Raw genomic sequence first — 57,671 nt, forward strand, 5'->3', positions numbered from 1 at the left:
GCGACCACCGGCATCATCTACGCCTCCAGCGAACTTACCAAGCAGCTCGTAGGTTCGTTCATCCGTGATGCCGACGGCAATGTCACGGTCAAGTCCATCAATGTCGTCCTCGACGAAACCAACGTCCTGTTCGACTTGAGCGGTGGCCGCGGCGGTCTTCTCGACGCCAACGCACTCAACGGTTTCCGCGCCATCAAGTACGACGACGGCACGACGAACCAGAAGGAATACTTCGGCAAGATCAACACGTCGGCGTATTATGCGACCAACTCCGTCTGGAAGGACATCGGCGGCGGCGTGTTCATGCGCGGCGACACCAATGGCGTCTACTCTTCGGGCTCCAACGGCACCTACATGATCAAGGTTGGCGGCGCTTACATCGACGCAATCTACACGACCAAGGGCTATGACTTCTCGGCCGGCGCGACTGCGACGGGCGGCATCAAGTACTCTTCGGACATCTCGGTCTCCGACCTCGACATCACCAGGCTCGAAGACTATCGCGACTCCAGCGGTGTCAGCTACCTCGGCCTCGGCACCAGGGCCAGCGATGAAGATATCATGGCGGCATTGACCTCGTTCGTCGACGGTCAGCTGGAAGCGATGAACAGCGGGGCGGCCAAGCTCGGCGCCGTTGCGAAGCGGCTCGAGATGCAGTCCGACTTCGTCTCCAAGCTCACCGACTCGATCGACAAGGGTGTCGGCCGACTGGTGGATGCGGACATGAACGAAGAGTCGACCAGGCTCAAGGCACTGCAGACCCAGCAGCAGCTGGCGATCCAGTCGCTCTCGATTGCCAACTCCGACTCGCAGAACATCCTGTCGCTCTTCCGTTAACAAGACGCGCCATTCCGCACAAAGAAGCCGCGCCCTTTTGGGGCGCGGCTTTTTTTATGTCCCGGTAGTTTTTGTTAACTTTCCTAAATTCCATTTAACCTTTGTTAACCATTTCCACCTTAACTGAGCTCATCGAAACGATGGGTTAACCAAGACGAAGAAAAGGTTAACAGGCATCAGGCCAAGCCAACGTTCACCGGTGTAATCCCGGAAATGTCCCTTCCATCTAGCCAATCAAGGGGCAAACCAACATGACCAGCATTCTTACCAATATCGCAGCTATGGCTGCTCTCCAGACTCTGCGTAACATCGACAGCCAGATGCAGACCACCCAGGACCGGGTTTCCTCCGGCCTGCGCGTCGGCACCGCTTCCGACAACGCCGCCTACTGGTCGATCGCGACCACCATGCGTTCCGACAACGGCGCTCTCTCGGCGGTTCAGGACGCTCTCGGCCTCGGCGCCGCCAAGGTTGATACCGCCTATTCCGCAATGGAAAGCGTTGTCGACGTCGTAAAGGAAATCAAGAACAAGCTCGTTACCGCCTCGGAAGCCGGCGTCGACAAGGCGAAGATCCAGGCAGAAATCTCGCAGCTGCAGGATCAGTTGAAGAGCATCACGTCTTCTGCTTCGTTCTCCGGTGAAAACTGGCTGCAGGCCGAAGTCGGCGGCGCCTCCAACCCCACCACGGGCGTGATCTACGCGGCCAGCCCGGTCGTCAAGCAGGTTGTAAGCTCCTTCATCCGTGATCCCGATGGCAACGTTGCCGTCAAATCGGTGGATGTCATTCTGAACGAAACGAACGTCCTGTTCGACTTGAGCGGCGGTCACGGCGGTCTGCTCGACGGCAATTCCTACAATGGCTTCCGGGCGATCAACTATGATGATGGCACGACAAACCACAAGGATTACTTCGGCAAGATCAACACTGCCGCGTTCTATGCTACGGACGCGCTCTGGAAGGATGTCGGCGGCGGCGTCTACATGAAGGGCGACACCAACGGCATCTATACGTCCGGCACCGGCGGCACCTATCTCATCAAGGTCGGCGGCGCCTACATCGACGCCGTTTACACCACCAAGGGATACGACTTCTCGGCCGGTGCAACGGCAACGGCCGGCATCAAGTACGCCGCCAACATCTCCATCTCCGAACTGGACATCACCAAGCTCGATGACTATCGCAATTCGAACGGTGTCAGCTATCTCGGGATGGGGACCAAGGCCAACGACGCCGATCTCATGGCCGCCCTCAACTCGTTCGTCGATGGTCAGCTCGAAAAGCTCATCAGCGCGACGGCAAAACTCGGGTCGATCAACAAGCGCATCGACATGCAGGAAGCTTTCGTCTCCAAGCTGACCGACTCCATCGACAGCGGCATCGGCCGACTGGTGGATGCCGACATGAGCGAAGAGTCGACCAGGCTCAAGGCCCTGCAGACCCAGCAGCAACTCGCGATCCAGTCGCTCTCGATCGCCAATACCAGTTCCGAGAATATTCTGTCGCTCTTCCGTCAGTAAGCGGCGCTCTAGGCTAGGAGCGGTTTCGTCCTGCTCTGCTGGCGTGATAGCAAATATTCCGGAAAGAAGACCGCGTCTCGAAAGAGGCGCGGTTTTTCGCGTTTGGCGCGTGGCTTGCGCGAAACCTGCACGGTTGTCGGATAGGCCGTTAAGACTTCATTAACTTCTTGCCAATCCTCAGCCGGGTTTGATAACTGTCGATTTAACGATTTGTTAAGAACGACAGACCGCCCGCATCTGTGATGCTGAGTGGCGGTACGCATGATGCCTCTCGTCGTTTCCGGTGAAGTACTCCGGATTTCCAGACCATTTGACCGAGGCACGGCCGATGACCAGCATCCTGACCAATCCCGCCGCTATGGCTGCCCTGCAGACGTTGCGCTCGATCGACCGCAACATGGAAATCACTCAGGCGCGGGTTTCCTCGGGCATGCGGGTTCAGACGGCCGCGGACAATGCAGCCTACTGGTCGATCGCAACCACGATGCGCTCCGACAATCATGCGCTCTCGACCATCCAGGACGCGCTTGGCCTCGGCGCCGCCAAGGTGGACACCGCCTACACGGCGATGGAAAGTGCGATCGACACTGTCGTCGAAATCAAATCCAAGATCGTTGCGGCTTACGGCGTCGGCTCCAATCGCGGCAAGATTCAGGAAGAAATCGCCCAGCTCCAGGAACAGCTGAAGAGCATCTCGGACTCGGCGACCTTCTCCGGCGAGAACTGGCTTCAGGACTATATCAGCGACGGCGGTACCAACGCTCAGGAAAAGCCGGTCGTCAAACAGGTGGTTGCGTCGTTCACCCGCACGGCCTCCGGCGAGGTCGCGGTCAAGACCGTCGACTATACGCTTGATTCCAAGACTGTCCTTTTCGACCTCAACGGCGGCAATCTCGGCATCTTGGACTCGTCCGTGAAGTTCGTTGCCGAGAGCGAAGTCGCCGTGGACATGACAACTTCCAACGGCACGATGGGTTCAACGAACGCGTCCTACGCGGTTTCGGTTCTCGCCGAAAGCCAATTGATGGCGCTGGGACCGGATACGAATACAGCCGACACGAGCATCTACGCAGTCGGCGGCAATTTTTATCTGAAGGTCGGGGAAGGTAAGTGGGCGCAGGTGACGACGACCGATCCGGCTACGGCACCGGCGGTAACGACCCCTGCTCACGACGACGGCACGACCAAATATTATTTCGTCGTGACCGCCGCGAACAACCTGAACAATCGAAAACTTGGGATATCGGTCACCACGGTCGACATCAACAAGCTGAACGACCTCGCCTTAAAGATGAACACGATGGTCCCAGGCTCGGCGCCGAACACTGACGCGGTGCTTGATATGATGGAGCGTTTCCTCGACAAACAGCTTCTGGCGATGACGAGTGCCGCTTCGAGCCTGGGCTCGATCCAGAAGCGCATCGATCTGCAGGAAAGCTTCGTCGCCTCCCTGACTGACGTGATCGACAAGGGTGTCGGCCGACTGGTCGATGCGGACATGAACGAGGAGTCGACACGGTTGAAGGCGTTGCAGACCCAGCAGCAGCTCGGCATCCAGTCGCTCCAGATCGCCAACACCAACGCCGAAAACATCCTGCAGTTGTTCCGGCAGGGTTAAGACTGCGCGGCGCCGGTCACCCGGCCGCCGCCTGATGCTCGGTCGAACCTGTCCGCGAGGTTCGATGCAATGCGGTATCTTCATCCTCGCGCAAGTTTAACTTCCTACCGTTCCGCTAAGGTCCGGCGAAGTGTCTTGTGTCGCCGAGGACAAACGAATGGCAACCTTGTCGGGATGATACGATGATTGCAGCGGTGACGATTTGCGCTTTCGGGAGGCTCATGACGAGCCTCGAACGAAAGGCGACGGCAGGGCAGGGGGACGCTCGATGAGTGCTTCGCTCGCCCGCTACCTGAAGGATTTCAGCGAGCCGCAGGCCCCACCGTTGCCCTTGCTGGCCGATGGTTTCGGGGATGGCTTCGAAGACGATCCGGCATTTCCCACGGTCGTTGAGGAGCCTGTCGATATCGAAGCCGAACGCGCCGAGGCCTATGCGAAAGGCCATGAGGCTGCGTCCGGGGAGCTTCAACAGCGTTTTGATGAGGAGCGGCAGGCGCTTCTGACCGCGCATGCCGAAGAGATGGCGGCGCTGCGCGAAAAATATGAAACCGAGGCGGCTGCGATGATCGCGACCGGACTTCAGGGCATTGCCGGATTGACGGCCCAGGCGGTCAGCGATCAGACGGCAAGGATCCTGTCGCCTCTTCTCGACGAAGCGCTCGTCGCCAAGGCGATATCCGACATGGCGGATATCATCCGCAGCGCAATACTCGAAGGCGACGTCGGCACCTTGACCGTCCGCGGTCCGCTGCATCTGTTCGAAAAACTGAAAACTGCGCTTGGAGAGCCCACCCTACTCCTGCGCCATATCGAAGCGCCTGACCTCGATATTGCGGTCGACATCGGCGAGAGCGCCCTTGTGACCCGGATGTCCGCATGGCTGGCGAGTCTGAAGAAGGTATTGGGATGAGCGAAGGCGAAAACCATCACCACGGCAAGAACGAGGTCGTCATCGTCAAGCGACATGGCGGCGGACACGACGACGGCGCCCATGGCGGCGCCTGGAAGATCGCCTATGCCGACTTCATGACCGCGATGATGGCGTTCTTCCTCGTCATGTGGCTGGTCAACGCCGCCAACGAGGAGACGAAAGCCTCGATGGCGAGTTATTTCAACCCGATCAAGCTTTCCGACGAGACACCGGCCTCGAAGGGATTGGAAAAGCCGGTCGATGCGGCCGAGGGCCAGGAAAACGGCGAGAAGTCGAAGGTCAAAGCCGAGGGCAACGTCCAGGGCTCTGCGGCGGCGACCGGAGAGGACATGACCTCGACGTCAGGCGACGAACCGAATTATTCCGAGGCGGACTTCTTCGAAAACCCCTATTCCGTTCTTGCCGAGATCGCTCAGCAAGTGGGCCAGCAGGCAAATGTCAGCGCCAAGGGCGAGGGCGGTGCCAGCGATTCAGGCCCCGCGACCGGCGCCGACGGCGGCCAGGCCTACCGTGACCCCTTCGATCCGGACTTCTGGACCAAGCAGATGCAGATGTCGCGCGCCGAAGGGCCCGAGCAGGCTGTGAAAACCACCGCGAGTGACGATCCGCTTGCCCAGATGGGGCAGGCGCCGCAATACCAGCAGGCGCCGAAATCCACTGAAGCCAACACGCAACTGCAGCAGACCCAAATGGCTGTTGCCATTCCCATCCCGCGTCCCGACCCGACGCAGATGGATAAGCCGCAGACGGCCTCGGGCGCTCAGGCGGCGAAGCCCGCCAACCTCAACGGACAAAAGCCGGAAGACGGTGCGAAAGCGGAAGAGCAGGCCGAGCTGAAGGCCGCCGACGAATTGAAGAAGGAAATCCAGCAGCAGATTTCCGGTATCGCCGGAAAACTCGCGGAAGGTCTCGTCGTGACGCCTGCGGAAGGCGGTCTGCTGGTGTCGATCTCCGACCAGGCGGATGATCCGATGTTCAACATCGGTTCGGCCGTGCCGCGCCGCGAAATGGTGCTGGCGATGGAGAAGATCGGCCAGATCCTCAAGGATCGAAAGGGCAGCATCGTCCTGCGAGGACATACGGACGGTCGTCAGTTCAAGGGTACCGAGAACGACAACTGGCGCCTTTCCATGTCCCGTGCTCACAGCGCCTATTACATGCTGGTGCATGGCGGCCTGGCGGAAGATCGCATCAAGCAGGTTTCCGGCTTCGCCGACAGGCGCCTCCAGGTGCCGGCCGATCCGCTTGCAGCCGCAAACCGGCGTATCGAAATCCTGCTCGAGGCGGACGAGGGATAGTGATGGCTGTGGGCATAAAGTCCTTGGTTGCGGTTGGCCTCGTTTTCGGGGTCGCATTCGCGCCTGCGGCATCGGCTCAGGATCGTACGGACCTTGCGCCCTATGCGATGCTTCGGTCCCTGCAATTCGTGCAGGATTCCGTCGTGCTCGGCGATCATTCGGCCGCGGAAATGCAGCGCTTCATGCTGGGGACGATCGACCAGCGCCTGCGGACGGCGCCCCCGTCTATCTTCGAAGATCCACGCAATGTCGACGCGGCGCTGATCTACGCCATGAGCGGCGGCAATCCCGCTACGCTCGAATATCTCGCCTCGCGCGACGTCGCGGGCAATTTCGATAACCGCGTTGCCGACGGGCTGAGAAAATACCTCGGCGGCCGCGGAACGTTGATCGAAAAAAGCCTCAGCGAAATGGCCAAGGAATATCGGGACGAGAAGATCGGGCCCTACCTTTCGCTCGTCAGCGGAAACGTGATGGTCGCCAAAGATCCGAAGGGTGCCCTGGTTTTTTATGATTGGGCACGCTTGACTGCGCCCGGCACGATCATCGAGGAAGCCGCGCTGCGTCGATCGGTGGCGATCACCGTCGATGCCAATATGGTGGCGCCGGCGCTCTCCTATTCGCGGAAATACGCGCGGCGCTTCATCCATTCGCCCTACGCCAGCCAGTTCGCGGATTTCTTCGTGCAGTTGGCTGTCGGCCATTTCGGTGAGATCACGGAGGAAGATATCGACGGAGCGCTGGAATTCATGGACGCCGACCGGCGCCGTGAGATTTTCCTGCGCATCGCGCGTTCGGCTGCGATCGCCGGCAAGAACGATCTCGCGCGTCTCGCCTCCGCAAAGGCCGAAGCGCTTGCCAAAAGTCCCACGCCCGAGGCCCTCGCGAAGCTTTATGGCGGGTTTGCCAATATCCCGACGAAGGACATCGGGCAGGCCATTCAGGCGATTGCCGACGTTCCCGAGGAGACGCTGTCGCCACGCGACCGTGCTTTGCGGCAGGCCGCAAAAGTGGTGGCGGAGCAAGTCGTTAGCCGGCCTACGGTCGACAGCCTCGCACAAGATAAAGCTATCAAAGTGACCAATACAGAAGACGCGAAATCTCCAGTCGCGTTGCCCAGGAATGAGATCGCTGGGCCTGCCTCCGCCACGGAACGTCCGATGGCCGGCACCGCTGCCAAATTCGATCCGGCCTTCCAGACATTCGTCGATAGCGGTCGTTCGAAATTGAGTGCTATCGACGAAATGCTGAAGGAGGAGAACGCTTCCAAATGATTACTGACATTCTTGGTGGTGGTAAGACTGGCGCAGCCGACGCGGCTTCGTCTACGAAGCAGGGCGCTGCCGGTCGCAAAGGTGCGGACGGTTCAGCTGGCGGCTTCTCCGACGCTCTTTCCGGTTTTGACCGCGATGCGCCTTCGACCAATGCCGGCGACATGCCGGATGACGACGCCCGCGCGTCTTCCGCGGAAGAACGCATGGCTGGCGACGTCAACCAGGGCAAGCCCAAGCCGATCATCGACATCAAACCGCAATCCCTCCGCCGCCCGGTCGAGGGCGCGGACGAACCCGCCGGCGCCCTGAAGCAGGCGCCGGTGAACGAGCCCAAAGAAAAGCAGATGACCCCCGCCGAAAGGAAGCTTCGCGAAGCCCTGGAGGCCGCGAAAGCGCTCACGCGGAAGTCGGACGAGGTTCAGGGCAAGCGCGCCGCCAGATCCGAGAAGGACGCAGGGGCCGAGGCCGAGGGCGGCGAAGATCTCGACGTTTCCATGCTGGTCGCGGACGATGCCAAGATCACCGACATGCTTTCGCTTTTGACGAACGGTGAGGCGACCGGCGCTATCAATGCGATGGTCTCGAAGAATGCCTCCGGGCAGCAGAACAAGCGGGCCAAGGGTCAGGATGACGACGGGCGCGAAGTCGATGCCCTCGGTCTGAAGGATGCCAAGCACCCAGGTGCCGGTGGCGCCGAAGGGGACCCGCTTTCGACGCCGGTGGAGGCGGATCGGGGCGCTCCCGGCACGCGTGTCTTCCGTTTCAGCAATGCGCGTAACGATCAGCATGTCGATATGGCCGTCAGTGGCCGGGGCGAACGCGGCACGGCGGAATTCAGATCGCCGTCGGGCGGTGCCGCCGAAAACATCACCGTGCTCGACGCCCGCCGCTTCCTCGGGCTCGCACCGAATTCGAACGGCGCCAATCTCACGGCGATGCTGTCGGGAGATGCCGATTGGGCGGGCGCCATGAGCCCGAGTTCGGCGCTTTCCAATGCCGCGGCGCAGAGCAGCACGGGCACAGTGGTGAATACGCTGAAGCTGCAGTTGAACCCACACGATCTCGGCGCGGTGACGGCCACGCTGCGGCTTCACGGCGAAGAACTCAATGTTCATCTGACCGTCGAGACGCGAGCGGCCTATCGCCAGCTAAGCGAAGACAGCGGCGGCATTCTGGATGCGCTGCGTGCCCAGGGCTTCGCAGTCGACCAGGTGACCATCAGCATCGCGCCGACGGCGGATTCCGATGGGACCAGCAGCCAGCAGGGGCAGCCCGGCCAGGGCGGCCAGCAGGCCATGGCCGAGGGCGGGCGTCAGGGCCAGGCTGCCGGCCGCGGCCAGCAGCAGAATGGGGAGCGCCAGGCCGCAGATCAGGGAACGAGGAACGCAAATGACGCGGCATCCGACAATGTGGCTGGTACCGCTCCTGGTGGCGCTCGTCCTGGTCAGCTCTACCTCTGACGCCGACGCCGGATCGCTCTTCAGTTCCGGAGGTTGGGGAGGTCAGCAGGGCGCTGCTGCCCCCGCCACGCCTCCCAAGAGGGCTCCAGCGACACCGCGCACACCTGTCAGAGCGCCCGCCTACAGCGCGCCGAACCCCAGTGCGCCTTTGAGTTCCGGCGTCTGTGAACGGGAAATACAGGCTGCTGCGGCGAAATACGGCGTACCGGAAGGCATCCTCTATTCGGTAGGTCTCACCGAGACCGGCCGCAAGGGAAGCCTCAGTGCCTATGCCATGAATGTCGAGGGAAAGGCCTATTTCCCCCCCTCGCAGCAGGCGGCGATGACGACCTTTTACGACGCCAAACGACAGGGCAGGAAGCTCATCGATATCGGCTGCATGCAGATCAATCACCATTTCCACGGTGAAAATTTCTCTTCGCCGGAGGAGATGTTCGAGCCGAAACGCAATGTGGAATACGCCGCAAAGTTCCTCCGGAACCTGCACGACAAACACGAGACCTGGACGATGGCGGTGGCACGATACCACGCGGGACCGAACAACAATCCCGCTCAGAAGCAATATGTCTGCCGGGTGATCAGCAATCTCGTCGCCACAGGCTACGGAGAGTGGACCTCCAACGCTTCCCGGTTCTGCACCAGCTAGGCAATCTCTGGTTGAATCGCCGAAATAAAGAATCGCAAAATTGCAGTGATTTGCGTTTATGGCAAAAATGGCCATGCAAGTCTTCTTTTACGATGCGTTAATTTTTCCACCGGAAATTTGTGTTCGAATTTGGTGCACCCACTACATCTAGTGCAAATCGGGGTGCAGTTATTAATCAACTATTAATTTGTTTGGTTAACTTCACACAGCTTGTGTCGGATTCCGCCGATTCGTACCCATAGACATATTGAAACACCACAAGTGATTCGGAGGCGGACGAATGATCGTAGTGGTTGATGAGCGTGAGCTCGTGAAAGACGGTTACACATCTCTTTTTGGACGTGAAGGAATTCCTTCCCAGGGGTTCGATCCAAAAGAATTCGGCGAATGGGTGAGTACGGCGGCTGACTCGGATATTGCCGCGGTCGAAGCCTTCCTGATCGGCCAGGGCGAGCGTACGCTCGAACTGCCGCGGGCCATCCGGGACCGGTCCATGGCACCGGTGATCGCAGTCAGCGATCAGCCATCCCTGGAGGCGACCCTCGCCTTCTTCGACAGCGGCGTGGACGACGTGGTGCGCAAGCCCATCCATCCCCGCGAGATCCTGGCGCGTGCCGCTGCGATCCGTCGCCGGCTGAAGGCGATCTCGAACTTCACCGACATCGGTTCGATCCGGGTATTCTCCGACGGTCGCGACCCGGAAATCGACGGCGACGTCTTCGCGTTGCCGCGCCGCGAGCGCCGCATCCTCGAATACCTGGTCTCCAATCGCGGTCGTCGCGTTTCCAAGACCCAGATCTTCAACGCGATCTACGGCATCTTCGACGAGGAAGTCGAAGAGAACGTCGTCGAAAGCCACATCAGCAAGCTGCGCAAGAAGTTGCGCAAGAAGCTCGGCTTCGATCCGGTCGATTCCAAGCGTTTCCTTGGTTATTGCATCGACTGGAACTGATTTTTTTCAGAGGGCCTTGCCGCATATTTTCGGCGGGGAACGTAAGCAGACAGCTTCACGCAAGGCCCACCACTTACTCTCTCCATCAGACAAAACGGAGATTTCCTATGAGTATTTTCGGCACGATGAAAACGGCCGTCTCGGGCATGAACGCTCAGGCAAACCGTCTCGGCACCGTTGGCGATAACATCGCGAATTCGAGCACCGTCGGTTACAAGCGTTCTTCCACGGCGTTCTCCACGCTGGTTCTGCCCTCGACTCAAGGGTCGTATTCTTCCGGCGGTGTCGAAACCAACGTCCGCTACAGCATCGCGGAACAGGGTGGCATTCAGTACACCACGTCGTCGACGGACCTTGCCATCCAGGGCGAAGGCTTCTTCATCGTCAGCGATCCGAACGGTACTCCTTACCTGACCCGCGCCGGTGCCTTCGTGAAGGACGCGACGGGCTTCCTCAAGAACACCGCTGGTTTCAACCTGATGGGTTATCCCTACGGCACGAACCCCCCGGCTGCCGTCGTCAACGGTTTCAACGGCCTCGAGGAAATCAACATCAACGACTTCGGCATGGTGTCCTCGCCGTCGACCGCAGGCAGCTTCCCGGCCAACCTGGACAAGGGAGCGGCTATCGTTCCGCTTGCTAACCGTCCGGGTGCTAACGCGGCAACTGCTGTCATCACCAACAAGAGCTCGTTGACCGCTTACGACCACGCCGGTGCCAAGGTGCTCTATGATTTCTACTACACCAAGACGGGCGCCGGTCCCGATACCTGGGAAGTCTCGGTTTATCGCCAGGATCAATCTACCAACGGTGGTTTCCCTTATACTGCAACGGCGCCCAAGGTCCTTGTGCAGCAGACGGTGACCCTGGAATTCGACCCGAACACCAACAAGCTAAAGACGACGGCTCCGGCCTCTCCGAACTCGATCACCTTCGTCGATCCGAACGACGGCGCCACCCCTGCACAGTCGATCAAGATCGACCTCTCGGATATGACGCAGTTCGCAGCGGCCTTCACCCCTGGCAAGGGCATCATCGACGGCAACGCGCCGAGCCCGATCACCGACGTCGAAATCGGTGGCGACGGCCTGGTCACGGCGGTCTATCAGGATGGCGGTCGCCGCCCGATCTATCAGGTTGCGCTCGCAACGGTTCCAAGCATCGACAAGCTGCTTCCGCAGAACGGCAACGCCTACCTGCCGACCAACGACTCGGGCGTCGTCACCATCGGCTTCCCGCAAGCTGGCGCCTTCGGCCAGATCTACTCCGGCGCGCTTGAAAGCTCCAACGTCGATATCGCCAGCGAACTGACGGAAATGATCGAATCGCAGCGTGTCTATACCGCGAACTCGAAGGTCTTCCAGACCGGTTCCGACCTGATGGACGTCCTGATCAATCTGAAGAGATAATCGGACCGACGATCGAGAGAATAAGTCTCAAGAGGTTAGTAAAAAATGTCGCTCGCATCAGCATTGTCTACGGCACAGTCGATCTTCACCAACTCCGGCACGCAGTCGGCTGTATCGGCGAAGAACATCGCTAATGCACAGAACCCCGATTACACCCGCCGATCCGCAATGGTCGTGACCGGCGGCAACGGGGCCATTATCGGCGACATTACACGCTCCTACAGCGAGCCGCTGCTGCGCCAGACGATCGCAAGCTCGTCGATCGCCAGCGGCCAGCGGACGGTGCTGGACGGCCTGCAGGAAATCAAGAACCTGATGGGGGGGAACGACAACGAGCTCTCCCCTGCCAAACTGATTGCCGCCTTCCGCAACAATCTCGATGCTTTCGCCGGAAAGGCAAACGATACCGGCATCGGCATCGCCTTCATCTCAAGCGCCCGGGACGTTGCGGCCGGCCTGAACATCGCATCCGACAAGCTTCAGCAGATCCGCAAGGATGCGGACGATCAGATCAAGCAGAACGTCACCGATCTGAATGCGCTGCTTGCAAAGTTCGAGACTGTCAACAACCAGGTCAAGAACGCGGTCTCCAGCGGCACGGATCCGAACGACTCTCTCGATGAGCGCGACGGCCTCGTCAAGAAGATCTCCGAAATCGTCGGGGTCACGTCCTATACCCGCGGCGGCAACGACATGGTGCTCTACACCACGGACGGCACGACGCTGTTCGAGGCGGTACCGCGCAAGGTGACATTCCAGCATACCGCAGCCTTCGACGCATCGACGACCGGCAACGGCGTCTATATCGACGGCGTGGCGCTCAAGGCCGGGGATTCAGGCAACACGACCGCCAAGGGCTCGCTCCAGGCGCATATGCAGATCCGCGACAAGATCGCACCGACCTTCCAGAGCCAGCTCGACGAAATCGCCCGAGGTCTGATCACCTCGTTTGCGGAAACCGGACCGACCGGCGCACTGGTCCCGATGACCGGCCTCTTTACATACAAGGATGCCGCCGGCGTGCAGCAGACGGCCATTCCCGCCGCCGGCACGATCGTTCCGGGCCTCGCCTCCAAGATCTTCGTCAATCCGGTGGTCGTCCCTCCGGCAGGCACGCCCGACAAGGTGCGCGACGGTGGCATCAACGGCATTGCCTACGTCGTCAACACGGGCGGCAGCAGCTACGGGGACCTCCTCGACAAGTATAACCAAAACCTGACCGGCCCGATGGCTTTCGACACGGACACGGAAATCGCCGATGCGCCGGACGTCCTCTCTTTTGCCGCGGACTCCATGGGCTGGCTCGAGCAGCTTCGCAGCACGGCGACCGCCGCAGACGAGACGAAGACGGCCATGCTGTCGCGCAGCCTTGAAGCGTTTTCCAGCAACACGGGCGTCAGCCTCGACGAGGAGCTTTCCCTGCTTCTCGATATCGAGCAGTCCTACAAGGCCGGCGCCAAGCTCATGTCGACGGTCGATGATATGATGAAGGCCCTTTTGGATATTGCGAGCTGATCATGAAGACCTCTTTCATTTCCACATTGTCGATCCAGACCACGATGCGAAATTCCATCTCGAACGTTCAGCGCGAGATGGTGAAGGCGAACCAGGAGGCCGTGAGCCAGAAGCACGCCGATCTCGGCGTCACGCTCGGCGCCAATACCTCGCGCGCTATCGATCTCTCCCGCGACATCACCCGCACCGACTCGCTGCTGACCACGGCGGCGCTCGCGACTCAGCGTCTCGAAACAGCCGAACTTGCGCTCAAGAGCATGAACGAGCAGGGTTTAAAGATTCAGAGCGCGATCCTGACGCTGGGAAGCTCGGCCGACGAAACGAGCCTGGCGACGGCGCGCATGGCCATGTCCGACGCGCTGGACGCGTTCACCAACTTCGCCAACACTGCCGTTCAGGGCGAATATATCTTCTCCGGCATCAATTCCGACGTGAAGCCGCTCGATGATTATTTCGCGCCGGGATCGCCGGCCAAGGCCGCGGTCGCCGCCGAACTTACCCAATACCTGTCGGACAATGCCATTCCGAGCAAGGAGCAGATGACGCAGGCCCAGATGAACGGCTTCCTGGACAAGCTGGAAAGCAAGTTCAACGGTTCCTCTCCGCTGACGAACCCGCCGCATCCCGTGGGGGTCGTCGGCCAGGACTTCTGGAAGACCTTTTTCTCGGATGCCAGCGACGAGAACATGAAGAGCCGCATCAGCCCGACGGAAGTGGTCGAAAGCTCGACCAATGCCAACAGCCAGGGCATGCGGAACTTCGCTTTCGCATCGATCATCTCGATGGAATACCTGCAGACCGGGATGGACAAGGATGCCCGCGCAGCCGTGGCCACGCGTACCACCAGCGTCATCAACAAGGCGATGAACAGCGAGGGCAGCATCAACCAGCAGCGGACGTCGGTCGGTATCTATACCGAACGCGTCTCCAAGGCTGAGGAAAGGTTGCGGGCGCAGAAAGACATTCTGACGACCAGCCTCGGAAGCATGGAGAACGTCGATCCGGCAGAGGCGGCAACCCGTCTCAACACGATGAAGACGCTTCTCGAAACTGCATATACAGTAACGGCAAAGATACAGCAGCTGAGCCTGGCCAACTTCCTTTGATGAATAAAGGAAGGCTCGTGACGAAGGATACATGAATGTACCAATTTTCATATGCCGAGATCATGGAGGACGGCGTTGCCAACGCCAAGGATCGCGAACGGCAGGCCCTGGATCGTTCTATCGATCTTCTGATCGCGGCTCGCGACGAGAAGAACTATACGCGCACCACGGTTGAGGCTTTGTTCTACACCCGGCGTGTCTGGATCCGCTTTGTCGAGGATCTGAAGCATCCGGATAACGAATTGGCCAATGAACTTCGTGCGGATCTGATCTCGATCGCAATCTGGATACTGAAGGAATGCGAAAAGATCAGAAACCGCGAATCGACCAATTTCCAGGGCATTATCGATGTGACCACCATCATCAGGGATGGACTTAAATGAAAAGTACGCTTCGCATCTCTTTGAAATCCGGCGAGCGGATATTTATCAACGGCGCGGTTCTGCGCGTTGATCGCAAGGTCGCGCTGGAATTTCTCAATGACGTCACGTTCCTTCTGGAGAACCATGTTCTTCAGCCGGAAGATGCGACGACGCCGCTTCGGCAGCTCTACTTTATCGCCCAGATGATGCTCATCAACCCGGATGGCAAGGAACAGTCGACGACATTGTTCCGCAAGTCGGTGGCAATGCTGCTGACCTGCTTTACCGACGATGAGATGCTGGCTGAACTCAAGCGCATCGACGGCATGGTTGCATCCGGCCGGGCCTTCGACGCTCTGAAGGCAATCCGTGCGCTCTACCCCATCGAAGACCGTATCCTCAACAATAGGGAACTCGCGCCGGCAACTGTCGAGCGGATTCGCAAGGAGATCGCACCGTGGCGGTAGACTCGATCAACACCAACAACCCTTATGCACTGGGCAACGGCAAGGCAGCGTCGTCCGACGCTTCGGCCGCAGGTCTGAACTACGACAACTTCCTGCAGCTCCTCATCGCCCAGATGAAGTATCAGGATCCGACCGACCCGATGGATGCGAGCGAGCAGATTGCCCAGCTCGCCACCTTCTCGCAGGTCGAGCAGTCCGTGAAGATGAACTCAAACCTGCAGTCGCTCATCCAGGCGAACTCGTTCTCGCAGGCAGCCGATATGATCGGCAAGTACATCACCAGCGCCGACGACAAGACCACCGGTATGATCAAACAGGTGGAAATCTACTCCGACGGTCTGGTGGCGATCACCGAGAAGGGTGATAAGGTTCTCATACAGCCGGGAATCATTCTCTCGAATCAACCTCCGGCGACGACCCCTCCACCGACCACTGCCGACACCGGTGACCAAGACGACGCGGCATGACGCCGAAACATTAAAGCAGACGGAGCCGGCGCAATGAATGAAGCCGATGCCCTTGATATCATGCAGGCGGCGATCTGGACGATCCTGATCGCCTCCGGTCCCGCGGTCCTTGTGGCGATGGTCGTGGGCGTCCTGATCGCATTTCTCCAGGCTCTGACGCAGATCCAGGAGATGACGTTGACTTTCGTGCCGAAAATCGTCGCCATCATGATCACGATCGGCATTACCGCGCCGTTTATCGGCGGCCAGATCAATCTTTTTGCCAATCTGGTATTCTCGCGGGTGCAATCGGGGTTCTGACCCGGTTGTCGCCCGCCCATCCTTTTTCATCTACCCCACCTTCGCGCAAGCTTCGCCCTTTAGGCAGGACATGAACTGGTAGGAGTACTTCCTGCCGCCATCTCATGAAGAGACGGGAAAGTCATGGCGCAACCACCTTCACTATCCATTCCGAAAGTAGCCCCGAACGGTCGCGATCTCGGATTTGCGGGCGGCATCGTCGCCATCCTCTGTATCCTCTTCCTGCCGATCCCGCCGTTCCTGATCGACCTTGGCCTTGCCTTCTCGATCGCGTTCTCGGTTCTGATCCTGATGGTGGCGCTGTGGATCCAGCGGCCGCTGGACTTCTCGTCCTTCCCGACCATCCTGCTCATCGCCACCATGGTGCGATTGTCGCTCAACATCGCAACGACGCGCGTGATCCTGTCGCACGGCCACGAGGGTCATGGCGCGGCCGGTAACGTGATTCAGGGCTTCTCCGGCCTCGTCATGTCCGGCGACTTCGTGATCGGCGTGATCGTCTTCATGATCCTCGTCACGGTGAACTTCATCGTCATCACCAAGGGTGCCACCCGTATCGCGGAAGTCGGCGCCCGCTTCACCCTCGACGCCATCCCCGGCAAGCAGATGTCGATCGACGCGGACCTTTCGGCCGGCATCATCGACGAGAAGGAAGCCCAGCGACGCCGCTCCGAGCTGGAAGAGGAAAGCTCCTTCTTCGGGGCCATGGACGGTGCGTCCAAATTCGTTCGCGGCGATGCGATCGCCGGCCTCATCATCACCGCCATCAACATCTTCGGCGGCATCATCATCGGCTATTTCCGCCATGACATGCAGATCGGCGAAGCCGCCGATGTCTTCGTCAAGCTGTCGGTCGGTGACGGTATCGTCACGCAGATCCCGGCCCTCATCGTTTCGCTTGCCGCCGGTCTGCTGGTCACCCGCGGGGGTACGGCCGGCTCCACCGACAAGGCCGTCGTCGATCAGCTGAGCGGTTATCCGCGCGCCCTTTCGATGTCCGCCGGTCTGATGGCGCTTCTGGCGATCATCCCCGGACTGCCCTTCCTGCCCTTCATGGCACTCGGCGGCCTGATGGGTTTCGGCGCCTGGCTTGTTCCGCGCCGTATCGAGGCTGAGAACAAGGCTCGTCGCGAAGACGAGGAGCAGAAGGTCGTCCAGACCAAGGAGATGGAGAAGGACTCCGTCAAGTCGGTTCTCAAGACGTCCGAAATCGAGCTCGCTCTCGGCAAGCAGGTCTCCACCCGACTGCTCGGCGCCCACCAGGAACTCGCCTTCCGCGTCGGCAAGATGCGCAAGAAGTTCGCGACGCAATACGGTTTCGTGGTGCCGGAAATCAAGGTTACCGACGACATCTCGATCCAGGAAAAGTCCTACCAGATCCGGATCCACGGCACGACGATCGCGTCGAACGCCCTGCGGGTCGGCGACGTCCTCGTGGTCACCGGATCCGGCCGCAAGCCGAGCATCCCGGGCGACGAGATTCGCGAACCCGCATTCGGCATGCCGGCGGTGTCGATCCTCGAAACCTTCGCCGAAGACTTGAAGCGTGAAGGCTTCCACCCGATCGACAACGTCTCGGTCGTGCTGACCCACTTGTCGGAAGTCATCCGCAACAACCTGCCGCAGCTTCTCTCCTACAAGGATGTGAAGATCCTGATCGAGCGTCTCGATCCGGAATACAAGAAGCTCGCAGACGAGATCTGCTCGTCGCACATGTCCTATTCGGGACTGCAGGCGGTGCTGAAGCTTCTGCTTGCCGAGCGCGTTTCGATCCGCAACCTGCATCTCATCCTGGAAGCGGTGGCCGAGCTTGCGCCGCATGTGCGCAAGACGGAGCAGATCGTCGAGCACGTGCGCGTCCGCATGTCGCAGCAGCTCTGCGGCGACCTCGCCGACAACGGAGTGCTGCGCGTACTCCGTCTCGGCAACAAATGGGACATGCTGTTCCATCAGGCGCTCAAGCGCGACGGCAAGGGCGAGGTTGTGGAATTCGACATCGACCCGCGCACGCTTGAAGAGTTCAGCGAACAGGCGACGAAAGTCATCCGCGAATTCATGGATCGCGGCCTGCCCTTCGTGCTCGTCACCTCGCCGGAAACGCGTTCCTACGTCCGCATGATCATCGAGCGGCTGTTCGCGACCCTGCCGGTTCTTTCCCATGTGGAACTCGCCAAGGGCCTCGAAATCAAGATACTGGGCGCCATTTCGTGATAGACTGTCCGCAAAGGACGATTCTCGCATGATTACAGACCCGCAGGGGACCATTCTCGCACTTTTCCTTGCGTTTTGCCGCATGGGTACGTGCGTGATGGTTCTTCCGGGTCTGGGAAGCGGCCGCGTGCCGGTTCAGGTGCGGTTGTTCGTGGCGGTCGCCCTGTCCATGGCAGTGCTGCCGGTTCTTTGGGATCAGATTTATCCAAGAGCCTCCGAGCCGACAGCCACCTATCTTGGCCTCATCTTCACCGAGGCCTTGATCGGCGCGGTCTATGGATTGATAGCCCGGCTCTATACGCTTGGCATGCAATTTGCCGGCACGATCCTGACCATGTCGATCGGTTTCACGGCGCCTGGCGGCCATGACATTTTCGAAGACTCCCAGGAAAACCAGCTGACCATTCTGCTGACGCTGAGCGGCCTGCTACTCCTGTTCATGATGGATTTCCATCACATCGTGTTCCGCGCGCTGGTCGATTCCTATGCGGCGACGCCGGTGGGCGCGCTGATCGATCCGCAGAAGATACTGATCACGCTGACCGACACGCTGCGCGCGTCGACCATCATCATGTTGCGGCTGGCAAGTCCGTTCCTGATCTTCGGCCTGATGTTCAACGTGGCGATCGGTCTCATCAACAAGATGGCGCCGCAGATCCCGATCTTCTTCATCTCGACGCCCTTCCTGCTGATGGGAGGGCTTTTCCTTCTCTATCTGTCGATCGCCGCCTTTATCCGCCAGTATGCGGATGGTTTCGCGCCGATCTTCCGGTCCTTCTAGGAGATCGCAATGGCAGGTTCAGTCAAGCGGTCGGACAAGCTCAAACGCCTCGTGGCGGTCCAGCGGCATCTCGAGACGATGGCCGAGCACGAGCTCGCCGCGACGACCCGGCACCGTGCCGAAGTCAATCAGTCGATGGAAGACGTCATCGATGCGATCGGCTCGATGAACCCGGTCCACCGCCAGTTCTCTCAGCATTATTCGGAACGCTTCGGCCGCCTGACCACCAAGGAACGCCAGCTTGCCGGCGTTCAGCAGATCCAGGAAATGAAGGTGCTCAAGGAGCGGACCAAGGCCGACCGCCTGGAAGAGAACATGAAGGACGCGCGTGATCACGAAGACCGCGAAGTGGCCGACGAGGCGATCTACGAGCTCATCGATATCACGCTCGCCCTCGAGCAAGTCAAATAGACAGGCCAGCCTCCAGCAAGCTTCGACCTTCATAGTCTCGTCATTGCACTGATTGCCGGTTCGATCGAGGTCGGGCGGGATCATGTGCCATTTCAAATTGTTGCTGCGCTCTTGCACCGTTAGGGATGCGGCTCGCGGCAGTCATGAAAGGAGCTGACGTGGCGATTTCACCTCCGAGCGACTTGGTCATGGACGTCGTCCGCGCTGCGGACCCGTCTGCCGTTCAAGAAGCGCAGGCCAAGCTGAAGGCGAACAAGGCGGCCTTTGCCGCGACCAGCCTTGCCGAAGTTGGCAAGGGTTTTGGTGCAGCCATGAAATTCATCGATACGCCCGGCACGGCGGCGGGTCTCGGCAATCCGGAGGCACCGAAGAAGGTCGCCGAAATGCCGGACGAATACCGCAAGTTCGAAGCATCGGTTCTTTCGACATTCGTGAATTCCATGCTCCCGAAGGAGACCGAGGAAGTTTACGGCAAGGGCTCCGCCGGTGAATTCTGGAAGGGCATGATGGCCGAGAAGATCGCCGAGGAAATGTCGAAAAAGGGCGGTGTCGGCATCGCCGAACAGATGTATTCGCAGGCGCTCGCCCGTGCGGAGCGTCAGGCCTCGGTCAATCCGACCACCAATGAGACTGATCGCAGCCGCGCAATCAGCATGATCACCGATTTCGAGCGACAGGTGCTCGGCGTCGGAAAGAAGAGTGAGGCCTGACATGCATCAGACTGGGGCAGAGAACATGGAAGTTGTTTCGAATGATTATCGCATCAAGACCGTGCTTGGCCGGTTGGAGATGATAATCGACAACGAAAATCAGCGGATCGGCCGCGATCCGGAATTCGACCTGAAAGTGTCGAACGCGCACAAAAGCCGCTGCCTCTACGAATTGACCATGCTGTTCCGCGGCACCGATCCGAAGCAGCTTGCCACGGGCCATATCGATCAGATGCATGGTTTGAAGAGCAAGCTGGCGCTCAATGCCCGCCGGGTCGAAGCGCATCTTCACGCTGTTCGCGCCGTCGCCGATCTCTTGAAGAACGCCGCTCGCGATGCGGACGACGACGGTACCTACACCCAAGAACAGTTCACCTACGGCGAGGCCTGATGGTCAAGCTCCTTCTCACTGGTCTGTGGGTCTGCATCGTCACGCTTGGGGCGGTGTATTTCTCCGTGCAGATGTCCGCAGCACCTGCGCCGGTCGACGAAGAGGCCAGGCGGAAGGAACTTCTCGAACTGGTGCGCGGGGAATCGATCACCATTCCTATGATCGCGGACGGTGCCATCACCGGTTATTTCTTGAGCCGTGTCTCGTTCATGATGGACAAGGAAAAGATCAAGAATACCAAGCTGCCGATCACCGAACTGACGACGGACCAGCTTTTCACGCTGCTGATCGGCAATCAGATGGTCGACCTCAGCAAGCCCGGCGCCTTCAACCTCGAAAAATTTCGCACCAGCATCAAGGACAACTTCAACAAGAAGCTCGGCGAAGGACTGGTGGCGGAGGTCCTGGTCGAGCAGCTCGACTACCTCTCCAAGGAAGACATTCGCAACAACGCATCGCGCGGAAACAAGAACCCGAACCCCGGGAAGAAGATTGTCGAGGGCGTGAAGATCGAAGACCCCAAAGCTTCGCCGACGGCCGGCCACTGACGCCCCCTACGGTGTCAACACAGCGAATATAGGCCGGCCCTGGTGGTCGGCCTTTTTTGTTGCGAGAGCCTCGGAAATACGGGCATTGTTCGCATTTTACCAATCGATTTAAAGGCGATTTCAGAGCGCGCTGCTAGACCTTGGGGACGAATTGGTCTTGCCCCATGGGGAGCGCATAATGAACGCATCCGGAGACTTCCTCGCATCCGCGTCACCCCGGACCCTGTTCGGCCTGCGTGTCTGCGATCTCGGATGGAACGCAACGCTCGGCCTCGTGGAAAGCCTGATCGCGTTACGCGGCAATCGTACCACGCTCGGTTTCCTGGACGAGCGGACGGCTTTCCGTCAGATGGTCGATCCCGGCTACCGCAGTCAGTTGGGCCGCAGGGTGCTTCTGCCGGGTGGCGGCCGCGCCTTCAGCATCCTCGCCAAAGCGCGGCGTGAAAAACCGACGCCGGTGCGTTTTTCGGCCAGGATGTTCGTGCCAGCCCTGTTGAGCTTCCTGGAAAAGGGTCATCGCATCGGCATAGCCGGCGAGGACACCGCGCGGGTCGAAGCCCTCCGCGAGCATTTCGCCCGCCATGCCCCCTGGCATGACGTGGCGATTGTAACCCTCGACCAGGATATGCCGCAGCGTTTCGACCTTATCCTCGTCGATGCTGCAGGCCTTGACCAGGAGCGGCGGGTCGAACGCCGGCTCGCTTCGGTCCGCACCGGCTTGGTGGTCATGACCGGGGCAGGGTTGTCCAGCTTCATCGAAGGCAAATCGGCACCCGCGGTGCCCCAGGCGGCAGTCCCATCCCGGCAGCCGTCTTTCGCCTGACAAGTTAACCCTTTCTTTGCCATGAAATTTTAGACTGTCTTAATCAGAGGGCTGCCCGCGGGATGCCGGCGGCCTCAGATTAGCGCGGTCATCCCATGTATCAGTCGGTGAAAATCGAAGACGACCGAAACACTGACCCGGCAGCTATGCTCGCCGGCACCGGTTCCGTGTTCGCCGGACTGCGATCCGTCGCCCTCAAGGTTGGCGCCCTCACGGTGGTCGGTGCTCTTTTGCCGCTGCTTTTCGTGGAGACGGTTCCGCATCAGTTCAGCGCCGAGACCCGGCTGAAGGTCGAGGCAGCGAGCGAAGTCACAATCAACACGGCTGCCGCGACGCTGCGCTCCAGGACCAGTCTCGACAATGTCATCCGCGCCCTGAATCTCGGCCGCGACAGTGAGTTTTCGGTCGACCGCCCGAGCGTCGTCAGGATCCTGTCCGATATCGTCTCCGGCGAGGCGATGACCGTGTCCGAGGCCGAGAACCGGCTGCGCGAGCGACTTTCCCAGGCGATTGTCACGAGTTACGACCGCCGTGCCGGCCAGCTTGCGATCTCCGTCACGGCGGGAGAGCCGGAAGAGGCAGCCCGCATCGCCAACATGCTCGGCGACGCCTTTCACGATGAAATCGCCTTCTCCGGTACGAAATCTTCCGCACCGGTCGTGGAGAAGCTGCGCCAGACACTCGAACATGCCCAAGCCGCCCTTTCCGGCTTCATCGCCGAGACGGACGAGCAGAAGCTTGCCGAACTGCGCCGGACCGAGGGCGACGGACAGCAGCTCACCGCGGAAATAAACGACGCGACGGCGCAGCTTGGCGAGTTGAAGCAGAAGGCAGCGCAGGCGTCCGCCATGAAGCTCTCGGACGTGCTGAACAAGCCCCTGCCGGACAGTCTCGAATATACCGGCCTCGACTATCAGCGGCAGAGGCATGTCGAGGCAAAGCTTGCCGTCGATCAGCTTTCGAGCGATCTCGGCCCGCGTCACCCGCGGCTTGCTGCGGCTCAGGCGGCGCTGGCGGATGTGAAAGACGACATCCAGGAAGCGCTGAAACAGCTCGGGACCTCGCTTCGTCAGCAGGAGGCTGCCGCAGCCAAACATCTGGCTGAGCTGAAGGCGCGGCAGGAGAAAAAACCCGACGACAAGGAAATAGCCGATTCCGCAGCAAGGCTTGCGGCTCTCGAAGCTGCCGTGGACGAGGCACAGCGAAATTACCTCGAAGCGCTGCACGGAGCCGAGGCCAAGGCATCCACGGGCAAAGTGTCGGTCGTCGTTCCGGCCGTGGCGGCATCTGCGGCCGTCCTGGGTCCCTCATCCGCCGAGCTTTCGGGCATTGGTGCCCTGATCGGGTTCTCCCTCGGCGTCGCCCTGGCCTTTCTGACGCGCCGTGCGCCGAGGTCGGCGACCTCCGCCGACGAAATGAATCCGGCCGAGGAGCCCGCGCCGATTGTCGACCGGGACCTGCTGGCGGAGCATCTGGACGAGCAGGATTTCCTCCCTGAGGAGTATGATCCGGCTTACGATCGGTTTGCCTATGAGCCGCAGCCGTCCTGGCGCCCGCGCCATCCGGCGCCAGCCAATGACAGTCCGCTTGCCGACCACATCCGCGAAATGCTGATGGTCAATCGCCGTCCGGCCCCGGATGTAGAGCTTCCTTCCCTGGTCGCGGCCGTCATGGCGGGCCGTCTTGCCGACGGGCCGTCCTATGGTGCACCCCGTCGCCCGGCCCCGTCCCCGTCCCCGGAGGAAGTCCGAAAGGCGGAAGAACTTCGCGAGCTTCGCCGTAATATGGCGGAGTTGCGCGAACGGGTTCAGGTCTATTCCGACCGCCGGAACGCCTCCCGAGGATAAGAAGCCTGCGACATCGAATCCGCTTGCATTTGCTGTCTGCGACCAGCATAGGGCGTTGGTGGGCTAATTCAGAATATGCTCAATGTATACATTGGTGGCGGTTTCAAGCGGGAGGTGCGCATGGCTGTGGTGATCGATGGTAAAGAGGCGGCAGCATCGGTAATCACCGCGGTGACCGGGGCTTCGGCTTCGCTCGAGAGGGAAACCGGCGTGAAGCCAGGCCTTGCAGTCGTCATCGTCGGCGACGATCCGGCCAGCCACGCCTATGTCAGCTCCAAGAGCAAGATGGCCAAGCAGTGCGGTTTCAAATCGATCCAGCACAGTCTGCCCGAGGAGACCACTCAGGAAACGCTTGAGAAACTGGTTTCCGAGCTCAATGCCGATCCGTCCATCCATGGCATTCTCGTCCAGCTCCCGCTGCCGAAGCACCTGAACGCGGAGCCGGTCATCCTGTCGATCTCGCCGAACAAGGACGTCGACGGTCTGCACGTCGTCAATGCCGGCAAGATCGCTACCGGCGACCTTGAGACAGGCTTGATTTCCTGCACGCCTGCCGGGGCCATGTTGTTGGTAAACCGTATACATGGTCGCGACCTTTCGGGTCTCAACGCTGTCGTCATCGGCCGCTCCAACCTGTTCGGCAAACCGATGGGCCTGCTGCTCCTGGCCGCCAATGCGACCGTTACCATGGCGCATTCCAAGACGAAGGACCTCGGGTCCGTATGCCGCAACGCCGATATCCTGGTTGCCGCCGTCGGCCGGCCGCAGATGGTCAAGGCCGACTGGGTGAAGCCCGGGGCAACCGTCATCGATGTCGGCATCAACCGCGTCGCCGCGCCCGACAAGGGCGAGGGCAAGACCCGGCTGGTCGGTGACGTGGCCTATGCGGAAGCCGCTGAAGTTGCCGGCGCCATCACCCCGGTCCCCGGCGGTGTCGGCCCGATGACGATAGCCATGCTGATGGCCAACACCGTCATCGCCGCCTACCGCACGGCCGGCAAAACCGCACCCAGTTTCTGATCCTGCGGGGACGGATTTTTTCATTTGTTCCACGTCGGCTGCGCGGGGGTTGACTCCTCGGCGAGAGCGTTAAATCACTTCCCATGTTTTGGAACTCCCGGCAGGGTAGAAATTGCTGGGACAGTGGGAGGATATTTCAATGAAGGCATCATTTTGGATCGGTACGGCGCTGGCGACGCTTCTTGCCGGTGGCGCGGTCGCCCAGGAGCTGAAATTCGCGCCCGGCCAGGATTCGAAATTCAGCTGGAAGAGCTATGAGGATTTCAAGGCTGCCCATGCCAATCTCAAGGGACAGAGCCTGACGCTTTTCGGACCCTGGCGCGGCGAGGACGAGGTCCTCTTCAACAGCGTTCTGGCTTATTTCAATGCCGCGACGGGCATCAACGGCCGCTATTCCTCCTCGGAAAATTACGAACAGCAGATCGTCATCGACACGCAGGCCGGTTCTCCCCCGAACATCGCCATCATTCCGCAGCCCGGCCTCCTGGCCGATCTCGCAGCCAAGGGCTTCCTGACCTCGCTCGGCCAGGAGAACTCCGACTGGGTCAAGACCAACTACGGCTCGGGTGCGGACTGGATCCGTTACGGCACCTACAAGGGCAAGGACGGCAAGGAGGCCTATTTCGGGTTCCCCTTCAAGGCCGATTTCAAGTCCATGGTCTGGTATGTGCCCGAAAACTTCGAGGAAGCCGGTTACGAAGTTCCGAAGACCATGGAGGATCTGATCAAGCTCAGTGACCAGATCGTCGAAGACGGCGGTGTTCCATGGTGTATCGGTCTCGGCTCCGGCGGCGCGACGGGCTGGCCGGCGACGGACTGGGTCGAGGACATGATGCTGCGCACCCAGAAGCCGGAAATCTACGACAAGTGGGTGAGCAACGAAGTCAAGTTCAATGATCCGGCTGTTGTTGGCGCGATCGATGAATTCGGCAAGTTCGCCAAAAATCCGAAATATGTCAGCGGTGGGGTTGCGGCCGTTTCCTCCACCGACTTCCGCGACAGCCCGAAGGGCCTCTTCGGCATTCCGCCGAAATGCTACCTGCATCATCAGGCATCCTTCGTTCCGTCCTTCTTCCCGCCGGGTACGAAACTCGGCACCGATGCCGACTTCTTCTACCTGCCTACCTATGCTTCGAAGCCGGAACTCGGAACCCCGGTCCTCGGTGCCGGCACGATGTTTGCCATCACCAAGGATTCGCCCGCCGCCAAGGCCTTCATCGAATTCCTGAAGACGCCGATCGCCCACGAGGTCTGGATGGCGCAGTCGTCGTTCCTGACGCCCTTCAAGGGTGCCAATTCGAACGCCTATGCCAATGAGGTGCTCAAAAAGCAGGGGGAACTTCTGACCACCGCCACGACCTTCCGTTTCGACGCCTCCGACCAGATGCCGGGCAAGATCGGCGCCGGTGCGTTCTGGACCGGCATGGTCGACTATGTCGGCGGCAAGGATGCCAAGACCGTGGCGACCGACATCCAGAAGGCATGGGACGGTTTGAAATAAGCCTCCCCCAAGGTTCTCGAAATACGACCGCGCCGGACACCGGCGCGGTACAATAAAAAGCGACGCATAAAACGGTAAAAAGGGGAGAGCCATGATATCGCAGATCGTTTCAGCCGTCGGCGTCGTGATCGCCGGCGTTTTCGTCTGTGCTCTGTATTACTGGCTCTCCGACAAGATCCTGCAGATCATCTTTCCTGTCCCGGTGGAGAATGTCCGCGCAGCCTCCGTCAATCTCAACCGCCGCGCCATGGTGCGCCCCTGGTTGTTTCTCGGCCCGGCGCTGATCCTGCTGGTCGTCTATCTCGTCTATCCGGTCGTCGCCACCTTCATCCTTTCCTTCTACGACCGGTCGGGCGGCAATTTCGTCGGACTTGCGAACTATCGCTGGGCCATCCAGGACGCGCAGTTCCGCCAGTCCATCTTCAACAACATCCTCTGGCTCGCCGTGGTGCCGGCGGCGTGTACGTTCTTCGGCCTCGTCATCGCGGTGCTGACCGACCGCATCTGGTGGGGCAACCTCGCCAAAAGCCTGATCTTCATGCCGATGGCGATTTCCTTCGTCGGCGCTTCGGTCATCTGGAAGTTCATCTACGAATATCGCGGCGGCAGCGAAACGCAGATCGGCCTCCTCAACGCCATCGTGCAGGCGATTGGCGGCTCTCCGCAGGTGTGGATCTCGCTGCCGTTCTGGAACAACTTTTTCCTGATGGCGATCCTGATCTGGATCCAGACGGGCTTTGCCATGGTCATCCTCTCGGCCGCACTCCGCGGCATTCCCGAGGAGACGATCGAGGCGGCGGTGATCGACGGCGCCAACGGCTGGCAGATCTTTTGGAAGATCATGGTACCGCAGATCTGGGGCACGATCGCCGTCGTCTGGACGACGATCACCATTCTCGTGCTCAAGGTCTTCGATATCGTGCTGACCATGACCAACGGCCAGTGGAACACCATGGTTCTCGCAAACCTAATGTTCGACTGGATGTTCCGCGGCGGGGGAGACAGCGGACGAAGTGCGGTCATCGCGCTGGTCATCATGGCCGCCGTCACCCCGATCATGATCTGGAACATCCGCCAGGCGAACAAGGAAATGGGAGGCCATTGAGATGAGCGCAGTAGCAAGCCTCCGCCGTGTCGGCCTTCCGCGCCTTATCGTCCACGTCTCCGTCCTTGTCATCTGCATCATCTGGCTCATCCCGACGCTCGGCATCCTCGTCACCTCCTTTCGAGAAGCGGGTCAGATTACGGCCTCAGGCTGGTGGACCGCCTTTACGGGCGCCGCCGAGACGAGTGCCGCACGCCTCGGCGAGCCTTCAACCGCCAGGCAGGAAGGCGCGAACTACGTGATTTCCGGTTCGGTCTTCGAGGGAGGGAAGGGCGGCACCGTGCGCGCCTTCGGCACCCGCGTTGCCGCGCCGACGGAATTTACCGCCGGACAGGCCGCCGATATCGGCAACGGCGAGACGCTGACCGTCAACGAGGACGGCAGCTATACCTATTCCAAGAACGCGCCTTTCGAGGGCCGCGGCAAGCGCGTTTACCTGTCCGTTGCCACTCCACCGTCCTTCACCACCGAAAATTACCGCACGGTGCTGACCTCTCAAGGGATCGGCCAGTCCTTCGTCAACTCGCTGACCGTCGCGGTTCCCGCAACCATCATTCCGATCCTGATCGCCGCCTTTGCGGCCTATGCCCTGTCCTGGATGGAGTTTCCCGGGCGCGCCCTCATCATCGCCCTGGTGGTCGGGCTGATTGTCGTGCCCCTGCAGATGTCGCTCATTCCGCTTCTGAAGATGTATAACGAGATCGGCAATTTCTTCGGCGTGCCGTCTCGCAGTTATGCGGGCATCTGGCTTGCGCACTCCGCTTTCGGCATGCCGCTCGCGATCTATCTTCTGCGCAACTACATTTCCGGACTGCCGCGAGAAATCATCGAATCCGCCCGTGTCGACGGCGCCAGCGATTTCGAGATCTTCGTCAAGATCATCCTGCCGCTGTCATTCCCGGCGCTCGCATCCTTCTCGATCTTCCAGTTCCTCTGGACCTGGAACGACCTCCTCGTCGCTATGGTCTTTCTTGGAACCGGCAAGGATCAATTGGTCCTCACCGGCGCCCTGAACGCGCTTCTGGGCTCCATGGGTGGAAAGTGGGAAATCCTGACGGCTTCGGCCTTCATAACAATCGTCGTGCCGATTATCGTCTTTTTCGCTCTGCAACGGTATTTGGTTCGCGGCCTGCTCGCCGGCTCCGTCAAAGGCGGTTGACCAGGGCGGCTGATCAACATCGAACGATAACAGGATTTTGAATGAGCGTTTCAGCAGAGGCCCCCGCAGCACCGGACAAGGACTGGTGGCGTGGGGCGGTTATTTACCAGATTTACCCGCGCTCCTATCAGGACTCGAACGGCGACGGCATCGGCGATCTGAAGGGCATTACCGCCCGCCTGCCGCATGTGGCAGCGCTCGGCGCGGACGCGATCTGGATCTCCCCCTTCTTCCCGTCGCCGATGCGGGATTTCGGCTACGACGTCTCGAACTACACGGACGTCGATCCGATGTTCGGTTCTCTGTTGGATTTCGACGGTCTGATTTCCGAGGCGCACCGGCTCGGCATCAAGGTGATGATCGATCTCGTCATGTCGCACAGTTCTGACCAGCACCACTGGTTCATCGAGAGCCGGTCCAGCCGCTTCAACCCCAAGGCCGACTGGTATGTCTGGGCTGATGCGAAGCCGGACGGCACGCCGCCCAACAACTGGCTGTCCATCTTCGGCGGGTCCGCTTGGCATTGGGACCCGACCCGCATGCAATATTACATGCACAATTTCCTGACCTCGCAGCCGGACCTCAATCTGCACAATGCGGAAGTCCAGGACGCGCTGCTCGACATGACGCGCTTCTGGCTGAAGCGCGGCGTCGACGGTTTCCGCCTCGACACGATCAACTTCTATTTCCATGACAAGGAACTGCGCGACAACCCGGCGCTCGATCCCTCGCGCCGCAACGCCTCCACCGCGCCGGCGGTGAACCCCTATAACTTCCAGGAGCATCTCTACGACAAGAACCGGCCGGAGAACCTGGAATTCCTGCGGCGCTTCCGCGCCGTGCTCGACGAGTTCCCGGCGATCGCCGCCGTCGGCGAGGTCGGCGACAGCCAGCGCGGCCTGGAGATCGTCGGGGAATACACGTCCGGCAACGACAAGATGCAGATGTGCTATGCGTTCGAATTCCTGGCGCCCGATCCGCTGACGCCAGCGCGCGTGTCTGAGGTACAGAAAGCGTTCTCGGTCGCGGCACCCGATGGTTGGGCCTGCTGGGCCTTCTCGAACCATGACGTGGTCCGCCATGTCAGCCGCTGGGGCCATGACGTTCTTGACCGCGACAGTTACGCCAAGATGGCATCCGCCATCCTGATGTCCCAGCGCGGCTCGGTGTGCATCTATCAGGGCGAGGAACTCGGATTGACCGAGGCGGATATCGCCTATGCCGACCTGCAGGATCCCTACGGCATCCAGTTCTGGCCCGAATTCAAGGGCCGCGACGGTTGCCGCACCCCGATGGTCTGGGACAGCCAGGCATTGCAGGCTGGCTTCTCCACGGCGGAGAAAACCTGGCTGCCGATCCCGGTCGAACATCAGCTTCGGGCCGTCGGCGCTCAATACGGCGATCCCGCATCGGTTCTGGAACAGTACCGACGTTTCCTCGCCTTCCGCAAGCAGCACCCGGCCTTTGCCAAGGGCGACATCGAATTCCTGGCCGAGGACGGCGCCGTTCTCGGTTACAAGCGCCAATACGGCAACGAGACGTTGCTCTGCCTGTTCAACATGAGCGCGGTGGAAACGGCAACCGAACTGCCGGCCGGCGATTGGGAAGTGCTGTCCGGCCACGGCTTCGAAAGCGGGCTTGACGGCAGGCGTGTCGAACTACCGGCTTGGGGGGCGTTCTTCGCCCATCACGCGTAACGAGAACAAAGGGGAGGAAAACATGGCTGGTGTCGTTCTGAAGGATATCCGCAAGGCCTACGGCCAGGTGAAGGTGCTGCACGGCATCGACCTGGAAATCAGCCAGGGCGAGTTCGTGGTGTTTGTCGGGCCCTCCGGTTGCGGCAAGTCCACGTTGCTGCGGATGATCTCCGGCCTTGAAAGCATCACTGGGGGCGAGATGTTCATCGACGGCCAGCTCGTCAATGACGTGCCGCCGTCGCGGCGCGGCATCGCCATGGTCTTCCAGTCCTATGCTCTCTATCCGCATATGACGGTCTACGACAACATGGCCTTCGGCATGCGGATCGCCAAGGAAAGCCGTGACGAGATCGACCGCCGGGTGCGTGCGGCGGCCGATATCCTCCAGCTCGCTCCCTATCTCGACCGCCTGCCGAAGGCGCTGTCCGGCGGCCAGCGCCAGCGTGTCGCCATCGGCCGCGCCATTTGCCGCGATCCGAAGGTCTTCCTGTTCGATGAACCGCTTTCTAATCTCGACGCGGCGCTGCGCGTCGCCACCCGCATCGAGATCGCCAAGCTGAAGGATTCGATGCCCGACACGACGATGGTCTACGTGACGCACGACCAGGTGGAGGCGATGACGCTCGCCGACCGCATCGTCGTTCTTTCCGCCGGCCGGATCGAACAGGTCGGCGCCCCGCTCGAACTCTACGAGCGGCCGCAGAACCTCTTCGTCGCGCGCTTCATCGGCTCGCCGGCGATGAACATCATCCCGGCCACGGTGACGGAAACCGGCGAGACGACCACGGTTGCGCTGAAGGGCGGAAAATCGGTGCACCTGCCGGTGCCGACGGCGGCTTCCGAAAAGGGCAAGACCGCCAGTTTCGGGGTGCGGCCGGAAGATTTGTCGATCGCTTCAGGCGAGGACTACCTCTTCGAAGGCCAGATCGGGATCATAGAGGCGCTCGGCGAGGTGACGCTGCTTTATATCGAAGGCTTGGCCGATGAAGAACCGATCATCGCCAAGATACCTGGCATTTTGCAGGTGAAGAAGGGCGACACGATGCGCTTCTCGGCAGACCTCAAGAAACTGCACCTTTTCGATGCGGAAGGTAAGGCCTACCGTATCTAGGAGTAACCGCCTGTTTACTATGATTTTGCGATATGCATTTGGAGTTGTTCTGATTTGAGACTTCAAAACTCTCTGTTAAATTTCGCCGGCTAGGCTTCCTCCATAAGGCAATGGAGGGATGTCGTGAGCGCGACTCCAAGTAACAAAAATCACTTTTTGAACAAGGAAGAGTCTTTCATGTACGACCGGGAAGCCCGGTTCAAGATGGAAGACACGATGAATGCGGCGCGTATCGAATATACGGAAAATGGCGTGATGAACATGGCGCAGCGCCGCTGTGACGTCATCCGTATCTCGATGAGCGGCGCCGTCCTCGGCATCCTGACCCAGTATAATCTGCCGAAGCAGTTTTATCTCGATATTCCCGATGCGCGCATTTCCAAGGTCGGTTGCCTGCTGATGCGCACCAACGCCAACAACACAATCGAAGTGCGTTTCCTGTCACTGCTCAAGCAGAAGGAACTGGACCGCATCTTCGTATTCTCGACCCATCCGAACCATCGCGACCGGACGCTGGATATCCGCTCCTGGTAGCCTGGTTCATGACCTTAAATGGAAACGGCGGCTCCACGGCCGCCGTTCTTGTTTCTGCCGGCAATCAGCCTGTTTAAGCAAACACGCTCGCGCCCATGTCCGCGGTACCGACATGGCGGCGGAAGGGGGCGAAGAGTTCGCGGCCCATGCCGAACTCGTTGTCGGAAAGATCGACGACGACCGGTGTGCGAGCCCCGAACTCCGCGGCGTCGACCAGCACTTCCAGCGTTCCGGCGACAGCGTCGAGGCGGATCATGTCGCCGTCCTTGATCTTGGCGATCGGCCCGCCGTCGCAGGCTTCGGGGGTGATGTGGATCGCGGCCGGCACCTTGCCGGAGGCGCCCGACATGCGCCCGTCGGTGACCAAGGCCACCTTGAAGCCGCGGTCCTGGAGAACGCCGAGCGGGGGAGTGAGACGGTGCAGTTCCGGCATGCCGTTCGCCTTCGGTCCCTGGAAGCGCACGACGGCGATGAAATCCCTGTTGAGTTCGCCACGCTTGAACGCTTCCTGCAACCCATGCTGATCGTGGAAGACAATCGCCGGCGCTTCGACGATGTGGCGTTCCGGCTTGACGGCGGAAATCTTGATGACGGCCTTGCCGAGGTTGCCCTTCAGCATCTTGAGACCGCCATTCGACTGGAAAGGGGTCTCGATCGGCGCCAGGACCTTCAGATCGCCGCTCTGATCCGGGATCGCCTCGCGGGTGACCTGGCCCTTGGCGTCCAGCTTCGCCTCGACCGTATAGGCTTCCAGCCCGTGGCCGAAGACGGTGCGCACGTCGTCATGCACCATGCCGGTCTTCAGGAGCTGCTTGATCAGGAACCCCATGCCGCCGGCGGCATGGAAATGGTTCACGTCGGCAAGCCCGTTCGGATAGACGCGGGCAAGCAGCGGCACCACATCGGAGAGCTCGGAAATATCCTGCCAGGTGAGCAGGATGCCGGCAGCGCGGGCCATGGCGACGAGGTGGAGGGTGTGGTTGGTCGAGCCGCCGGTCGCATGCAGGCCGACGACGCCGTTGACGACGGAGCGTTCGTCGATCATCTCGCCGGCCGGGGTGAATTCATTGCCGAGCGCCGTGATCGCCAGCGCCCGCTTGGCGGCCTCGCGGGTCAGCGCTTCGCGCAGCGGCGTGCCCGGATTGACGAAGGAGGCGCCGGGCATGTGGAAGCCCATGATCTCCATCAGCATCTGGTTGGAATTGGCCGTGCCGTAGAAGGTGCAGGTGCCGGGGCCGTGATAGGACTTCGATTCCGCCTCGAGCAGTTCGGCGCGGCCGACCTTGCCCTCTGCATAAAGCTGGCGGATGCGCGACTTCTCGTCGTTCGGAAGCCCTGTGGTCATCGGGCCGGCAGGAATGAAGACGGAGGGGAGATGGCCAAAGCTGAGCGCCGCGATGACGAGACCCGGCACGATCTTGTCGCAGATGCCGAGGAAGACAGCCGCATCGAACATGTTGTGCGAGAGGCCGATGCCGGCCGCCATGGCGATCGCGTCGCGCGAGAACAGCGACAGTTCCATGCCCGGCTGGCCCTGGGTGACGCCGTCGCACATGGCCGGCACGCCGCCGGCGACCTGCGCGATACCGCCGGCTTCCCGCGCCGCCTCGCGGATGATCGCCGGGAAGGTCTCGTAGGGCTGGTGCGCCGAGAGCATGTCGTTATAGGCGGTGATGATGCCGAGGTTCGGGACGACGTCTCCTGCGAGCGCGTCCTTCTCGGCGGGGGAACAGACCGCAAAGCCATGGGCGAGATTGCCGCAGGAGAGCGTCGATCTGTGTGGCCCTCGTGTTGCCGCTCGTCGAACGCGGTCGAGATAGGCTTCGCGATGGGGTTTCGAGCGTTCGACGATACGGGCGGTGATTGCCTCGATGCTGGAATGAGCGGCCATGGTCTTGTCCTCTTGTGCTCAACCCCGGCTTGGGAGGGACAGGACCTTCGGGAGGGCCCTAAGCCACCGGGATTGCTCGCGTTGAAAAGTCGGCGCCTTAAGGCGCCCAGAAAATCTGCAGCGGCGAAGCGGCTCGATTGAGCACGGCTCGGATCGGCATGTCAGTTTCGTCGGAGCCGGCCTTTGCCTTTTCGAGCACGTCCTTCTTGCCCTGGCCTTCGATATGCAGCGCCAGGAAACGGGCGTCCGAAAGGCTGGCGAACGAGAAGGTCAGTCGCTCTTCGCCGGCACCTTCCGCCTGCATGGTCAGAACGCCGCGGGGGCCGGAAAGATCGAGTGCCCGGGCAAGATTATTCCCATGCGGGAAGAACGAAGCCGTATGGCCGTCGGCGCCCATGCCGAGGATCGCCACGTCGAACGGATTGCCGATGCCGGACGTCTTTTCGGTCGCGATCACGGCCGCTTCATCGATCGACGGCGCTTCGTAGTATAGAGGTATGAACTTGGCGGCAGCCGCCTTGTCTTTCAGCAGGTGCGCCGACACCAGAAGGTGGTTGGAACGCGGGCTGTCCGCCGGCACGAACCGTTCGTCGACCAGCGTCACCGTTACCTTGCTCCAGTCGATATCGCGGGTCGCCAGCGCCTCGAAGAACTTCTTCGGGGTGGAGCCGCCCGAGACCGCGATCGAGGCGGTGCCTCGCTCGCGGATAGCGGTTTCAAGGTGGGCCGCAACCTCGTCCGCCAGGCTGGCGGCGAGGGCGGTGGCATCCGCAAATTCAAGCATGTTCGCGGTCATGACCCTTAACCCTCATGCCATGTCCGGCCGTCGCGCTCGATGAGGGCGATCGCCTGGCTGGGACCCCAGGTACCGGCGGTGTAGCCCTGCACCTGCTGGCCGGCCGCTTCCCAGCCTTTCAGGATCGGGTCCACCCAGCGCCATGCGGCTTCCACTTCGTCACGGCGCATGAACAGCGTCTGGTTGGAGCGGATCGTGTCGGTAAGCAGGCGCTCGTAGGCGTCCGGATTGCGCACCGAGAAGGCTTCCGCAAAGCTCATGTCGAGCGAGACATTGCGCAGCCGCATGCCGCCCGGCCCCGGATCCTTAATCATCAGCGACTGCTTGACGCCTTCGTCCGGCTGCAGGCGGATGATCAGCTGGTTGGCCGAAATGCGGCCGGCGGCTGCGTCGAAGATATTGTGCGGGATCGGCTTGAAGGTGATGACGATCTCGGACATGCGCGCTGCAAGCCGCTTGCCGGTGCGGATGTAGAAGGGAACGCCGGCCCAGCGCCAGTTGCCGATCTCGGCCTTGATGGCGACGAAGGTCTCGGTGTTGGAAACGCCGCCTTCGAGCTCGTCGAGATAACCCTTGACCGGACCGCCCGCGGAGGCGCCGGCGCGATACTGGCCGCGCACCGTCATCTGTTCGACATTGGCCTCGGTGATCGGCTTCAGGGCGCGCAGCACCTTGAGCTTCTCGTCGCGCACCGATTCCGAATTCATGGAGGAGGGCACTTCCATGGCGACAAGGCAGAGGAGCTGCAGAATGTGGTTCTGCACCATGTCGCGGAGCGCGCCCGCCGTGTCGTAATAACCGGCGCGGCCTTCGAGACCGACGGCTTCGGCGACCGTGATCTGCACGTGGTCGATATGATCGGCGTTCCACAGCGGCTCGTAGAGCGCGTTGGCGAAACGCAGCGCCATCAGGTTCTGCACCGTCTCCTTGCCGAGATAGTGGTCGATGCGGAAGATCTGGTCTTCGTGGAAAGCCTTGCCGATCATGTCGTTGAGCTGCAGCGCCGACGCGAGGTCTCGGCCGATCGGCTTTTCGACGACGATGCGGGTCGACTTGGTGATCAGCTTGTGGTCACGGATCTTTTCGGAGATCGGGCCAAAAATGCCCGGCGCCACCGCCAGATAGAAGACGCGGATGCGCTCCTTGCCGTCGTCGAGCAGCTTCTTGAGTTCGGCCCAGCCCCCTTCGGCCTTTGCGTCGACCGAGATGTAATAGATGCGCTGGAGGAATTTCTGGACTTCCGCCTCGTCGTATTCGCCCTTCTTCAGATGCTCTTTCAGGGCATCCTGGGCGAATTTGCGGTAATCCTCATGGGAGAGCGTACTGCGCGAGGCGCCGATGATGCGGGTTGGCTCGGTGAATTGGCCCTCGATCTGCCGATGGTAGAGGGCCGGAAGGAGCTTGCGTTCCGCAAGGTCGCCGGTACCGCCGAATACGATACAATCAAAGGGTTCAACTGGGATGATCTGGCTGCTCATCGCTGTTCTTTCGTCCTGCATGGTTGGGTGCATACTTATTCTAATCGATTTAAAAACGCTAGCCTGAATTGGCTTCCGAAGTGTGGTACGGACTGCCTGTCAGAGCCTGTCGCGTAGCGCAAACCACGTGAGGGCAAGGAAAAGCAGGGGACTCCGCATGTGACGCCCGCCGGGGAAGGCAGGAATTTTGAGGGCGGCAAGGTGGTCGAGATCCGTCGCCCTGCCGCCGACCATATCAGCATAAAGTTTGCCACAATAGTTTGACAGCATCACCCCATGGCCGGAATAACCGCCGATCGACGTCACCCCCGGCATGACTTCGCGCACGAAAGGCTGGCGCGGCAGGGTGATCCCGACATTTCCGCCCCATGCATGGGTGATTTCAACGTCTTTCAGGGCCGGATAGGTGTCGACGATCTGCTTGCGGATGGCGTTGGCCGTGTCTGCCGGATTGCTTGAGGTGTAGACCTCGCGGCCGCCGAACAGCAGCCGGTTGTCGCGGCTCTTGCGGAAATAGCGCACTACGAATCGCGAATCAGCAACGGCCTCGCCACCGGGGAGAACATCGGGAAAATCGTCGAGCGGCGCTGTCGCGGCGATGAAGGAGCCGATCGGCATGATATGCGCTGATGTAACCGGTTCGAGATCGCCGATATAGGCATTGGTGGCGATCAGCACCCGGTCGGCAGTCAGCGTGCCGCTGGGCGTCCGGACCAGAATCTTGCCGCCCGGTCCGTTCCTGGTTTTTTCGATGCCCGTCGCGCGGGTCATCTCGAAAATCTGCGCACCGGCCGCCTGCGCCGCCCTGGCAAGTCCGACCAGCAGCTTCAGCGGATGGATGTGGCCTGTGCCGGTATCGCGCACCCCGCAATAATAGTCTTTCGTGCCGAGCCGCTCGGCGGTCTCTTGGCCGTCCATGAAGGAGATGTGCGGATACCCGTAGCGTTCCGCCGCGATCTCGGCGGTCGCCCGATAATCCTTCTCGTGGCCGCGTTTGTGGGAAACGTTCATCTGGCCTGGCATGTACTCCATGTCGATGCCGTGGACCTCGGCAAAGTCGAGGAGATGCCGCTTGGCGTTCTCGGCCATATCGAACAGCGCCTTGGAGCGCTCGTAGCCGATCTCCTTTTCAAGATCCTCCGGCCACCAGCGCTGCCCCGTGCCCATCTGTCCGCCATTGCGGCCGGACGCGCCGTCGCCGAACCGGCTGGCCTCGATCAGCGCAACGGAGATACCAGCCTTTGCAAGGTTGTAAGCCGCCTGCAGGCCGGTATAGCCGCCGCCGATGATCGCCACGTCGATCGATTTGGATCCGTCGAGCGCCGGATAGGTGGGCCGCTCGGTGAGAGTCGCCTGATACCAGGAAATTCCCGGCGCGATCGGGCTCTGCCATACATCCAAGGCGCAGCCCTCACACGTTCAGAAGCAGGAATTCCCGCTCCCAGGGGCTGATCACCTGCATGAAGGTCTCGAACTCCCCGCGCTTGACGCCCGCATAGAGGCCGATGAATTCCGGGCTGAAGACGCTGGCCAGCGCCGGATCGGACTCGAGCAGCGACACGGCTTCCAGCAGGCCGCGCGGCAGTTCGATCGACCCCTCGTTGGCGGTATCCTCGGTCGGCGGCCCGGGGTCGATCGCATTCATGATGCCGAGCAGGCCGCAGCCGAGCGAGGCAGCGAGCGCCAGATAGGGATTGGCGTCCGAGCTCGGCAGGCGGTTTTCGACGCGGCGGGCATTCGCATCCGAGACCGGCACGCGGAAGGCGGTGGTCCGGTTGTCGTAGCCCCAGGCATTGTTGACCGGCGCCGACATGTCGGGCGTCAGGCGGCGGTAGGAGTTCACATAGGGCGCCATCATAGCGAGCGATTTCGGCACATAGGTCTGCATGCCGCCAATGAAGTGGAAAAACTCCTTGGAAGCCGAACCGTCCGGATTCGAGAAGACGTTCTTGCCGGTCTTGATGTCGATCACCGACTGGTGGATGTGCATTGCCGAACCCGCCTGGCCCTGCATCGGCTTGGCCATGAACGTCGCGTATATGCCGTGTTTCAGGGCCGCCTCGCGAATGGTGCGCTTGAACATGAACACCTGGTCGGCGAGTTCGATCGGATCGCCATGGCGCAGGTTGATCTCGAGCTGCGCCGGACCTTCCTCATGGATCAACGTATCGATCTCGAGGCCCTGCTTTTCCGAAAAATGGTAGATGTCGTCGATCAGTTCGTCGAATTCGTTGATGCCTGCGATCGAATAACCCTGCCCGCCGAGGATGGAGCGGCCGGACCGGCCTTTCGGCGGGTGCAGCGGATAGTCCGGATCGTCGTTCTTGGCGACGAGGTAAAATTCGATCTCCGGCGCCACGACCGGCTTCCAGCCGCGTTCCTCATAGAGCTTGAGGATGTTCTTCAGCACGTTGCGCGGCGTATAGGGAACCGCCTTGCCTTCGGTATCGACGATGTCGCAGATCACCTGCGCGGTCGGATCGGTCTCCCAGGGCACCACCGCTAGGGTCGAAAGATCCGGCACCAGCTTCAGGTCGCTGTCGCGCGGTTCGTAGCGGAACGTGCCGGTCTCTTCGGGGTATTCACCGGAAATAGTGTGGCGATAAAGGGCGGACGGCAGCGCCAGCGAGGTGTTCGAGGTGAACTTCGAAGACGGCATCATCTTGCCGCGCGGCACGCCGGCGAGATCGGGCGTGATGCACTCGATGTCCTCGATCCCCCGTGCCCGAAGCCAGGCGGCGGCCTCCCGCCAGTCCGCGACGCCTCTCAGCGAAGTGAGTGTCGGCTGAGCAGTCGCGGCTTTCGCCACGGTGCCGGTTGCGAGGGCGGGAGCGGTTTTTTTGCGCGGCATGACACATCGGGGTGAGGTTGATCGAATGTTCCATCATAACCACGGATTGGCGAATGGCGAGGGGGAGACGCCATTGACTTTGAGTTGCCGATCGAAAACAGCAGATATTGGAACAAGGAGCATGCGGTGACGCGGAAATTCGATGTCGTGGTTTTGGGCGCGGGCGGCGCAGGCATGATGTGCGCCATCCGCGCGGGCGGACGCGGACGTTCGGTGCTGGTCCTCGATCACGCCAAGGCGCCGGGCGAGAAAATCCGCATTTCCGGTGGGGGGCGCTGCAATTTTACCAATATCCATGCAAGCGCAAAAAACTATCTCTCCGCCAATCCGCATTTCGCCAAGTCGGCGCTCGCCCGATACACGCCGCGCGATTTTCTGGACATGGTCGAACGCCATGGTATCGCCTGGCACGAAAAGACGCTCGGCCAGCTCTTCTGCGACGATAGCGCCAAGGACATTATCCGTATGCTGCTGTCCGAGATGAAGGCGGCGAACGTTTTGCTCGAACTGCAGAAACAGATCACGTCGATCGAAAGGACGCCCGACGGCTTCCGCGTCGGCACCTCCGACGGGCCGGTGGAGGCGGGGTCCCTGGTGGTTGCGACCGGCGGCAAATCGATCCCAAAGATGGGCGCCAGCGGTTTTGCCTACGACATCGCCAGGCAATTCGGGCTGAAGATCGTCGAGACGCGGCCGGCGCTCGTGCCGCTGACGCTCGATCCGAACCTGCTCGAAAAGCTTTCGCCGCTTTCCGGCATCGCGGTGCCGACCGAAGTCCGCCATGGCAGGACGGCTTTTCGCGAGGCGCTCCTCTTTACGCATCGGGGCTTGAGCGGCCCGTCGATCCTGCAGATCTCGTCCTACTGGCGGGAAGGCGACGACGTGACGCTGGTCATCGAGCCCGACCTCGATATCGCAGCCGTGCTGAAGACCGCCCGCAAGACGAACGGTCGCCAGGCGGCACAGACGGTGCTTGCGGAGCTGCTGCCGAAACGGCTGGCGCAGTTCTTCGTGGAGGCGCGCGGCCTGACCGCCCATCTCGCCGATCTTTCCGACAAGGCAATCGAGGGCCTGGCGGCCTCCATCCAGAACTGGGCAATCAAACCCGCCGGCTCCGAAGGTTACCGGACGGCCGAGGTAACGCTCGGCGGCGTCGATACGTCCGAGCTGGATTCGAAGACCATGCAGGCAAAGGCGGTGCCTGGTCTTTATTTCATCGGCGAGTGCGTGGATGTGACCGGCTGGCTCGGGGGCTACAATTTCCAATGGGCCTGGGCATCAGGCCATGTTTGTGGGGAAGCATTGTAGTATGGGTTGATTCAGCACTTGTTAATGTGCGCCAGCCATCCTGCCTTAATGCCAGCCAATTCCTATGGTTTAAGGCGGGCATGCGCTTCCTGCCGGTCGCGGCTGAAGCGCCAGAGCAACTTGCCTTGGAGTGCCGTTTCCATGCAGAGACCCAGCCGTGCCCGTGCAATCGCAGTCGCTAAGGTTCAGGATAACCCGAAGCTCATTCGCCTCCGTTTTCTCGCGATCGCCATCGGTGCAACGGCCGCGCTCCTCGCGCTTCCGACGCTTTTTTTCTAAGAGCTTCCGCTCTTCGATTTCGCCGCGCGCCTGAACGGCCGCGGTCTTTAGTCACGCTCGGGGAGCGTTGGCCTGTTTATTTTCGCGCATTTCCAAGCTCAGGTTTGCGTCAATTCCCGCCTCAGGGGCCTCTTTACCGACTACATTCAAATTTAGTAAATTTTCACTTCCGCCGGCGATACTAGTTCAGTTCATAGTTTTGCGGGGAAGCTGGCCTAAATGATCAAAATCCTGCCATCGTCCGTGGTATCGCGGATCGTTCTTCTTTGCCTCTTCATGATCTTCGTTGCGGTGATAGCGGTGGGTGGCCTCACCTATACCTACCTGCGCGGCGATATCATGGATACGGCGAAGGACGATGCCCGCAAGGCGATACGCACCATGAGCCTGCTTTACGATCTGGAACTGGATGGCGCCAAAACCGAGATCCGCGACGGCGCGGTCATCCGTGTCAGTCAGGCCGAGGGTGCGGTGAAAGACCATGACATGGTCGATCGCACGGCATCCGCCATCGGCGGTGTCGCGACCCTGTTCGAAAAGAAGGGCACCGACTATGTCCGGATATCGACCAATGTGAAGACCGAAAAGGGCGAGCGGGCGGTCGGCACCAAGCTTGCCGCGGAGCACCCGGCGCAGCCGTTCCTGGCGCGCGGAGAAGCTTATTTCGGGCCGGCTGTCTTGTTCGGCAAGGATTTCATGACGGGGTATTTCCCCATCACCAATGCCTCGAACGGCGTCACCGGCCTGCTTTTCATCGGCATTCCGATGGAAGTCTATTTCGCCCATATCGCCACCGCGGGTTACATCGTCATCGGCACCTCGCTTGGCGCTCTCCTTGTCATAGGCATCGCAAGCCTGTTCGCGCTTCGAATATTGCTCCGGCCGCTCGGCGTGCTGACCGGCGTCGTGCATGCGCTTGCCCAAGGCAATGACGCTACCGAAATCCCCTATGCCGAACGCCGCAACGAATTCGGCAATATTGCTCGCGCCCTGGAAGTCTTCCGGGAAGCGGCGCGCGAGAAACAACGGCTGGAGAGCCGCAGTGCCGAGGATCGCGCCGAAACGGAGGCCGAGCGCCGTCGCAACGACGCCGAAAAGCAACGTGTCGACCGTGAGATCGACACCGCCGTCAGCGAACTGGGTGCGGCTTTGGCCCGCTTGGCTCAAGGCGACCTGTCGAGCACGATCGAGACACAATATTCCGGCCGGCTGGAGCAGCTCCGCACCGACTTCAACGGCTCCATCGTCCGGCTGCGGGACACGCTTTCTCATATCCGCGAGAGCACGCTCTCCATCCAGAAAAGCAGTGCCGACCTCAGCCATTCCTCGACTGAACTTTCGCGCCGTACCGAAACCCAGGCGGCTTCTCTCGAGGAGACGGCTGCGGCGGTCGACGAGATCACCGCGACGGTCCGGTCTTCGGCAGAGCGCGCCCGCGAGGCGGACCTGGCGGTCGCCGTCACCAAGAAGAGCGCAGACAGCTCGGGCACCGTGGTGAGCAACGCGGTCGCTGCCATGGGACGTATCGAAGAGGCTTCCGGCAAGATCGAGCTGATCATCGAGGTCATCGACGACATCGCGTTCCAGACCAACCTTCTGGCACTCAATGCCGGCATCGAGGCTGCTCGTGCCGGTGAGGCCGGCAAGGGATTTGCGGTCGTGGCGCAGGAGGTTCGCGAACTGGCGCAGCGTTCCGCCGCTGCCGCCAAGGAGATCAAGGATCTAATCACCCAGTCGAGCCAGGAAGTCAGTTCCGGTGCCGGCCTGGTGCAGCAGGCGGGCGAAGTGCTGGCTGCGATCAGCCAGCAGATCACCGGCGTCAGCCAGCATGTGGAAATGATCGCGACGGCCAGCCGCGATCAATCGGCCGCGTTGCAGGACATCAACAATTCCGTCAACCGTATGGACCAGATGACCCAGCAGAATGGCGCGATGGTCGGCGAGACGACGGAAGCAAGCCGACGTCTCGCAAGCGAGGCGGATGCCCTGCTTGAACTGGTAGAGCAGTTCCGCATCGACGCGAACAGTCGCCGCGCGGGTTATTCTCGCGCTGCATGATATCTGCCGATGTCAAAGCGAGGGCGAGCCGGGCGCTGCGGAAAATCCGGCGCCACACCGCTCCGGCACTGCCCGATACTGTTGCCTGGGGCGGCAGGGGGCGGAGTTCTGGTCTTCGCCAGTGCCACCCGATAGACCGGAACCAATCTCCCGGGCTGCAGCGATGCCGCCCTTTGTCGTCCTATGTCTATCCGTCACCCGCTGCAGGCTGACGAACCAGCGCGGGTAAGGGTGGGCGTAACGTTCATAGAAATCGTTCTCCGCTGCGATATCGCGACGGATTGGACTTGTTCGGAAGACGTACGAAAAGGTGGCTGCGACGATATTCTCATACATCGGAATTCCTCCGTTTGTGGAAATCGTCTCCTCTATTAAACCTCAAAAACAGCTTTTTGTACCGCCGAATTCCCGCTATGTCTTTCACCCATGAAAAACGTCAACTGGGATGCCTACGAGCTTTTCATGCAGGTTGCCCGGTTTGGCGGGCTGTCCGGTGCTGCCGGCATGACCGGATTGAGCCCCGCCACGATCGGCCGGCGGATGCTCGATCTGGAAGAGGCCGTCGGGCGTCCGTTGTTTTTACGCAGCCGCACCGGCTATCAGCTGACTGCCGATGGGGCTGCCTTGTTTGCGCAGATTCTGGAGATGGAAGGCGCTGCCCGCCGCATCGAGAGCTGGAAGCGGGAAGGCGCCGGTTCGACGCTGGTGCGGGTTGCCTGTGGCACCTGGCTTGCCTGGATGTTCACCCGCAATCTCTCGCTTATCCGCACCGAGCGCGATGACTTCCGCCTCGATTTCTATGTGGCCGAACGACGGGCGAGCTTGACGCACCGGGAAAGCGATATCGGCATACGTGCCTTCGAACCCGAAGAGCCGAACCTTGCGGCAGCCAGGCTCGGGGAAGTCGCCTATGCAGCCTATCGTGCCCGCAACGCCCACCCCTCGGTTGCCGACCGCTGGCTTGCGGTCTCGGAGGAGGACGCGATTTCCGCCTATCTGCGTTGGCCGCATCAGGAACGGGCAGCGCAGGTGGCGGTCACCGTCAACCGCCCGCGCTCCCTGCGCGATTTGGCGCTCGGCGGTGCCGGAACCGCAGTCCTGCCCTGTTTCGTGGGCGACCAGGACATGCGGCTGGAGCGGGTCGGCGGCGAGATCGAGAGCCTTCGGCACAGCCAGTGGATCGCCATGAACAACGACGATCGCCACCGCCGGGATATCCGCACGGTGGTCGATCGCATGGTGAAGTTCGTCCGGGCTCACGGCCCGCTGTTTGCCGGCCGACAGCCTTAGACCTCTCTTTCGATTACTGGACCCGGTTGGTGACGATGACGGGGATCATCAGGTCGCCCCAGTGGCCGTCGCCGCCGTGATGCCGGGCGGAACGGACGAGCTCCACCGAAACCCCGGCCTCGACCGCCTTCATGACCGCATGGTTGAGGCGATGCAGGTCGTTGGCGAGCGTGCGGATCGCAGCCTGCTGGTCGGGCGTCATCGCCGTCGACTGCTCTTCTGCGCGTTCCTTGACGTGGGTCTGGATGTTCATGTCGGTTCTCCTCTTGGTGATGAGTTTCAGGCCTATTCCGCAGCCGGCCGGAATTGGTCGTGCTCGGTGGATTCCTTCATCGCCGTGGTGGACGAAAGTCCGCCGGTGATGGCGACGGAGACGGCGTCGAAATAGCCGGTGCCGACCTCGCGCTGGTGTTTCGTGGCGGTGTAGCCGTTGATCTCGGCGGCGAACTCCGCCTCCTGCAGCTCCGAATAGGCAGCCATCTGGCGGTCCTTGTAGCCACGGGCGAGCTCGAACATGCCGAAATTCAGCTGGTGGAAGCCGGCGAGCGTGATGAACTGGAACTTGTAGCCCATCGCACCCAGTTCCCGCTGGAACTTGGCGATCGTCGCGTCGTCGAGGTTCTTTTTCCAGTTGAACGACGGCGAGCAGTTATAGGCGAGCATCTTGCCGGGATGCACCTTGTGGACCCCCTCCGCGAACCGGCGGGCCTGCTCGAGGTCCGGCTTGGAGGTTTCGCACCAGATGAGATCGCAATAGGGTGCGTAGGCGACGGCGCGGGAGATGCAGGGTTCGAGCCCGTTCTTCACCCGGTAGAAACCCTCGACCGTGCGCCCGGCATCGTAGTCGACGAAGGGCTGGTCGCGCTCGTCGATATCCGAGGTGAGCAGCTTTGCCGCTTCCGCATCGGTGCGGGCGATCACCAGCGTCGGCGTGCCCATGACGTCGGCGGCAAGCCGCGCGGCCGTCAGGTTGCGGATATGTGCGGCGGTCGGGATCAGGACCTTGCCGCCAAGATGGCCGCACTTCTTTTCCGATGCGAGCTGGTCCTCGTAGTGGACGCCTGCCGCTCCCGCCTCGATGAAGGCCTTCATGATCTCGAAGGCGTTGAGCGGTCCGCCGAACCCGGCTTCCGCATCCGCAACGATCGGCGCGAACCAGGTTTCGACCGAAAGGCCTTTGCCCTCCGCCGTCTCGATCTGGTCGGCACGCTGCAGCGTGCGGTTGATCCGCCGCGCCAGTTCCGGCGCCGCATTGGCCGGATAAAGCGACTGGTCCGGATACATGGCGGAAGCGGTATTGGCATCGGCTGCGACCTGCCAGCCCGACAGGTAGATCGCCTTCAGCCCGGCCCGGACCTGCTGCATCGCCTGATTGCCGGTCATCGCGCCGAGCGCGTTGACGAAGTCCTCGTTGTGCAGCAGCGACCACAGCCGGTTGGCACCCATTTCGGCGAGCGAATAACGGATCTCGGCTGAGCCGCGCAACCGCTTGACGTCCTCTGCGGAATAGGGGCGGTCTACCCCCTCGAACCGGCCTTTCTGGGCGCCTGGGACCAGCGTGTAAAAATCTGTCATTGTCATCCTCCTATGTAAATGGGTCATCCGCTGAATGCGGGTTTGATGTGACTATATTTACAGAACAGAATGCTGCACTGCCAGAAAAGATGCAGAATTGGCGCTCACAAAGGGGTTAGGATGTCTTGTCTTTCACAAGAGGTTCTGTGAAGATGTCAATTTAGTAAATATGGCCAACCGACAACTTTGTAAAAACGGTGACAATGGCGGAGCGAAAGATTTTTGCCGGCCCGCGGGTGCGGCGGGTACGATTGGGGCTTGGTCTCACCCAGACGGCCATGGCCGAGGCGCTCGGCATTTCGCCTTCCTATCTCAATCTCATCGAACGCAACCAGCGGCCGCTGACCGTCCAGCTCCTCTTGAAGCTCGCCTCCGTCTACAAGGTCGATCTCGATGCGCTGCAGGGTGAGGGCGGGGGTCTTGCGGGGCGGCTGCGCGAGGTATTTTCCGATCCGCTGCTGGCGGGTGAAATCCCCGGGGACCAGGAAATCATCGAGGTGGCGGAGGCTGCCCCCAATGCGGCGCTCGGGCTGATGAAGCTCTATCGCGCCTATCGCGAGCAGGCTGCGAGGCTTTCCGATCTCGCCGAGCTTCTCGCTCGCGAAGGTCACGAAACATCGATTGCCGGCACGCGCCTGCCGATAGACGAAGTGCGCGAGACGCTGGAGCGTCGCCCCAACTTCTTCGCGCGCATCGAGGATGCGGCGGAAATCTTCGCGGCTAGGCTTGGAACCGGCGACGAGCTGCCCGGCGCCTTGAAGACCTGGGCGAAGAACGAGCACGGCATCGTGGTGCGCACGCTGCCTGTGCATGCCATGCCGAATCTGCGCCGGCGTTACGACCGCCATTCCATGCGGCTGTTTCTCTCGGAGAGGCTTTCGCCGTTCGATCGGACCCGCGAGCTTGCCATGGAAGTGGCGTTGCTGGCGCTGGGCCAGGAGATCGCCGCCGAACTCGAAGACCTCAACCTCTCCACCAACGAGGCGCGGCGCATCGGTCGCTTCGAGCTCGCCCGTTATGCCGCCCATGCGCTGATGATGCCCTATGGGGCTTTTCTCGCGGCAGCCCAGCGCGCTAGGTACGATCTCGACGTGTTGCGCTCGCGCTTCGTTGTGTCGTTCGAGCAGGCCGCCAACCGCCTGACGTCCCTCGCGCGGCCCGGTGCGCCGGGCATCCCGTTTTTTCTGATGGAACTCGACCACGCCGGCAACGCGATCCGCCGCGCCGGTGCCCAGGGGTTCCCGCAGGCACGGTTCGGCGGGCTCTGTCCGAAGCTTGGGCTCCATTCCGCCTTCCTCCAGCCGGGTCAGGTCCTCGTCGATCGGGTAGAAATGCCGGATGGCGGGATGTTCCTGACGTTGTCGAGGACGCTCGAAGGTCCCCAGGCGGGGTTCGCAGAGCGGATTCGGCGCACCGCGATCCTTCTCGGCTGCGATCTGTCGAGCGTGGGAGACACCGTCTATGGCGAGGCCCTGCCGGGGAGCGCGGCTACGGTGCTTGTCGGCACCGCCTGCAGGCTCTGCGAAAGGCAGGGTTGCCTCTCCCGGGCCGAGCCGCCGGTGACTAGACCGCTTGGCCTAGATGAAATGGTGACCGGCCTCAGCGCCTTCGATTTCCAGTGAGTTTTGCGGCGGCGCACATTCCCCCTTGTGGGGTGGAAAATTACTTTTTACTCTCGCGAAAAATATAAGGGAATTAGGCGTGATTTGACGATTGCGCTGAAAAAACTGGAACAGGAGAGATCATGAAAAGTCATTTGCTCAGTCTTGCTGCCGCAGTTGCCGCCACGGCCTTCGCCGCGACGGCTGCCTTGGCCCAGGAACGCGAAGTTCGCGTCTACAACTGGTCGGACTATATCGATGAGACGATCCTGACGGATTTCACCAAGGAGACCGGCATCAAGGTCATCTACGATGTGTTCGACAGCAACGAGATGCTGGAGACCAAGCTTCTCGCCGGCGGTTCCGGTTATGATGTCGTCGTGCCGACCGGCCCGTTCCTCGCCCGCCAGATCCAGGCCAAGGTTTTCCAGAAGCTCGACAAGTCTAAGCTGCCGAACCTCTCCAATGTGTGGCCGGTGGTTTCCGAGCGTCTGGCGAAATACGACCCCGGCAATCAATATGCCGTCAACTACATGTGGGGCACGACCGGCATCGGTTACAACGTCGACAAGGTGAAGGCTGCACTCGGCGATGTTCCGATCGACAGCTGGAATGTTCTCTTCAAGCCGGAAAACGCTGCCAAGCTGAAGTCCTGCGGCATCAACATCCTCGATGCATCCGACGAGACCTTCGCAATCGCGCTGAACTATCTCGGCAAGAATCCTGACAGCAAGGACACCAAGGACCTCGAAGCCGGCGGCGCTGTCTACGCGAAAATTCGCAAGTCGGTGAAGACCTTCAATTCGTCCGCCTATATCGATGAGCTCGCCAATGGCGACAGCTGCATCACGATCGGCTGGTCGGGCGATGTGCTGCAGGCCAAGACCCGCGCCGAGGAAGCCAAGAACGGCGTCAACATCGAATTCATCATTCCCAAGGAAGGCACCTATATGTGGTTCGACAACCTCGCGATCCCCGCGGACGCGAAGCATGTCGACGAGGCGCATGCCTTCATCAACTACCTGATGAAACCGGAAGTCATCGCCAAGGCTTCGAATTTCGTTCAATACGCCAACGGCAACCTGGCTTCGCAGAAGTTCATCGACAAGGAGGTTCTGGAAAATCCCTCCGTCTATCCGCCGGAAGACGTGGTCAAGAAACTCTTCACCATTTCGCCATACGGACCGCGCGAGCAGCGGGTCCTGAACCGGGTCTGGACGCAGATCAAGACCGGTAGCTGATCAAGGGCGGGGCAGGCGGAAACGTCTGCCCCGATTACTTTTGGGGCAGCAGCCATCGGGCGAAATGGGGTAAGGGCATGGCGAAATCTCTTGGGCCGGTTAAGCGTAAATTTTCTCCCTGGACCGACCCGTCGGCGGTTCCGTTTATTCGTTTCGAAAACATCACCAAACGGTTCGGCGATTTCACCGCCGTCGACAACCTGACGCTCGATATCTACGAGCGGGAATTCTTTTCGCTGCTCGGGCCTTCCGGTTGCGGCAAGACGACGCTGATGCGCATGCTCGCCGGCTTCGAGGAACCGACCGAAGGCCGCATCCTGCTGCAGGGCAAGGATATTTCCGGCGTGCCGCCCTATCGCCGGCCGACCAACATGATGTTCCAGTCTTACGCGCTCTTCCCCCACATGACGGTCGAAAAGAACATCGCCTTCGGGTTGGAGCAGGACAATCTGCCGAAGGGCGAGATCACCACCCGCGTCGAGGAAATGCTGAAGCTCGTCAAGCTGGAGCAGTTCGCCAAACGCAAGCCGAACCAGCTGTCCGGCGGCCAGCGCCAGCGCGTGGCGCTCGCCCGTTCCCTCGCCAAGCGCCCCAAGGTGCTGCTGCTCGACGAGCCGCTCGGCGCGCTCGACAAGAAGCTGCGCGAGGAGACGCAGTTCGAGCTGATGGACCTCCAGACCAAGCTCGGCCTCACCTTCCTGATCGTCACCCACGACCAGGAAGAGGCGATGACCGTGTCCGACCGTATCGCGGTGATGGACAAGGGCCTGATCATGCAGGTGGCGACGCCGGCCGAGATCTACGAAGCGCCGAACAGCCGTTACGTCGCGGATTTCATCGGCGACATCAATATTCTCGAAGGCACGGTCGCTTCGACCGGCAGCGCACTCGGCGCGCCGGGCACGGTCAGGATCGACTGCGAAGGTATAGCGGTATCGGTCGAGCAGGAATGCCAGGCGGTCGTGGGCGACAAGGTCGCTTTTGCAGTGCGGCCGGAAAAAGTCCGCATCTCGCCCGACCAGCCGGCGGATACCTCAGTCAATGCGGTCTATGGCGAAGTCTGGGATATCGGTTATCTCGGCGACTTTTCGGTTTTCCTGGTGAAGCTGGCGGATGGCCGGGTGGTGCGCGCGGCGCAGGCCAACGTTTCCCGCCTCGTCGATCGGCCGATCACCTTCGGCGACATGGTCTGGCTCACCTGGCCGCTCGATGCCGGCCTCGTGTTGACGCGTTGAGCGGGGGAGTGGAGATGGCAAGCGTTTCCGAAACCCACCCCGCCAACAAACCCAACCCCGCCCGCTGGCTGGTGGTGGCGGTGCCCTATCTCTGGCTGCTGCTGTTCTTCGTCGCGCCCTTCCTGATCATCTTCAAGATTTCGCTCTCCGAGACTGCGATCGCCATGCCGCCCTATACGCCGCTCTTTGAAGGGTTCGGCGCATTCGGCGATTTCGTCTCCGAACTGGACCTCGACAACTATCTCTTCCTGACCGACGACCCCCTCTACATCGAGGCCTATCTCTCTTCGCTGCGCATCGCGGTGATCTCCACGTTCCTGCTGCTGCTGATCGGCTATCCCATGGCGCTCGCCATGGCCCGCGCCCCGACCATGCTGCGACCGACGCTGGTCATGCTGGTCATCCTGCCGTTCTGGACGTCCTTCCTGATCCGCGTCTACGCCTGGATAGGCATCCTGAAGCCGGACGGCCTGCTGACGCTGCTGTTCCAATCGGTCGGCCTTCTCGGCGCGGATGACCAGGTGCAGATCTTTCGCACCGATTACGCCGTCTTCGTCGGCATCGTCTATTCCTACCTGCCGTTCATGGTCCTGCCGCTCTATGCGGCCCTGGAAAAGATGGACAATACTCTGCTCGAGGCCGCGAGCGATCTCGGCTGCCCGCCCTGGAAGGCATTCTGGAAGATCACCTTTCCCTTGTCGCTGCCGGGCGTCATCGCCGGTTCGATGATCTGCTTCATCCCGATCACCGGCGAATTCGTCATCCCGGATCTGCTCGGCGGTGCCGACACGCTGATGATCGGCAAGACGCTGTGGACGGAATTTTTCGGCAACCGCGACTGGCCGCTGGCATCGGCAGTTGCGGTCATCCTGCTGATCATGCTGGTCGTGCCGATCATGATTTTCCAGAACCAGCAGAAGAAGGTGGCTTGAGATGAAATCATCCCGCCTCGACGCCACCGTCCTCACCCTCGGTTTCGCCTTCCTCTACATCCCGATCATCATCCTGGTGGTCTATTCATTCAACGCCTCCAAGCTCGTCACGGTCTGGGGCGGCTTTTCTCTGCAATGGTATAGCACCATGTGGTCGAACCAGGGTCTCATGGACGCCGCGTGGGTAACGGCACGCGTCGGCGTCATCAGCGCCACGATCGGTACGGTGCTCGGCACGCTTGCGGCCCTTTCCCTCGTGCGCTTCGCACGCTTTCCCGGCCGGATGCTGTTTTCGGGGATGATCTATGCGCCGCTCGTCATGCCGGAAGTGATCACCGGCCTGTCGATGCTGCTGTTGTTCGTCGCGGTCGGCATCGATCGCGGTTTCTGGACGGTCATCATCGCGCATACGACCTTCACGATGTGCTATGTGGCGATCGTCGTGCAGTCGCGTCTGCTGACCTTCGACCGGAGCCTGGAGGAGGCGGCCCTCGATCTCGGCTGCCCACCGGTCAAGACCTTCTTCAAGATCACCCTGCCGCTGATTTTCCCGGCGGTCATTGCCGGCTGGATGCTGGCGTTCACGCTGTCGCTGGACGACCTGGTGATTGCGAGCTTCACCACAGGTCCCGGCGCTACCACGTTGCCGATCAAGATCTACAGCCAGGTTCGCCTGGGCGTCACGCCGGAAATCAACGCGATCTGCACCATTCTGATCGGGCTTGTCACCATCGGTGTCATCATCACCTCGATCACCACCAAGCAGGCCGAGATGCGGCGTATCCGCGACGAGCACGTCGCAGCCCGTGGGACGACCTGAGGCTCACGCGCCTCCACGCGGCGGCAAGAAGATGTAGATGAGCAGCCAGGCCGGCAGCACGATGACGGCGCCGAGCACGATGCGCGGCACCGACCAGACATAGGCGTTCTCGAGCCCGATCCGGATGTCGTCCGGCGTCAGATGCAGGAACGCCAGCAGCGACGGCATCGTGATGCCGAAGAAGCTTAAGACGGCGCCCATGATGAGACAGGCGAGCAGCGCCTTGCAAAGATCGATCAGGAACCGCGCCACCAGATTACCCCCATCCGGTTGATTCGGCTCATTGTAGGGGCTTTGCCGGAGTTTGCGAAACAGGCCAGATGACCGGGTTGGGCCATGACCCGCCGATGAAGACCATCAGCGGCTCGGTATCGGTACCCTGCGGGATGGTTTCGACGATTGCCGAGAGCGCGAGGCTGTTGTTGATATAGGGAATGACGCCCGAAAGCGTCAGCGTTTCCGCGGCGCCGGTTATCTTCCCTTCGCGGATATCGGCAGAACCGTCCGCTAGACTGGCCGATATGTCGATATGGTCGAATTCCAGGCTGCCGGTGCCGGCATCGCTCAGCGGGAAATAGGGTTTTTGCGCCGCGAGCTGTCGGATGCCGGCAATATTGACGCCTGAAAACGAACCGCGATCCGCACGGAAGCGTAAGGTACCCTTGGCGTTGCGCCACGCTTCCGGCTCCAGCGGCCGGTCGACGTCGAGCGCCAGGTCCAACGATCCGCGTGCCGCCGGAAGCGGCCCGGCCAAGCCGAGTTTCCTGACGATATTCCCGAAATCAGCGTCCTGAACAGCAAGGCGCAAGGCGACCGCCCCGGCCACGCCGCCTTTCACCGTGGCGACCCTGCCGGTCAGCCGGCCCGTCTCGAAATCGCTGTCGGCAATGTCGATACGGGACTGCTCGCCGGTATTCATTACGCTCACTGCGGCCTCCGAAAGCTGGAAAGGTCCGAGCGTCGCCTGCTGGGCGGAAAGCCTCAGGTCGAGTTCCAGATCGGCGAGCCGGCCGTCGCCCTGGCTGGCATCCCCCATGGTGCGTGGCGCAATGGCAGCAAGCGCCGCGGAAAAATCCATCCGGTCGAAGGCGAGCGTGCCGGTAAGTCTCGGCGGCTTGTCCGCGGGCAGCAGCAGATCGAGTATGCCGGTCGCCTTGGCGTCGTTCAGGCTGAGGGAGAGGTTGTCGAAGCGCAGGACGTTGTCGTTGGTAACGAGGTGGGTCGTCAGAGAGAAGCTTTTCACGCGTTCCGTGCCCGAAAAATTCAGGCCGGCCCAGCTCATCGCCGCCGCAAGGTCGGGGACCGTCAGCTCGGCATCGCCAGATAGAAATGCCTGCGCCGCAAGGTTGGCGACGCCTCGGAACTGGCCCCGAAAGAGGGTGGATGCCGTCGTGCCCGAGATATCGCCGCTTTTGCCCGAGAGCAGCAGCAGGGGCTGGGTCGAGCTTATGTCCAGGGTCAGCGCCCGGCCGTTGAGCTCGGCATCCGCCTTCAGCTCCAGGCCGCGGGAAAGCCAGGGCCAGTCCAGCGTTCCGTCGATCGACTGAAACCGTGTGACGCGGCCGCTGGCGACGTCGGAGATTTCGAGTGTTCCGTTGGTGATGCGGACATCGCCCATGCGTGCATCGTCATCCGCCGTCAGCGCCTGGCCGCTCCCGTCCGGCCGTGCATCGCGCACTGCACGGCTGAGCAGCCCGTCATTCGCCCAGTCGAGCCTGCCGTTGGCCTCCCTGATGACGTAGATTTCCGGATCCGTGAGCCGAAAGTCCTTGAACTCGGGTTGGCCGACCAGGGCCGGCATGAGATCGAAGGAGGCCGAAAGCCGCGAGACCCGGCCGAGCACGCGCTCGCCGTCTTCCGCCTGCTTGCGGATGGTGATGTCCTTGAGCGTGACCCGAGGCTCCGGCCAGAAGCGGATATCCGGGGTTCCCTGGATCTCCACGTCATGGCCGGTCCATTCGGCGACCGCCCGCTCCATGCTTTCGCGCACGACGGCCGATGAAACGAGGAACGGTGCGATAACCTGGAAAAGCGCGAACAGGCACAGGGCGACGATGGCACCGATCAGAACGCGCCGCGACCGCCGGCCCAGCGGGCGGCCCAGGTTCTTCCGCAGATTTCCGATCGGATTGGTGAGCATGATCACCACGCGCATATAGGAAATGCAGGCCCCGTGCAAATCCGCGGAAACGTCCTCGGCTGTCCCCTTTATCACGCGGTGCAACATGCTATACAGGCCGACACGTCCGGCCTTGAGCCTCGGGCGCGGATGGAGAGAGGACGGGACCCTGGTTTCCCTATGTCGGGCAGGGTTCTCCCGGGGGTGGAGGAATGGGAATGGGCAACGAACAGCCGCTGTGGAGTCCTTCGAAGGAAGCGCAGCAGAAAACCCCGCTTTATCATTTCATCGGCTGGTGCGCGGAGCGCTTTGGCAAAAGCTTTCCCGACTACGATGCGTTCTACGCATGGTCGATCGTCGAGCGAGCCGAATTCTGGTCGGCGGTCTGGGATTTCTGTGGCGTCAAGGGCGAGCGCGGCGAACGCATGCTGATCAACGGCGAAGACATGCTCGCCGCCCGCTTTTTCCCCGATGCGACGCTGAATTTCGCGGAAAACCTGCTCGCGGAAACGGGCGCCGGGGACGCGCTGATCTTCCGCGGCGAGGACAAGGTGAACTATCGCTGGTCCTGGGACAAGCTCCGCTCCGAGGTCTCACGCCTGCAGCAGGCCTTCCGAACGCTCGGTATCCAAAAGGGCGATCGTGTCGCCGCGATGATGCCGAACATGCCGGAGACAGTCGCCTGCATGCTGGCCGCCGCCTCGATCGGCGCCATCTGGTCCTCCTGCTCCCCCGATTTCGGCGAGCAGGGCGTGCTCGATCGCTTCGGCCAGATCGGCCCGAAACTGTTCATCACCTGCGACGGTTATTGGTACAACGGAAAGCTCCAGGATGTCTCCGCCAAGGTGAAGACGGTCTCGGAGGTCCTGAAGGCGCCGGTTTTGGTGGTGCCCTATGCGGGGGACGCTCCCGCGCTCGCCGCATCGCTTGCCGATGGCCGCACCCTTGCCGATTTCACGGCGTCTTATGAGGCGAAGACCGTCGAGTTCGAGCCTCTGCCGTTCGCGCATCCGCTCTACATTCTCTTCTCGTCCGGCACGACCGGCGTGCCGAAATGCATCGTCCATTCGGCCGGCGGCACGCTGCTGCAGCACCTCAAGGAACATCGCTTCCATTGCAGCCTCGAACCCGGCGAAAAGCTGTTCTATTTCACCACCTGCGGCTGGATGATGTGGAACTGGCTGATCTCGGGCCTCGCGGTCGGCGCCACGCTCTGCCTGTTCGACGGATCGCCCTTCGCGCCGGACGGCAACGTCCTTTTCGACTATGCTGAAGCCGAGCAGTTCGCGGTATTCGGCACCTCGGCGAAATACATCGACGCAGTCCGCAAGGGCGGCATCGTGCCGAAGGAGAGCCACGATCTCTCGGCGCTGCGGCTGATGACCTCGACCGGCTCGCCACTGTCTCCGGAGGGCTTCTCCTTCGTCTATGAAGGCATCAAGAGCGACGTGCATCTGGCTTCGATCTCAGGCGGTACGGACATCGTTTCCTGTTTCGTGCTTGGCAATCCGCTCAAGGCGGTCTGGCGCGGCGAGATCCAGGGGCCCGGCCTGGGCCTGGCCGTCGATGTCTGGAACGACGACGGCAAGCCGGTACGCGGCGAAAAGGGCGAGCTCGTCTGCTCGAAGGCATTTCCGGCCATGCCGATCATGTTCTGGAACGACCCCGAGGGGCAGAAATACCGTGCTGCCTATTTCGAGCGTTTCGACAATGTCTGGTGCCACGGTGATTTCGCCGAATGGACCGAGCATGACGGCATCGTCATCCATGGCCGTTCCGACGCCACGCTCAATCCGGGCGGCGTACGGATCGGCACCGCCGAGATTTACAATCAGGTGGAGCAGATGGAGGAGGTCGCGGAAGCCATCTGCATTGGCCAGGACTGGGACGACGACGTCCGCGTCATCCTGTTCGTGCGCCTTGCCGGCGGTCTGACGCTGACCGACGATCTTATCAAGGCGATCAAGGCCCGCATCCGCACCGGCGCTTCGCCCCGTCATGTACCGGCAAAGGTCATCCAGGTCGCCGATATCCCGCGCACCAAGTCCGGCAAGATCGTCGAACTGGCGGTTCGCGACGTCGTGCATGGCCGGCCCGTGAAGAACAAGGAGGCGCTCGCCAATCCGGAAGCGCTCGATCTGTTCGATGGCCTTGTCGAGTTGAAAAGCTGATGCGGCGGGTATTCCCAACGAGGCGGGATGTATCGATACGGCACATCTTCGGCATAAATTCCGGAAATGGGGCGCTGTTAACGCCCCATTAAGCCGCTTTGATCAAAAGTGGCGCAACATGGTTTCGTCTCGTGTATGAACTGCGCCTAGCCGCGAGCTTTCATAGACATGACGTCTCCACCGACCCTCGTTGGACAGCATTAAACTTCAAAGGCAGCTTCGGCTGCCTTTCTTTTGAATTCAATGACAACCTAAGGTTGGCTTGATGTCAATGCAGTCAAGAGCACTGTCGGCCACGGTCGCGGCAAAACCCTGAGGATGCTAAAACCGGTCGCAATCTCCGGGATCAGTTCGCCAGCACCCGCGGCGAGGGGAAGGTGATTTCCACCAGCGTACCTTCGTTCGGTGCGGACGTGATCGCGAAGGCGGCGCGGTTTGCATCGACCATCGCCTTGGTCAGCGGCAGACCGAGGCCCGTGCCGTCGCCGCGCTTGCGGGAGGCGCTCTCAACCTGGCGGAAGGGCTTCATGGCAAGTTCCAGCTCCGAGCGGGTCATGCCGATGCCGGTATCGCGGACGCGAAGGACCACGTTGCCATTGGTCTCGTAGGCGGTGGATACGACGATCTGACCGCCCGAGGGCGTGAAGCGGATGGCATTCGACAGGATGTTCAGGACGATCTGCTTGATCGAGCGCGGATCGGCGACCACCTGCGGCACGGCATGCGAGAGGGCCGTGCGGATGATCACCCGCTGGCCGTTTGCCTGAGGCTGCACCAGCGAGACGGCTTCCGAGACCGCCTCGTTCAGGCCGACCGCGACGAAATCAAGCTCCATCTCGCCGGCTTCGATCTTGGAAATATCGAGAAGGTCGTTGACGATATCGAGCACATGCCGGCCGGAGCGGCTGATGTCGTTGGCATATTCCACATAACGCGCGTGGCCGATCTGGCCGAAACGTTCGCTTGCCATCATGTCGGCAAAGCCGATGATCGCGTTGAGCGGTGTGCGGATTTCGTGGCTCACATGGGCGAGGAACTCGCTCTTGTGGGCATTTGCCGTCTCGGCAGCACGCTTGGCGGTGCGCAGCTCGTCCTCGGTGCGCTTCCACTGGGTGATGTCGCGGATGACCGCGCAATAACCGTTCGAGGAGGTCAATTTGCCGATCGTCATGAACAGCGGCAGAAAGCCGCCGGAAGCCTCGCGGCCGATGACTTCGCGGCCGTCGTTGAGAACGCTCGCCACGCCATGGCCCGCAAGCCCGGCGAGATAATCGAGGATCGCCCGCTGGCTCTCATGGGCGAACAGGGTGACGAAAGGTTTGCCGTTGATCTCTTCATTGTCGTAGTTGAAGAGCGCGCTCGCCGCCCGGTTCAGGGAGCGGATGTCGCCATCCGCGCCGATGATCACCACGCCGTCGGTGGCCGTTTCGAGGATCGCGCGCAGTTCGGTTACCTCGACCTGAAGCTTGGCGAGCTGGTCGGCGGCGCGGGGCGCGCGCAACGGAATGACCGCCGCCGCTTCGCCATTCTCGGTTGACCCCTGGGTCTCGGCCACGACCGGCATCAGCGCCAGCATGAGAACGGTCGAACTGTCCCAGCGGACCGACTGCAGGCGCGCCGTCACCGGCACCAGCACATCGTCGGCACGCACCACGACCATGCCGCCAGCTTCCGTTGTCTTGCCTTCGAGATCCTGGCGCTGCAGCAGCGCATCGAGACCGCCGACTTCCGCGAGATCGTCGATCGAGGCATAGCCGGTCAACCGCAGGAATTCGGGATTGCCATGGATCAGGATGTCGCCGCTGTGGACGAGAAGCGCCACCGGCATCTGATCGACGATCTCCGAGGAAAGGCCGATACGCTCGCGAACCGGTATCATCTGGCTCAACAATTCGCGGTCGGAAAGTTCCGGATGCGGGTCGGCCGGAGCCTCCACCGCGGTTTCCGTGTCTTCGTCGGACTCGATCGGTCCATCGGCAAAAGCCCGGTTCGCGTCTTCGGCGAAGGCGACCGCC

Annotated in this window: 50 protein-coding genes (1 of these 50 running past the window's edge); 40 read left to right on the forward strand and 10 right to left on the reverse strand. The window is 61.1% G+C overall.

The window, feature by feature from the left end; genetic code table 11:
* The 31 genes from GQ59_RS22200 to GQ59_RS22350 all read left to right on the forward strand — a co-directional run.
* The coding region (locus tag GQ59_RS22200; protein WP_037085182.1) for a flagellin at window positions 1–837 on the forward strand (837 nt) is incomplete at its 5' end.
* A 251-nt stretch (window positions 838–1,088) separates the two neighbouring features.
* Window positions 1,089–2,357, forward strand: coding sequence for a flagellin N-terminal helical domain-containing protein (locus tag GQ59_RS22205; RefSeq protein ID WP_037085185.1), 1,269 nt, complete (start codon window positions 1,089–1,091; stop codon window positions 2,355–2,357).
* Between the two features lie 328 nt (window positions 2,358–2,685).
* Window positions 2,686–3,975: a flagellin N-terminal helical domain-containing protein gene (locus tag GQ59_RS22210; RefSeq protein ID WP_037085186.1), complete on the forward strand. Its 1,290-nt coding sequence runs from the start codon at window positions 2,686–2,688 to the stop codon at window positions 3,973–3,975.
* A gap of 268 nt (window positions 3,976–4,243) precedes the next feature.
* A complete protein-coding gene (locus GQ59_RS22215) occupies window positions 4,244–4,885 on the forward strand; it encodes a hypothetical protein (protein ID WP_037085188.1) in 642 nt (213 codons plus the stop codon).
* On the forward strand, window positions 4,882–6,204 hold the full coding sequence (locus tag GQ59_RS22220; protein ID WP_037085191.1) for a MotB family protein: 1,323 nt from the start codon (window positions 4,882–4,884) through the stop codon (window positions 6,202–6,204). The genes GQ59_RS22215 and GQ59_RS22220 overlap by 4 nt, the downstream gene beginning before the upstream one ends.
* A gap of 2 nt (window positions 6,205–6,206) precedes the next feature.
* On the forward strand, window positions 6,207–7,478 hold the full coding sequence (motC, locus tag GQ59_RS22225) for a chemotaxis protein MotC (RefSeq protein ID WP_037085193.1): 1,272 nt from the start codon (window positions 6,207–6,209) through the stop codon (window positions 7,476–7,478).
* Entirely contained in the window at window positions 7,475–8,938 is a 1,464-nt protein-coding gene (fliK, locus tag GQ59_RS30710) for a flagellar hook-length control protein FliK (RefSeq protein WP_051904139.1), read from the forward strand. The genes motC and fliK overlap by 4 nt, the downstream gene beginning before the upstream one ends.
* Window positions 8,939–9,086: 148 nt before the next feature.
* Entirely contained in the window at window positions 9,087–9,584 is a 498-nt protein-coding gene (locus GQ59_RS22235) for a transglycosylase SLT domain-containing protein (protein ID WP_037085196.1), read from the forward strand.
* A 280-nt stretch (window positions 9,585–9,864) separates the two neighbouring features.
* Window positions 9,865–10,536 carry a transcriptional activator Rem gene (rem, locus tag GQ59_RS22240; protein ID WP_037085198.1) on the forward strand — a complete coding sequence of 224 codons (672 nt, stop codon included), beginning with the start codon at window positions 9,865–9,867 and terminating at the stop codon, window positions 10,534–10,536.
* 107 nt (window positions 10,537–10,643) lie between these two features.
* The gene (locus GQ59_RS22245) at window positions 10,644–11,945 is read left to right on the forward strand and encodes a flagellar hook protein FlgE (RefSeq protein WP_037085201.1); all 1,302 of its coding nucleotides are present in this window, start codon (window positions 10,644–10,646) and stop codon (window positions 11,943–11,945) included.
* A gap of 45 nt (window positions 11,946–11,990) precedes the next feature.
* Window positions 11,991–13,460, forward strand: coding sequence for a flagellar hook-associated protein FlgK (gene flgK / locus GQ59_RS22250; RefSeq protein WP_037085204.1), 1,470 nt, complete (start codon window positions 11,991–11,993; stop codon window positions 13,458–13,460).
* A 2-nt stretch (window positions 13,461–13,462) separates the two neighbouring features.
* A complete protein-coding gene (locus GQ59_RS22255) occupies window positions 13,463–14,566 on the forward strand; it encodes a flagellar hook-associated family protein (RefSeq protein ID WP_037085207.1) in 1,104 nt (367 codons plus the stop codon).
* 35 nt (window positions 14,567–14,601) lie between these two features.
* Complete coding sequence (gene flaF / locus GQ59_RS22260; protein ID WP_037085209.1) at window positions 14,602–14,949, forward strand: flagellar biosynthesis regulator FlaF; 348 nt, start codon at window positions 14,602–14,604, stop codon at window positions 14,947–14,949.
* Window positions 14,946–15,395: a flagellar biosynthesis repressor FlbT gene (flbT, locus tag GQ59_RS22265; RefSeq protein WP_037085211.1), complete on the forward strand. Its 450-nt coding sequence runs from the start codon at window positions 14,946–14,948 to the stop codon at window positions 15,393–15,395. Before flaF ends, flbT begins: the two co-directional genes overlap by 4 nt.
* The gene (gene flgD / locus GQ59_RS22270) at window positions 15,386–15,862 is read left to right on the forward strand and encodes a flagellar hook assembly protein FlgD (RefSeq protein WP_037085213.1); all 477 of its coding nucleotides are present in this window, start codon (window positions 15,386–15,388) and stop codon (window positions 15,860–15,862) included. The genes flbT and flgD overlap by 10 nt, the downstream gene beginning before the upstream one ends.
* Before the next feature lie 33 nt (window positions 15,863–15,895).
* Window positions 15,896–16,162 carry a flagellar biosynthesis protein FliQ gene (gene fliQ, locus GQ59_RS22275; protein ID WP_037085216.1) on the forward strand — a complete coding sequence of 89 codons (267 nt, stop codon included), beginning with the start codon at window positions 15,896–15,898 and terminating at the stop codon, window positions 16,160–16,162.
* Window positions 16,163–16,285: 123 nt separating this feature from the next.
* Complete coding sequence (gene flhA / locus GQ59_RS22280; protein ID WP_037085218.1) at window positions 16,286–18,373, forward strand: flagellar biosynthesis protein FlhA; 2,088 nt, start codon at window positions 16,286–16,288, stop codon at window positions 18,371–18,373.
* Between the two features lie 28 nt (window positions 18,374–18,401).
* Entirely contained in the window at window positions 18,402–19,154 is a 753-nt protein-coding gene (fliR, locus tag GQ59_RS22285) for a flagellar biosynthetic protein FliR (RefSeq protein ID WP_037085221.1), read from the forward strand.
* Window positions 19,155–19,163: 9 nt separating this feature from the next.
* Window positions 19,164–19,565 (forward strand): hypothetical protein, encoded by a 402-nt coding sequence (locus GQ59_RS22290; protein ID WP_037085224.1) that lies wholly within the window; start codon window positions 19,164–19,166, stop codon window positions 19,563–19,565.
* Window positions 19,566–19,723: 158 nt separating this feature from the next.
* Window positions 19,724–20,275: a rod-binding protein gene (locus GQ59_RS22295; RefSeq protein WP_037085226.1), complete on the forward strand. Its 552-nt coding sequence runs from the start codon at window positions 19,724–19,726 to the stop codon at window positions 20,273–20,275.
* Between the two features lie 25 nt (window positions 20,276–20,300).
* The gene (locus tag GQ59_RS22300; RefSeq protein ID WP_037085524.1) at window positions 20,301–20,666 is read left to right on the forward strand and encodes a hypothetical protein; all 366 of its coding nucleotides are present in this window, start codon (window positions 20,301–20,303) and stop codon (window positions 20,664–20,666) included.
* Complete coding sequence (locus tag GQ59_RS22305; RefSeq protein WP_037085228.1) at window positions 20,666–21,214, forward strand: hypothetical protein; 549 nt, start codon at window positions 20,666–20,668, stop codon at window positions 21,212–21,214. The genes GQ59_RS22300 and GQ59_RS22305 overlap by 1 nt, the downstream gene beginning before the upstream one ends.
* Before the next feature lie 178 nt (window positions 21,215–21,392).
* Window positions 21,393–22,037 carry a hypothetical protein gene (locus GQ59_RS22310; RefSeq protein WP_037085231.1) on the forward strand — a complete coding sequence of 215 codons (645 nt, stop codon included), beginning with the start codon at window positions 21,393–21,395 and terminating at the stop codon, window positions 22,035–22,037.
* 107 nt (window positions 22,038–22,144) lie between these two features.
* Entirely contained in the window at window positions 22,145–23,884 is a 1,740-nt protein-coding gene (locus tag GQ59_RS22315) for a GumC domain-containing protein (RefSeq protein ID WP_162183311.1), read from the forward strand.
* A 120-nt stretch (window positions 23,885–24,004) separates the two neighbouring features.
* The gene (folD, locus tag GQ59_RS22320) at window positions 24,005–24,904 is read left to right on the forward strand and encodes a bifunctional methylenetetrahydrofolate dehydrogenase/methenyltetrahydrofolate cyclohydrolase FolD (protein WP_037085238.1); all 900 of its coding nucleotides are present in this window, start codon (window positions 24,005–24,007) and stop codon (window positions 24,902–24,904) included.
* Window positions 24,905–25,043: 139 nt separating this feature from the next.
* Window positions 25,044–26,405 (forward strand): ABC transporter substrate-binding protein, encoded by a 1,362-nt coding sequence (locus tag GQ59_RS22325; RefSeq protein WP_037085240.1) that lies wholly within the window; start codon window positions 25,044–25,046, stop codon window positions 26,403–26,405.
* Between the two features lie 91 nt (window positions 26,406–26,496).
* Window positions 26,497–27,510 (forward strand): carbohydrate ABC transporter permease, encoded by a 1,014-nt coding sequence (locus tag GQ59_RS22330; RefSeq protein ID WP_037085243.1) that lies wholly within the window; start codon window positions 26,497–26,499, stop codon window positions 27,508–27,510.
* 1 nt (window position 27,511) lies between these two features.
* Window positions 27,512–28,669, forward strand: a complete 1,158-nt coding sequence (locus GQ59_RS22335; RefSeq protein ID WP_037085245.1) for a carbohydrate ABC transporter permease — start codon at window positions 27,512–27,514, stop codon at window positions 28,667–28,669.
* Between the two features lie 41 nt (window positions 28,670–28,710).
* Window positions 28,711–30,366, forward strand: a complete 1,656-nt coding sequence (gene bglA / locus GQ59_RS22340) for a beta-galactosidase BglA (protein ID WP_037085247.1) — start codon at window positions 28,711–28,713, stop codon at window positions 30,364–30,366.
* Between the two features lie 22 nt (window positions 30,367–30,388).
* Window positions 30,389–31,477, forward strand: coding sequence for an ABC transporter ATP-binding protein (locus GQ59_RS22345; protein ID WP_037085249.1), 1,089 nt, complete (start codon window positions 30,389–30,391; stop codon window positions 31,475–31,477).
* A 177-nt stretch (window positions 31,478–31,654) separates the two neighbouring features.
* Window positions 31,655–32,011 carry a hypothetical protein gene (locus GQ59_RS22350; RefSeq protein ID WP_037085252.1) on the forward strand — a complete coding sequence of 119 codons (357 nt, stop codon included), beginning with the start codon at window positions 31,655–31,657 and terminating at the stop codon, window positions 32,009–32,011.
* Between the two features lie 73 nt (window positions 32,012–32,084).
* Here GQ59_RS22350 and edd read toward each other — a convergent pair whose 3' ends face one another.
* The 5 genes from edd to GQ59_RS22375 form a co-directional block, all read right to left on the reverse strand.
* Window positions 32,085–33,902, reverse strand: coding sequence for a phosphogluconate dehydratase (gene edd / locus GQ59_RS22355; RefSeq protein WP_037085254.1), 1,818 nt, complete (start codon window positions 33,900–33,902; stop codon window positions 32,085–32,087).
* 97 nt (window positions 33,903–33,999) lie between these two features.
* Window positions 34,000–34,698 carry a 6-phosphogluconolactonase gene (gene pgl / locus GQ59_RS22360; protein WP_037085256.1) on the reverse strand — a complete coding sequence of 233 codons (699 nt, stop codon included), beginning with the start codon at window positions 34,696–34,698 and terminating at the stop codon, window positions 34,000–34,002.
* 5 nt (window positions 34,699–34,703) lie between these two features.
* Window positions 34,704–36,176: a glucose-6-phosphate dehydrogenase gene (gene zwf / locus GQ59_RS22365; protein ID WP_037085259.1), complete on the reverse strand. Its 1,473-nt coding sequence runs from the start codon at window positions 36,174–36,176 to the stop codon at window positions 34,704–34,706.
* 99 nt (window positions 36,177–36,275) lie between these two features.
* Window positions 36,276–37,577 carry an NAD(P)/FAD-dependent oxidoreductase gene (locus GQ59_RS22370; protein WP_037085260.1) on the reverse strand — a complete coding sequence of 434 codons (1,302 nt, stop codon included), beginning with the start codon at window positions 37,575–37,577 and terminating at the stop codon, window positions 36,276–36,278.
* Between the two features lie 10 nt (window positions 37,578–37,587).
* On the reverse strand, window positions 37,588–39,027 hold the full coding sequence (locus tag GQ59_RS22375; RefSeq protein ID WP_037085262.1) for a glutamine synthetase family protein: 1,440 nt from the start codon (window positions 39,025–39,027) through the stop codon (window positions 37,588–37,590).
* Window positions 39,028–39,201: 174 nt separating this feature from the next.
* On the opposite strand from GQ59_RS22375, the gene GQ59_RS22380 reads away from it, so the two are divergent.
* The 3 genes from GQ59_RS22380 (at window position 39,202) to GQ59_RS22390 (ending at window position 43,962) form a co-directional block, all read left to right on the forward strand.
* A complete protein-coding gene (locus tag GQ59_RS22380; protein ID WP_244448028.1) occupies window positions 39,202–40,335 on the forward strand; it encodes a BaiN/RdsA family NAD(P)/FAD-dependent oxidoreductase in 1,134 nt (377 codons plus the stop codon).
* Window positions 40,336–40,833: 498 nt separating this feature from the next.
* Window positions 40,834–42,672, forward strand: a complete 1,839-nt coding sequence (locus tag GQ59_RS22385) for a methyl-accepting chemotaxis protein (protein ID WP_037085265.1) — start codon at window positions 40,834–40,836, stop codon at window positions 42,670–42,672.
* Between the two features lie 426 nt (window positions 42,673–43,098).
* Window positions 43,099–43,962, forward strand: a complete 864-nt coding sequence (locus GQ59_RS22390) for a LysR family transcriptional regulator (RefSeq protein ID WP_037085267.1) — start codon at window positions 43,099–43,101, stop codon at window positions 43,960–43,962.
* A 13-nt stretch (window positions 43,963–43,975) separates the two neighbouring features.
* Here the strand turns inward: GQ59_RS22390 and GQ59_RS22395 are convergent, their stop codons facing one another.
* A complete protein-coding gene (locus GQ59_RS22395; RefSeq protein WP_037085269.1) occupies window positions 43,976–44,215 on the reverse strand; it encodes an SMc00767 family acetate metabolism repressor in 240 nt (79 codons plus the stop codon).
* A 32-nt stretch (window positions 44,216–44,247) separates the two neighbouring features.
* Window positions 44,248–45,537, reverse strand: a complete 1,290-nt coding sequence (gene aceA / locus GQ59_RS22400) for an isocitrate lyase (RefSeq protein WP_037085272.1) — start codon at window positions 45,535–45,537, stop codon at window positions 44,248–44,250.
* Window positions 45,538–45,740: 203 nt separating this feature from the next.
* Between aceA and GQ59_RS22405 the strand changes: the two genes are divergently transcribed.
* The 5 genes from GQ59_RS22405 to GQ59_RS22425 all read left to right on the forward strand — a co-directional run bounded on the left by GQ59_RS22405 (window position 45,741) and on the right by GQ59_RS22425 (window position 51,366).
* Entirely contained in the window at window positions 45,741–47,159 is a 1,419-nt protein-coding gene (locus GQ59_RS22405) for a helix-turn-helix domain-containing protein (RefSeq protein ID WP_037085275.1), read from the forward strand.
* Window positions 47,160–47,281: 122 nt separating this feature from the next.
* Window positions 47,282–48,379: a polyamine ABC transporter substrate-binding protein gene (locus GQ59_RS22410; RefSeq protein WP_037085276.1), complete on the forward strand. Its 1,098-nt coding sequence runs from the start codon at window positions 47,282–47,284 to the stop codon at window positions 48,377–48,379.
* Window positions 48,380–48,456: 77 nt separating this feature from the next.
* Window positions 48,457–49,614 (forward strand): ABC transporter ATP-binding protein, encoded by a 1,158-nt coding sequence (locus GQ59_RS22415; protein WP_037085278.1) that lies wholly within the window; start codon window positions 48,457–48,459, stop codon window positions 49,612–49,614.
* Between the two features lie 14 nt (window positions 49,615–49,628).
* Window positions 49,629–50,546, forward strand: coding sequence for an ABC transporter permease subunit (locus GQ59_RS22420; protein WP_037085281.1), 918 nt, complete (start codon window positions 49,629–49,631; stop codon window positions 50,544–50,546).
* 1 nt (window position 50,547) lies between these two features.
* Window positions 50,548–51,366, forward strand: a complete 819-nt coding sequence (locus tag GQ59_RS22425; protein ID WP_037085283.1) for an ABC transporter permease — start codon at window positions 50,548–50,550, stop codon at window positions 51,364–51,366.
* Between the two features lie 3 nt (window positions 51,367–51,369).
* On the opposite strand, the gene GQ59_RS22430 is transcribed toward GQ59_RS22425, so the two are convergent.
* Together GQ59_RS22430 and GQ59_RS22435 are read right to left on the reverse strand one after the other, a co-directional pair.
* Window positions 51,370–51,618 carry a hypothetical protein gene (locus tag GQ59_RS22430; RefSeq protein WP_051904140.1) on the reverse strand — a complete coding sequence of 83 codons (249 nt, stop codon included), beginning with the start codon at window positions 51,616–51,618 and terminating at the stop codon, window positions 51,370–51,372.
* 28 nt (window positions 51,619–51,646) lie between these two features.
* Window positions 51,647–53,581: an AsmA family protein gene (locus GQ59_RS22435; RefSeq protein WP_162183312.1), complete on the reverse strand. Its 1,935-nt coding sequence runs from the start codon at window positions 53,579–53,581 to the stop codon at window positions 51,647–51,649.
* Window positions 53,582–53,703: 122 nt separating this feature from the next.
* On the opposite strand from GQ59_RS22435, the gene GQ59_RS22440 reads away from it, so the two are divergent.
* Window positions 53,704–55,656 carry an acetoacetate--CoA ligase gene (locus GQ59_RS22440; protein ID WP_037085286.1) on the forward strand — a complete coding sequence of 651 codons (1,953 nt, stop codon included), beginning with the start codon at window positions 53,704–53,706 and terminating at the stop codon, window positions 55,654–55,656.
* Between the two features lie 346 nt (window positions 55,657–56,002).
* Here the strand turns inward: GQ59_RS22440 and GQ59_RS22445 are convergent, their stop codons facing one another.
* Window positions 56,003–57,671, reverse strand: partial view of a PAS domain-containing sensor histidine kinase gene (locus GQ59_RS22445; RefSeq protein WP_037085288.1) — the end only. The gene runs 2,243 nt beyond the window's last position; 1,669 of the gene's 3,912 nt are visible here — the last part of the coding sequence; its start codon lies off the right edge, out of view; the stop codon is at window positions 56,003–56,005.

The organism is Neorhizobium vignae, from assembly GCF_000732195.1.
Classification (GTDB): Bacteria; Pseudomonadota; Alphaproteobacteria; order Rhizobiales; family Rhizobiaceae; genus Neorhizobium; species Neorhizobium vignae.

Coding starts and splice junctions, on each gene's coding strand:
- GQ59_RS22425 (WP_037085283.1), top strand. CDS start 50,548: ATGAAATCATCCCGCCTCGACGCCACCGTCCTCACCCTCGGTTTCGCC.
- folD (WP_037085238.1), top strand. CDS start 24,005: ATGGCTGTGGTGATCGATGGTAAAGAGGCGGCAGCATCGGTAATCACC.
- GQ59_RS22335 (WP_037085245.1), top strand. CDS start 27,512: ATGAGCGCAGTAGCAAGCCTCCGCCGTGTCGGCCTTCCGCGCCTTATC.
- GQ59_RS22300 (WP_037085524.1), top strand. CDS start 20,301: ATGGAAGTTGTTTCGAATGATTATCGCATCAAGACCGTGCTTGGCCGG.
- GQ59_RS22420 (WP_037085281.1), top strand. CDS start 49,629: ATGGCAAGCGTTTCCGAAACCCACCCCGCCAACAAACCCAACCCCGCC.
- fliQ (WP_037085216.1), top strand. CDS start 15,896: ATGAATGAAGCCGATGCCCTTGATATCATGCAGGCGGCGATCTGGACG.
- GQ59_RS22245 (WP_037085201.1), top strand. CDS start 10,644: ATGAGTATTTTCGGCACGATGAAAACGGCCGTCTCGGGCATGAACGCT.
- GQ59_RS22440 (WP_037085286.1), top strand. CDS start 53,704: ATGGGCAACGAACAGCCGCTGTGGAGTCCTTCGAAGGAAGCGCAGCAG.
- rem (WP_037085198.1), top strand. CDS start 9,865: ATGATCGTAGTGGTTGATGAGCGTGAGCTCGTGAAAGACGGTTACACA.
- GQ59_RS22255 (WP_037085207.1), top strand. CDS start 13,463: ATGAAGACCTCTTTCATTTCCACATTGTCGATCCAGACCACGATGCGA.
- GQ59_RS22205 (WP_037085185.1), top strand. CDS start 1,089: ATGACCAGCATTCTTACCAATATCGCAGCTATGGCTGCTCTCCAGACT.
- GQ59_RS22390 (WP_037085267.1), top strand. CDS start 43,099: ATGAAAAACGTCAACTGGGATGCCTACGAGCTTTTCATGCAGGTTGCC.
- GQ59_RS22350 (WP_037085252.1), top strand. CDS start 31,655: ATGTACGACCGGGAAGCCCGGTTCAAGATGGAAGACACGATGAATGCG.
- motC (WP_037085193.1), top strand. CDS start 6,207: ATGGCTGTGGGCATAAAGTCCTTGGTTGCGGTTGGCCTCGTTTTCGGG.
- flbT (WP_037085211.1), top strand. CDS start 14,946: ATGAAAAGTACGCTTCGCATCTCTTTGAAATCCGGCGAGCGGATATTT.
- GQ59_RS22410 (WP_037085276.1), top strand. CDS start 47,282: ATGAAAAGTCATTTGCTCAGTCTTGCTGCCGCAGTTGCCGCCACGGCC.
- flgK (WP_037085204.1), top strand. CDS start 11,991: ATGTCGCTCGCATCAGCATTGTCTACGGCACAGTCGATCTTCACCAAC.
- fliR (WP_037085221.1), top strand. CDS start 18,402: ATGATTACAGACCCGCAGGGGACCATTCTCGCACTTTTCCTTGCGTTT.
- GQ59_RS22215 (WP_037085188.1), top strand. CDS start 4,244: ATGAGTGCTTCGCTCGCCCGCTACCTGAAGGATTTCAGCGAGCCGCAG.
- GQ59_RS22310 (WP_037085231.1), top strand. CDS start 21,393: ATGAACGCATCCGGAGACTTCCTCGCATCCGCGTCACCCCGGACCCTG.
- GQ59_RS22330 (WP_037085243.1), top strand. CDS start 26,497: ATGATATCGCAGATCGTTTCAGCCGTCGGCGTCGTGATCGCCGGCGTT.
- flhA (WP_037085218.1), top strand. CDS start 16,286: ATGGCGCAACCACCTTCACTATCCATTCCGAAAGTAGCCCCGAACGGT.
- GQ59_RS22415 (WP_037085278.1), top strand. CDS start 48,457: ATGGCGAAATCTCTTGGGCCGGTTAAGCGTAAATTTTCTCCCTGGACC.
- GQ59_RS22395 (WP_037085269.1), bottom strand. CDS start 44,215: ATGAACATCCAGACCCACGTCAAGGAACGCGCAGAAGAGCAGTCGACG.
- pgl (WP_037085256.1), bottom strand. CDS start 34,698: ATGACCGCGAACATGCTTGAATTTGCGGATGCCACCGCCCTCGCCGCC.
- GQ59_RS22405 (WP_037085275.1), top strand. CDS start 45,741: ATGGCGGAGCGAAAGATTTTTGCCGGCCCGCGGGTGCGGCGGGTACGA.
- GQ59_RS22345 (WP_037085249.1), top strand. CDS start 30,389: ATGGCTGGTGTCGTTCTGAAGGATATCCGCAAGGCCTACGGCCAGGTG.
- zwf (WP_037085259.1), bottom strand. CDS start 36,176: ATGAGCAGCCAGATCATCCCAGTTGAACCCTTTGATTGTATCGTATTC.
- GQ59_RS22380 (WP_244448028.1), top strand. CDS start 39,202: ATGATGTGCGCCATCCGCGCGGGCGGACGCGGACGTTCGGTGCTGGTC.
- flaF (WP_037085209.1), top strand. CDS start 14,602: ATGTACCAATTTTCATATGCCGAGATCATGGAGGACGGCGTTGCCAAC.
- GQ59_RS22375 (WP_037085262.1), bottom strand. CDS start 39,027: ATGCCGCGCAAAAAAACCGCTCCCGCCCTCGCAACCGGCACCGTGGCG.
- aceA (WP_037085272.1), bottom strand. CDS start 45,537: ATGACAGATTTTTACACGCTGGTCCCAGGCGCCCAGAAAGGCCGGTTC.
- GQ59_RS22385 (WP_037085265.1), top strand. CDS start 40,834: ATGATCAAAATCCTGCCATCGTCCGTGGTATCGCGGATCGTTCTTCTT.
- bglA (WP_037085247.1), top strand. CDS start 28,711: ATGAGCGTTTCAGCAGAGGCCCCCGCAGCACCGGACAAGGACTGGTGG.
- GQ59_RS22290 (WP_037085224.1), top strand. CDS start 19,164: ATGGCAGGTTCAGTCAAGCGGTCGGACAAGCTCAAACGCCTCGTGGCG.
- GQ59_RS22210 (WP_037085186.1), top strand. CDS start 2,686: ATGACCAGCATCCTGACCAATCCCGCCGCTATGGCTGCCCTGCAGACG.
- GQ59_RS22305 (WP_037085228.1), top strand. CDS start 20,666: ATGGTCAAGCTCCTTCTCACTGGTCTGTGGGTCTGCATCGTCACGCTT.
- fliK (WP_051904139.1), top strand. CDS start 7,475: ATGATTACTGACATTCTTGGTGGTGGTAAGACTGGCGCAGCCGACGCG.
- edd (WP_037085254.1), bottom strand. CDS start 33,902: ATGGCCGCTCATTCCAGCATCGAGGCAATCACCGCCCGTATCGTCGAA.
- GQ59_RS22220 (WP_037085191.1), top strand. CDS start 4,882: ATGAGCGAAGGCGAAAACCATCACCACGGCAAGAACGAGGTCGTCATC.
- GQ59_RS22325 (WP_037085240.1), top strand. CDS start 25,044: ATGAAGGCATCATTTTGGATCGGTACGGCGCTGGCGACGCTTCTTGCC.